Source organism: Mycobacterium sp. (genome assembly GCF_032159565.1).
Taxonomy (GTDB): Bacteria; Actinomycetota; Actinomycetes; order Mycobacteriales; family Mycobacteriaceae; genus Mycobacterium.
The window spans coordinates 1-52,459 of sequence record NZ_JAVHWR010000110.1 but is presented as its reverse complement, the minus strand read 5'-3'; the positions used below and the strand labels follow the sequence as shown (position 1 = coordinate 52,459).

Annotated in this window: 56 protein-coding genes and 1 pseudogene; 34 read left to right on the top strand and 23 right to left on the bottom strand. The window is 66.4% G+C overall.

Annotated features, from left to right (window positions below; genetic code table 11):
* Positions 1-364: hypothetical protein (locus tag QOC76_RS13935; protein WP_526357427.1), on the bottom strand; the 364-nt coding region annotated here is incomplete at its 3' end.
* Positions 365-943: 579 nt separating this feature from the next.
* Positions 944-1,222, bottom strand: a complete 279-nt coding sequence (locus QOC76_RS13930; protein ID WP_526357421.1) for a WhiB family transcriptional regulator — start codon at positions 1,220-1,222, stop codon at positions 944-946.
* Between the two features lie 133 nt (positions 1,223-1,355).
* Here QOC76_RS13930 and QOC76_RS13925 point away from each other — a divergent pair, with 133 nt between their 5' ends.
* Together QOC76_RS13925 and QOC76_RS13920 are read left to right on the top strand one after the other, a co-directional pair.
* On the top strand, positions 1,356-2,063 hold the full coding sequence (locus QOC76_RS13925; RefSeq protein ID WP_526357420.1) for a transcriptional regulator: 708 nt from the start codon (positions 1,356-1,358) through the stop codon (positions 2,061-2,063).
* 11 nt (positions 2,064-2,074) lie between these two features.
* Positions 2,075-2,560 carry a hypothetical protein gene (locus QOC76_RS13920; protein WP_526357419.1) on the top strand — a complete coding sequence of 162 codons (486 nt, stop codon included), beginning with the start codon at positions 2,075-2,077 and terminating at the stop codon, positions 2,558-2,560.
* On the opposite strand, the pseudogene QOC76_RS13915 reads toward QOC76_RS13920, so the two are convergent.
* Positions 2,554-4,532, bottom strand: a pseudogene (locus QOC76_RS13915) (heavy metal translocating P-type ATPase). The gene QOC76_RS13920 and the pseudogene QOC76_RS13915 overlap by 7 nt on opposite strands.
* A 53-nt stretch (positions 4,533-4,585) precedes the next feature.
* Here QOC76_RS13915 and QOC76_RS13910 point away from each other — a divergent pair.
* Together QOC76_RS13910 and aqpZ are read left to right on the top strand one after the other, a co-directional pair.
* The gene (locus tag QOC76_RS13910) at positions 4,586-5,923 is read left to right on the top strand and encodes a H(+)/Cl(-) exchange transporter ClcA (protein ID WP_526357418.1); all 1,338 of its coding nucleotides are present in this window, start codon (positions 4,586-4,588) and stop codon (positions 5,921-5,923) included.
* 90 nt (positions 5,924-6,013) lie between these two features.
* Positions 6,014-6,799 carry an aquaporin Z gene (aqpZ, locus tag QOC76_RS13905; protein ID WP_526357417.1) on the top strand — a complete coding sequence of 262 codons (786 nt, stop codon included), beginning with the start codon at positions 6,014-6,016 and terminating at the stop codon, positions 6,797-6,799.
* Here the strand turns inward: aqpZ and QOC76_RS13900 are convergent.
* Together QOC76_RS13900 and QOC76_RS13895 are read right to left on the bottom strand one after the other, a co-directional pair.
* A complete protein-coding gene (locus QOC76_RS13900; RefSeq protein WP_526357416.1) occupies positions 6,792-7,349 on the bottom strand; it encodes a Dps family protein in 558 nt (185 codons plus the stop codon). The genes aqpZ and QOC76_RS13900 overlap by 8 nt on opposite strands.
* Positions 7,350-7,430: 81 nt before the next feature.
* Positions 7,431-8,348 (bottom strand): DNA-3-methyladenine glycosylase family protein, encoded by a 918-nt coding sequence (locus QOC76_RS13895; protein WP_526357415.1) that lies wholly within the window; start codon positions 8,346-8,348, stop codon positions 7,431-7,433.
* A 125-nt stretch (positions 8,349-8,473) separates the two neighbouring features.
* On the opposite strand from QOC76_RS13895, the gene QOC76_RS13890 reads away from it, so the two are divergent.
* The 8 genes from QOC76_RS13890 to QOC76_RS13855 are packed head-to-tail and all read left to right on the top strand — an operon-like array spanning position 8,474 to position 15,985.
* Entirely contained in the window at positions 8,474-9,583 is a 1,110-nt protein-coding gene (locus tag QOC76_RS13890) for a polyprenyl synthetase family protein (RefSeq protein ID WP_526357426.1), read from the top strand.
* Positions 9,583-11,097, top strand: coding sequence for a phytoene desaturase family protein (gene crtI, locus QOC76_RS13885; RefSeq protein WP_526357414.1), 1,515 nt, complete (start codon positions 9,583-9,585; stop codon positions 11,095-11,097). Before QOC76_RS13890 ends, crtI begins: the two co-directional genes overlap by 1 nt.
* Positions 11,094-12,038, top strand: coding sequence for a phytoene/squalene synthase family protein (locus QOC76_RS13880; protein ID WP_526357413.1), 945 nt, complete (start codon positions 11,094-11,096; stop codon positions 12,036-12,038). Before crtI ends, QOC76_RS13880 begins: the two co-directional genes overlap by 4 nt.
* Positions 12,039-12,047: 9 nt before the next feature.
* Positions 12,048-12,395, top strand: coding sequence for a lycopene cyclase domain-containing protein (locus QOC76_RS13875; protein WP_526357412.1), 348 nt, complete (start codon positions 12,048-12,050; stop codon positions 12,393-12,395).
* Positions 12,392-12,724, top strand: coding sequence for a lycopene cyclase domain-containing protein (locus QOC76_RS13870; protein ID WP_526357411.1), 333 nt, complete (start codon positions 12,392-12,394; stop codon positions 12,722-12,724). The genes QOC76_RS13875 and QOC76_RS13870 overlap by 4 nt, the downstream gene beginning before the upstream one ends.
* A complete protein-coding gene (locus QOC76_RS13865; protein ID WP_526357410.1) occupies positions 12,721-13,458 on the top strand; it encodes a class I SAM-dependent methyltransferase in 738 nt (245 codons plus the stop codon). The genes QOC76_RS13870 and QOC76_RS13865 overlap by 4 nt, the downstream gene beginning before the upstream one ends.
* Positions 13,455-14,981, top strand: coding sequence for an FAD-dependent oxidoreductase (locus QOC76_RS13860; RefSeq protein WP_526357409.1), 1,527 nt, complete (start codon positions 13,455-13,457; stop codon positions 14,979-14,981). Before QOC76_RS13865 ends, QOC76_RS13860 begins: the two co-directional genes overlap by 4 nt.
* Positions 14,978-15,985 carry a DUF5914 domain-containing protein gene (locus QOC76_RS13855; protein ID WP_526357408.1) on the top strand — a complete coding sequence of 336 codons (1,008 nt, stop codon included), beginning with the start codon at positions 14,978-14,980 and terminating at the stop codon, positions 15,983-15,985. The genes QOC76_RS13860 and QOC76_RS13855 overlap by 4 nt, the downstream gene beginning before the upstream one ends.
* On the opposite strand, the gene QOC76_RS13850 is transcribed toward QOC76_RS13855, so the two are convergent.
* The gene (locus tag QOC76_RS13850) at positions 15,982-16,359 is read right to left on the bottom strand and encodes a DUF427 domain-containing protein (protein WP_526357407.1); all 378 of its coding nucleotides are present in this window, start codon (positions 16,357-16,359) and stop codon (positions 15,982-15,984) included. The two genes, QOC76_RS13855 and QOC76_RS13850, sit on opposite strands and share 4 nt — an antisense overlap.
* A gap of 94 nt (positions 16,360-16,453) precedes the next feature.
* Here QOC76_RS13850 and QOC76_RS13845 point away from each other — a divergent pair, with 94 nt between their 5' ends.
* Positions 16,454-16,924, top strand: a complete 471-nt coding sequence (locus QOC76_RS13845) for an SRPBCC family protein (RefSeq protein WP_526357406.1) — start codon at positions 16,454-16,456, stop codon at positions 16,922-16,924.
* Here the strand turns inward: QOC76_RS13845 and QOC76_RS13840 are convergent.
* Positions 16,921-18,336 (bottom strand): NAD(P)/FAD-dependent oxidoreductase, encoded by a 1,416-nt coding sequence (locus QOC76_RS13840; protein WP_526357405.1) that lies wholly within the window; start codon positions 18,334-18,336, stop codon positions 16,921-16,923. The genes QOC76_RS13845 and QOC76_RS13840 overlap by 4 nt on opposite strands.
* 32 nt (positions 18,337-18,368) lie before the next feature.
* Between QOC76_RS13840 and QOC76_RS13835 the strand changes: the two genes are divergently transcribed.
* Positions 18,369-18,839, top strand: a complete 471-nt coding sequence (locus tag QOC76_RS13835; RefSeq protein ID WP_526357404.1) for a DUF4262 domain-containing protein — start codon at positions 18,369-18,371, stop codon at positions 18,837-18,839.
* Here QOC76_RS13835 and QOC76_RS13830 read toward each other — a convergent pair.
* The 4 genes from QOC76_RS13830 to QOC76_RS13815 all read right to left on the bottom strand — a co-directional run bounded on the left by QOC76_RS13830 (position 18,827) and on the right by QOC76_RS13815 (position 21,883).
* Positions 18,827-19,600 carry a class I SAM-dependent methyltransferase gene (locus tag QOC76_RS13830; RefSeq protein ID WP_526357425.1) on the bottom strand — a complete coding sequence of 258 codons (774 nt, stop codon included), beginning with the start codon at positions 19,598-19,600 and terminating at the stop codon, positions 18,827-18,829. The two genes, QOC76_RS13835 and QOC76_RS13830, sit on opposite strands and share 13 nt — an antisense overlap.
* 108 nt (positions 19,601-19,708) lie before the next feature.
* Positions 19,709-20,938 (bottom strand): NAD-dependent epimerase/dehydratase family protein, encoded by a 1,230-nt coding sequence (locus tag QOC76_RS13825; protein ID WP_526357403.1) that lies wholly within the window; start codon positions 20,936-20,938, stop codon positions 19,709-19,711.
* A complete protein-coding gene (locus tag QOC76_RS13820; protein WP_526357402.1) occupies positions 20,935-21,435 on the bottom strand; it encodes a nuclear transport factor 2 family protein in 501 nt (166 codons plus the stop codon). Before QOC76_RS13820 ends, QOC76_RS13825 begins: the two co-directional genes overlap by 4 nt.
* 43 nt (positions 21,436-21,478) lie before the next feature.
* Positions 21,479-21,883, bottom strand: coding sequence for a hypothetical protein (locus tag QOC76_RS13815; protein WP_526357401.1), 405 nt, complete (start codon positions 21,881-21,883; stop codon positions 21,479-21,481).
* Positions 21,884-21,945: 62 nt separating this feature from the next.
* On the opposite strand from QOC76_RS13815, the gene msrB reads away from it, so the two are divergent.
* Together msrB and msrA are read left to right on the top strand one after the other, a co-directional pair.
* Complete coding sequence (gene msrB / locus QOC76_RS13810) at positions 21,946-22,407, top strand: peptide-methionine (R)-S-oxide reductase MsrB (protein ID WP_526357400.1); 462 nt, start codon at positions 21,946-21,948, stop codon at positions 22,405-22,407.
* Entirely contained in the window at positions 22,404-22,946 is a 543-nt protein-coding gene (gene msrA / locus QOC76_RS13805; RefSeq protein ID WP_526357399.1) for a peptide-methionine (S)-S-oxide reductase MsrA, read from the top strand. Before msrB ends, msrA begins: the two co-directional genes overlap by 4 nt.
* Positions 22,947-22,981: 35 nt before the next feature.
* Here the strand turns inward: msrA and QOC76_RS13800 are convergent, their stop codons facing one another.
* Both QOC76_RS13800 and QOC76_RS13795 read right to left on the bottom strand, forming a co-directional pair.
* Positions 22,982-23,299: a DUF4442 domain-containing protein gene (locus QOC76_RS13800; protein WP_526357398.1), complete on the bottom strand. Its 318-nt coding sequence runs from the start codon at positions 23,297-23,299 to the stop codon at positions 22,982-22,984.
* 129 nt (positions 23,300-23,428) lie between these two features.
* Complete coding sequence (locus QOC76_RS13795; RefSeq protein WP_526357397.1) at positions 23,429-24,766, bottom strand: cytochrome P450; 1,338 nt, start codon at positions 24,764-24,766, stop codon at positions 23,429-23,431.
* A gap of 114 nt (positions 24,767-24,880) precedes the next feature.
* Here QOC76_RS13795 and QOC76_RS13790 point away from each other — a divergent pair, with 114 nt between their 5' ends.
* Positions 24,881-25,567, top strand: a complete 687-nt coding sequence (locus QOC76_RS13790; RefSeq protein ID WP_526357396.1) for a TetR/AcrR family transcriptional regulator — start codon at positions 24,881-24,883, stop codon at positions 25,565-25,567.
* Here QOC76_RS13790 and QOC76_RS13785 read toward each other — a convergent pair.
* On the bottom strand, positions 25,560-26,129 hold the full coding sequence (locus QOC76_RS13785; RefSeq protein WP_526357395.1) for a TetR/AcrR family transcriptional regulator: 570 nt from the start codon (positions 26,127-26,129) through the stop codon (positions 25,560-25,562). The two genes, QOC76_RS13790 and QOC76_RS13785, sit on opposite strands and share 8 nt — an antisense overlap.
* Positions 26,130-26,182: 53 nt before the next feature.
* On the opposite strand from QOC76_RS13785, the gene QOC76_RS13780 reads away from it, so the two are divergent.
* Positions 26,183-26,854: a class I SAM-dependent methyltransferase gene (locus QOC76_RS13780; protein WP_526357394.1), complete on the top strand. Its 672-nt coding sequence runs from the start codon at positions 26,183-26,185 to the stop codon at positions 26,852-26,854.
* Positions 26,855-26,858: 4 nt separating this feature from the next.
* On the opposite strand, the gene mmpH is transcribed toward QOC76_RS13780, so the two are convergent.
* The 4 genes from mmpH to QOC76_RS13760 all read right to left on the bottom strand — a co-directional run bounded on the left by mmpH (position 26,859) and on the right by QOC76_RS13760 (position 30,550).
* Entirely contained in the window at positions 26,859-27,929 is a 1,071-nt protein-coding gene (gene mmpH, locus QOC76_RS13775; protein WP_526357424.1) for an MMP endo-(1,4)-3-O-methyl-alpha-D-mannosidase, read from the bottom strand.
* Complete coding sequence (locus tag QOC76_RS13770) at positions 27,925-28,656, bottom strand: class I SAM-dependent methyltransferase (protein WP_526357393.1); 732 nt, start codon at positions 28,654-28,656, stop codon at positions 27,925-27,927. Before QOC76_RS13770 ends, mmpH begins: the two co-directional genes overlap by 5 nt.
* Positions 28,650-29,885 carry an MMP alpha-(1->4)-mannosyltransferase gene (manT, locus tag QOC76_RS13765; RefSeq protein ID WP_526357392.1) on the bottom strand — a complete coding sequence of 412 codons (1,236 nt, stop codon included), beginning with the start codon at positions 29,883-29,885 and terminating at the stop codon, positions 28,650-28,652. Before manT ends, QOC76_RS13770 begins: the two co-directional genes overlap by 7 nt.
* Positions 29,886-30,094: 209 nt before the next feature.
* Positions 30,095-30,550, bottom strand: coding sequence for a PPOX class F420-dependent oxidoreductase (locus QOC76_RS13760; RefSeq protein WP_526357391.1), 456 nt, complete (start codon positions 30,548-30,550; stop codon positions 30,095-30,097).
* 130 nt (positions 30,551-30,680) lie between these two features.
* On the opposite strand from QOC76_RS13760, the gene QOC76_RS13755 reads away from it, so the two are divergent.
* Positions 30,681-33,692 carry a Kelch repeat-containing protein gene (locus QOC76_RS13755; RefSeq protein ID WP_526357390.1) on the top strand — a complete coding sequence of 1,004 codons (3,012 nt, stop codon included), beginning with the start codon at positions 30,681-30,683 and terminating at the stop codon, positions 33,690-33,692.
* Positions 33,693-33,745: 53 nt separating this feature from the next.
* On the opposite strand, the gene QOC76_RS13750 is transcribed toward QOC76_RS13755, so the two are convergent.
* A complete protein-coding gene (locus tag QOC76_RS13750; RefSeq protein ID WP_526357389.1) occupies positions 33,746-34,360 on the bottom strand; it encodes an FHA domain-containing protein in 615 nt (204 codons plus the stop codon).
* A gap of 66 nt (positions 34,361-34,426) precedes the next feature.
* Entirely contained in the window at positions 34,427-35,347 is a 921-nt protein-coding gene (locus QOC76_RS13745) for a hypothetical protein (RefSeq protein WP_526357388.1), read from the bottom strand.
* A 230-nt stretch (positions 35,348-35,577) separates the two neighbouring features.
* On the opposite strand from QOC76_RS13745, the gene QOC76_RS13740 reads away from it, so the two are divergent.
* On the top strand, positions 35,578-36,018 hold the full coding sequence (locus QOC76_RS13740; protein WP_526357387.1) for an RICIN domain-containing protein: 441 nt from the start codon (positions 35,578-35,580) through the stop codon (positions 36,016-36,018).
* Positions 36,019-36,049: 31 nt separating this feature from the next.
* On the top strand, positions 36,050-36,370 hold the full coding sequence (locus tag QOC76_RS13735; RefSeq protein WP_526357386.1) for a DUF222 domain-containing protein: 321 nt from the start codon (positions 36,050-36,052) through the stop codon (positions 36,368-36,370).
* A gap of 18 nt (positions 36,371-36,388) precedes the next feature.
* Here QOC76_RS13735 and QOC76_RS13730 read toward each other — a convergent pair whose 3' ends face one another.
* Positions 36,389-36,703 carry a hypothetical protein gene (locus tag QOC76_RS13730; protein WP_526357385.1) on the bottom strand — a complete coding sequence of 105 codons (315 nt, stop codon included), beginning with the start codon at positions 36,701-36,703 and terminating at the stop codon, positions 36,389-36,391.
* 39 nt (positions 36,704-36,742) lie between these two features.
* Between QOC76_RS13730 and QOC76_RS13725 the strand changes: the two genes are divergently transcribed.
* Positions 36,743-37,387, top strand: a complete 645-nt coding sequence (locus QOC76_RS13725; RefSeq protein WP_526357384.1) for an FMN-binding negative transcriptional regulator — start codon at positions 36,743-36,745, stop codon at positions 37,385-37,387.
* On the opposite strand, the gene QOC76_RS13720 is transcribed toward QOC76_RS13725, so the two are convergent.
* Complete coding sequence (locus QOC76_RS13720) at positions 37,321-37,893, bottom strand: hypothetical protein (RefSeq protein ID WP_526357383.1); 573 nt, start codon at positions 37,891-37,893, stop codon at positions 37,321-37,323. The genes QOC76_RS13725 and QOC76_RS13720 overlap by 67 nt on opposite strands.
* A 25-nt stretch (positions 37,894-37,918) precedes the next feature.
* Here QOC76_RS13720 and QOC76_RS13715 point away from each other — a divergent pair, with 25 nt between their 5' ends.
* On the top strand, positions 37,919-38,131 hold the full coding sequence (locus tag QOC76_RS13715) for a TOBE domain-containing protein (protein WP_526357382.1): 213 nt from the start codon (positions 37,919-37,921) through the stop codon (positions 38,129-38,131).
* Between the two features lie 7 nt (positions 38,132-38,138).
* Here QOC76_RS13715 and QOC76_RS13710 read toward each other — a convergent pair whose 3' ends face one another.
* Positions 38,139-39,758 carry an AMP-binding protein gene (locus tag QOC76_RS13710; RefSeq protein ID WP_526357423.1) on the bottom strand — a complete coding sequence of 540 codons (1,620 nt, stop codon included), beginning with the start codon at positions 39,756-39,758 and terminating at the stop codon, positions 38,139-38,141.
* A gap of 190 nt (positions 39,759-39,948) precedes the next feature.
* On the opposite strand from QOC76_RS13710, the gene QOC76_RS13705 reads away from it, so the two are divergent.
* The 11 genes from QOC76_RS13705 to glgX all read left to right on the top strand — a co-directional run.
* The gene (locus tag QOC76_RS13705) at positions 39,949-41,331 is read left to right on the top strand and encodes an acyl-CoA dehydrogenase family protein (protein WP_526357381.1); all 1,383 of its coding nucleotides are present in this window, start codon (positions 39,949-39,951) and stop codon (positions 41,329-41,331) included.
* A 9-nt stretch (positions 41,332-41,340) separates the two neighbouring features.
* Positions 41,341-42,165, top strand: a complete 825-nt coding sequence (locus QOC76_RS13700) for a DUF427 domain-containing protein (protein ID WP_526357380.1) — start codon at positions 41,341-41,343, stop codon at positions 42,163-42,165.
* An 85-nt stretch (positions 42,166-42,250) separates the two neighbouring features.
* A complete protein-coding gene (locus tag QOC76_RS13695; protein ID WP_526357379.1) occupies positions 42,251-43,429 on the top strand; it encodes a zinc-dependent alcohol dehydrogenase in 1,179 nt (392 codons plus the stop codon).
* Between the two features lie 39 nt (positions 43,430-43,468).
* Positions 43,469-44,935: an aminotransferase class I/II-fold pyridoxal phosphate-dependent enzyme gene (locus tag QOC76_RS13690; protein WP_526357378.1), complete on the top strand. Its 1,467-nt coding sequence runs from the start codon at positions 43,469-43,471 to the stop codon at positions 44,933-44,935.
* 85 nt (positions 44,936-45,020) lie between these two features.
* Positions 45,021-46,862 carry a hypothetical protein gene (locus QOC76_RS13685; protein WP_526357377.1) on the top strand — a complete coding sequence of 614 codons (1,842 nt, stop codon included), beginning with the start codon at positions 45,021-45,023 and terminating at the stop codon, positions 46,860-46,862.
* Complete coding sequence (locus tag QOC76_RS13680) at positions 46,859-47,035, top strand: hypothetical protein (protein ID WP_526357376.1); 177 nt, start codon at positions 46,859-46,861, stop codon at positions 47,033-47,035. Before QOC76_RS13685 ends, QOC76_RS13680 begins: the two co-directional genes overlap by 4 nt.
* 17 nt (positions 47,036-47,052) lie before the next feature.
* Entirely contained in the window at positions 47,053-47,469 is a 417-nt protein-coding gene (locus QOC76_RS13675) for a hypothetical protein (RefSeq protein ID WP_526357422.1), read from the top strand.
* Complete coding sequence (locus QOC76_RS13670; protein WP_526357375.1) at positions 47,466-48,797, top strand: hypothetical protein; 1,332 nt, start codon at positions 47,466-47,468, stop codon at positions 48,795-48,797. The genes QOC76_RS13675 and QOC76_RS13670 overlap by 4 nt, the downstream gene beginning before the upstream one ends.
* A 53-nt stretch (positions 48,798-48,850) precedes the next feature.
* A complete protein-coding gene (locus QOC76_RS13665) occupies positions 48,851-49,534 on the top strand; it encodes an ANTAR domain-containing protein (protein WP_526357374.1) in 684 nt (227 codons plus the stop codon).
* 10 nt (positions 49,535-49,544) lie between these two features.
* The gene (locus QOC76_RS13660; protein WP_526357373.1) at positions 49,545-50,108 is read left to right on the top strand and encodes an isochorismatase family protein; all 564 of its coding nucleotides are present in this window, start codon (positions 49,545-49,547) and stop codon (positions 50,106-50,108) included.
* Positions 50,109-50,319: 211 nt separating this feature from the next.
* Positions 50,320-52,459 (top strand): glycogen debranching protein GlgX (gene glgX / locus QOC76_RS13655; protein ID WP_526357372.1); only part of this gene is annotated, 2,140 nt, incomplete at its 3' end.

The window sequence follows — 52,459 nt, the reverse complement described above, 5'->3', positions numbered from 1 at the left end:
GGAAGGTCGGCATGGCGTCGCGGGCCAGTGCACCGAGCGACGAGTCGTCGGTGGGCACATCCCGCCAGCCCAGCACCTCCAGGCCCTCGGCCTGCGCGATCTTCTCGACGGAATCGCAGGCCGCTGCGGCATCCTTGGACGACTGCGGCAGGAATGCGATGCCCGTGGCATAGCTGCCCTCCTCGGGCAGCTCGAAGTCGACGACGGCTCGCAGGAACGCGTGGGGGACCTGCAACAGGATGCCCGCGCCGTCACCGGTGTGCGGTTCCGCGCCCTGGGCACCGCGGTGCTCCAGATTGACCAGGGCCATGATGGCCTTGTCGACGATGTCGCGGCTGCGGCGGCCGTGCATGTCCGCGACCATGGCGACGCCACACGCGTCATGTTCGAACGCGGGGTTGTAGAGCCCCTGCGCACGCGAGGAGCGAGACAATCCCTGCGCACGCGAGGAGCCGGACAACCCCTGGTTACCGGGCGCCATTCCCACCTAGCCCTTCAAGACTCACTGGAACACTGTTGGCCACCGACGACGGCGTCAGCCGATCATGGCGGTGGCGGTGCCTGCGTGCAGCACTGAACGACGACCCCTACCCCACTTGGCACAAGTGGGGAAAACGATATGACAAACCCCGCCTGACATGCCAACTTAGTAGCACCTAACTAGATCGATTGGCCCCCACGGCAACGCTGCCCCATTCGCTGCCAATGATACGAGCGAATTCGTTGCACGCCTTCGATTTTCAGTCGCCCAAGCTGCGGCCGTCGCCGCGGTCCGCTGCGCCCGGGTGCGATCAAAATCACTAGCGTGAATTGCTGGCGGCTGGTCAGAATTGTCAAGACGTGGGTAAAGCCGACTACACCACGTTTGCTATAAAGCCTAGCCAGATTCTTAGATTCCGCCCGCGGCCCGCCCGCTCCCCTCACCGGGCGGGCCGCGGGTCGATCAGCGGTGCACCGTCTGTCCGCCGCGCTCGGCCAGCGACCGCAGCTGCTTCAGGGCGAATGTGCGGCCGCGGCCACCCTCCGGGATGTGGATGCCGGCCCACAGTCCCTGGGCGCCCGGCATCTCGCAGGCCTCCTTCGCGCACAGCCAGCGGCGCGGGCAGGATCGGCATACCGCCTTGGTCTGGTCATCGGTTGCGGTCATCCACCGGTCGGGGTCCTGCGTGCACGCGCCGATCTGGTTGTCGGTCAACACGGGCATCTCGATCATGACGGTCATGGCCGCTTCCTCTCGCTCGGTGGCGTTGCTCAAACCGTAGCGTTGTTTCCGTAGCATTGCAACAGTTGCTACGGGTTCGATGCGTCCGCGAGGTTGGCCGCCCGGCGTCGGATCTGCTGGCTACACTGGGCGGGTGGAAGAGGACGCCGGCGATCCGGGCATAGCCCGCGCTGGCGCCGCAGTCGCAGCCCGGCGTCGCGAATTGGATATCAAGCAGCGGAATCTCGCGAAGTACAAGATCATCAACGCAGGCGCGTTGATCGCCTTCGAGAAGGGCCGCAGCTGGCCGAGGGAACGGACAAGGGCCAAGCTGGAAGAGATCCTGCAGTGGCCCGCCGGAACCATAGCGACGATACGGTACGGCGGTTCGGTTCCCGGTGCAGCATCCGAGCCGCAGGCGGACGACGGCACCGCGTCGCTGATCGCGGGCACGGTCGAGGTGGCGATGACGACGATCGGCGCAGCCATCGAGGCGCTGCCCGCCGAGGACGACCTGCAATTCGCCCACCGAGCCACCGTGATTCTGACCGAACTGCGCAAGCTGGAAGCGGTGGTGGCGCGCGCCGCGCAACGCAGCCGCGGCACGGCCGACGTCGTGCTTGCCCTGCGGACGGTGCGCGGTCGCTACGACGAATTGATGTTTCGCACGGCCGCCGCGCCACGGGCGACGCTGGGCCAGCGGCTCTACGTCGCACGCAGGCGGGCCAGCCTGTCGGCCGCCGAGACTGCTAACGCAGCAGGCTTACCGGTCGAGCTCGTGCACGCGGTCGAGGCCGGCGAGCCTGCGACCGACGCAGACACCGCCATCCTGAATGAACTCATCGCGTCACTCGATAGCTGATACTGGGTTCCGTGCCGCTGTCCGATCTGGTCCGCAACGTCGGCGATGTGTTGTCACGCGCCGACACGCTGTTCGGGACCGCCGACCCCGGCACGATCGCCGCGGCTGCCGACCGTCTGACCGATGCGACGGACACCATCCGAGCAGGGCAGGAACAGGCCGCGTCGATGACGGGTGACGCGATCACCGACTACACCGATTTCGCGCAGAGTACTCGCGACGCGCTCGACCACCTGTCGGGCGTCGAGTCCAGCCTCTGCCACCACCTGCAGGAGGCCGCGGAGGCGGTGACAGCGGCGCACTCCGCCTCGCAGGCGGCGCTTCACGTGGTGTCGTCGGCATCGGATGCGGTCGGACACATGACGGATTCACCGGCCGCCGATTTGGCCGTTATCCGTGCCCTGCGCGCACAGGTCGCTGACGAGCTCGAGTTGATCCGCACCCACCAGGCGGTCGCCGAGCAGCTCGGTGCGCAGTTGCGCGGGCTCGGCTACTGAACGTCGGGGCGTAGATCCAGCCGACGCAGCAGCTGCGCGTTGAGCGCGACCACCACCGTCGACGCGGACATCAACAGTGCACCGACCGACATCGGCATTACGAAGCCGATCGGCGCCAGCACACCGGCGGCTAACGGAACGGCGACGAGGTTGTATCCCGCTGCCCACCAAAGGTTTTGCTGCATCTTGCGATAGGTCGCCTTGGACAGCCTGATCACCGAAAGGACGGAACGCGGGTCCGAGCTCGCGAGGATGACACCCGCCGATGCGATCGCGACGTCGGTGCCCGCGCCGATGGCAATGCCGACGTCGGCCTGGGCCAGCGCAGGCGCGTCGTTGACGCCGTCGCCGACCATCGCGACTTTGCGCCCTTCGCCCTGCAGCTCGGCCACCTTGGCCGCCTTGTCCTCGGGCCGCACACCCGCGAACACCCGACCGATGCCGACCTCGCGGGCGACCGCCATGGCCACCGGCTCGGCGTCGCCGGTGATCATCACGACCTCGATACCAAGGCGGTGCAGGGCGTCGACGGCCTGACGCGACTCCGGTCGCACTTCGTCGGCCAGCTTCAGCGCGCCCACCACGGATCCGTCGACCAGGACGTGCAACACGATCGCACCTTCGTCGTGCCACGCTCCTGCATCGGGCAACTCCGGCTGACCAGCCTCCCGCAATAGCCGCGGCCCACCGACGCGGACCTGGCGGCCGTCGACCGTCGCCGTCACCCCGACGGCGGGCGACGACGAAAAGCCCGACGCTGGATGGATCTTGACGTTCCGCTTCCGCGCCGCCGCGACGATGGCGGTGGCGAGCGGATGTTCGGAGCCCGCCTCGGCGGCCGCGGCCCATGCGAGTACCTCGAGTTCTGAGTGGCCGTCCGCTGTCGCCACGGCGGTGACACTGGGCTCACCCTTGGTCAGGGTGCCGGTCTTGTCGAACAGCACGGCGCCGACAGTCCGCATGGTCTCCAGCGCCAGCCGGTCCTTCACCAGCACACCGCCGCGGGCCGCCCGCTCGGTGGCGATCGACACCACCAGCGGTATCGCCAGGCCCAGCGCGTGCGGGCAGGCGATCACCAGCACGGTGATGGTCCTGATGACCGCCTCCTCCGGCCTGCCGATGAAGCCCCACACCACCCGGTGATGACGGCCGCGCCCAGCGCGAACCAGAACAGCCAGCCGGCCGCGGTGTCGGCCAGCCGCTGCGCCCGCGACGTGGAGTTCTGCGCCTCGGTCACCAATCGTTGGATGCCCGCGAGCGCGGTGTCGTCGCCGACGGCGGAGACCCGCACGCGCAGGCCGGAATCGGTCGCGACGGTGCCGGCGACGACGCGTTCGCCCACGCCGCGGCGCACCGGTCGGGACTCACCGGTGACCATCGACTCGTTCATGTCGGCTGCGCCGTCGACGATCTCGCCGTCGGCGGGCACGCTGCCGCCGGGGCGCACGACCACGACGTCATTGCGCCGTAGCTCCGACGGAGCGACCGTCACGATCTCGTCCCCCTCGACCCGTTCGGCCTCGTCCGGCAGCAGTGCGGCAAGGGATTCCAGCGCCGAGCTGGTCTGGGCCAGCGACCGCATCTCGATCCAGTGCCCGAGAAGCATGATGACGATCAGCAGTGCCAGCTCCCACCAGAAATCAAGCTGGTGGTCGAGCACGCCGAGACTGGCGCCCCACGACGAGACGAACGCCACCGTGATGGCCAGCCCGATCAGCAGCATCATTCCCGGTGCGCGAGAGCGGATCTCGCTGACCGCACCGGTCAGAAACGGCCGGCCGCCCCAGAAGTACATGACGGTGCCGAGCACCGGCGAGACCCAGCGCACAGCAGGCAACTCGGGCAGGGGGTAGCCGAGAATCGCCGAAAACATGCCGGACAGCGCCACCGTCGGCACGGCCAGCACGAGCATGATCCAGAACAACCTGCGGAACTGCGCGACGTGGTCGTGATGTGCGCCGTGGCCGCCCATGCGCAGCATCCTATACCCCATGGGGGTATAGAGGCAGGTAAAGTTCGTCGCCGATGACGGCACCGGCGGCAGGTCCCGATCAGCCCGGCGAATCGATGCGGGGTTCGGTACACATCTGTGTCACGGCGATCGTCGCGGGCGTGCTCATCGGTTTAGTCGGCGGAGCTTTTCGCTGGTGTCTTCAAGAAGCCGATGAACTGCGCATCGACCTCGTCGAATGGGCGCACCAGCTGCCCGGGCCCGGGTGGCTGATCCCCATGGCCGCCGCCGCGGCAGGCGCGACGCTGGCCGCGCTGATCGTGCGATGGGAACCGCTGGCCGCCGGAAGCGGTATCCAACACGTCGAAGCGGTGTTCCTCAACGAGGCCCGGCCGCCGCTCATCCGATTGGTTCCTGCGAAGTTCATCGGTGGTGTGCTGAGCATGGGGTCAGGACTCGTGCTGGGCCGCGAGGGGCCGACGGTGCATATGGGTGCCGCGATCGGAGCCGAAGCGGCCCGGCGCGCCCGGCTGCCCGATTCCGAGATCAGGATGATGCAAACGGCGCTCGGCGGCGCCGGCCTGGCGGTCGCGTTCAACGCGCCGATCGGCGGCACCCTCTTCACCCTCGAAGAGGTGACGAAGTCGTTCCGCGTGAAAACAGTCCTGGCAACGCTGTTTTCGGCTGCCGCGGCTGTGGCCTGCTCACGGCTGATCCTGGGAAACCACGCCGACTTCCGGGTCGAGCCCATCGGCGCACCCGCTCTCGCGTGGCTGCCTCTTTTCGTCGTTTTCGGACTGCTGACCGGATGTCTTGGTGCCGCTTACAACAAATTGGTGCTGTGGTTTCTTGACCACGTCGCCGCGATTCGCCGAGTCCCGGCGCTGGCGAAGGCAGCCATCATCGGTGCCATCGTCGGGTTCGCCATGTTCGTGTATCCGCTCGCGGTGGGCGGCGGCGAGGACCTGACGCAACACATCCTCGGCGGAGGGCACATCGCTGTCTCGGTCGTCATCGGAATCCTCGCCGTGCGGATCGTCGCAGGCCCTCTGTCATATTCGGCAGCGGTGCCGGGCGGCCTGTTCGCGCCACTGCTCGCGGTGGGCGCGCTGTGGGGACTGGTCTTCGCCGGCGGGTTCAACGCCCTATGGCCAGGAGACGCAAGGCAATTGGCGATCCCGATGGCGCTCGTCGGAATGGCGGCGTTGTTCGGAGCCACCATTCGTGCGCCGGTGACCGGAATGGTCGTCGTCACAGAGATGACCGCGACGACCGCGACGCTTGTGCCCATGATGGCCGCGACCGCAGCAGCGGTGTTCGCCGCCTACGCCGTGGGATCGGCGCCGATCTATGACAGTCTTCGAGAGCGGATGCCCGACGAAACAGCCATCGAGCGACGCGGTAACGGTTAGCAGATCGCGTCCATCACGATGATTTCTTTCCCGAAACGATTCGGCAACAATCCATTCGCCGAGCAGTATCTGCGTGCCATTCTCACAGCCATGACTCCGCCCACCATGCTGCATCGATTGACGGCCGAATTCATCGGCACCTTCTGGTTGGTCCTCGGAGGTTGCGGCAGCGCGGTCTTCGCCGCGAAGTTCGAGTCGTCCGACGGCGTCTCGCTGGGCATCGGATTCCTCGGTGTCGCGCTGGCATTCGGCCTGACCGTGCTCACCGGCGTCTACGCCTTCGGCACGATCTCCGGCGGCCACTTCAACCCGGCCGTCACCCTGGGCGCCGCCCTGGCGCGCCGCGTCGAGTGGAAAGCGTTGCCCGGCTACTGGATTGTGCAGGTGCTTGGCGGGCTGGTGGCCGGCCTGGTGATCCTGGTGGTGGCCAACGGTAAGGAGGGCTTCGACGCGACAGGCAACATGGCAGCCAACGGGTACGGCGCCCATTCGCCGGGTGGCTACTCGCTGTTGGCCGTCGCGATCACCGAGGTCGTCCTCGCCGGTGTGTTCCTGCTCGTCATCCTGGGCTCGACCGACGACCGCGCACCCGCGTCAAAAGGCTTCGCGGGGCTGTCGATCGGATTGACCCTGACGCTGATCCACCTGATCTCGATCCCGATCTCGAACACATCGGTGAACCCGGCGCGTTCGACCGGCGTCGCGTTCTTCAACGGCGACGGCGCACCCGCGCAGCTGTGGGTCTTCTGGCTCGCACCGCTGATCGGGGCGGCCATCGCAGGCCTCGCCTACCCGTATCTGTTCGGCGGAAGCCAGGAACTCGCCGACCAGCCCGTGCGCGACGACGCCCTGGAGGATGAGACCGGTACTACTTGACCGGTGCCTTCTTCTTGGCTCGGCTCGCGGCCGCCTTCTCGGTCTTGGCACCGTCATTGGCCAGTTGGCCGCCGGCGTTTTCGAGGTGTGCACGCACGAACCACTGAAACTTCTCCAACTCGGCCGAATGCGCGATCAGCATGTCCTCGGTGATCGGGTCGAGATCCTCGATCCGGTCGATGGACTTGCGGGTGTCCTCGATGATTCCCGTGTAGACGAGATCGAGAGCGGCCAGGTGCGCCTGCACGGTGTCCCGCTCGACCGAATAGTCGTCCCAGGTCCGGTCGTTGATGATCGCACCGGGCGTGCCCAGCGGTGACTTGCCAAGCGTGGCGATCCGCTCAGCCACCTCGTCGGCGTAGCCGCGGACGAGTTCGACCTGCGGGTCGATCATCTCGTGCACACCAATGAAGTTCGGGCCGACCACGTTCCAGTGCACGTGCTTCAACGTGAGGTGCAGGTCGTTGTATCGGCTGAGCGCCTTCTGCAGCAACTCGGCTACCTCGCCACCCTGCTTCTCCGACAAACCTGGGACCGTGAACTGAGTCATCGAAAGCTCCTTCGCACATGATGAACCGTCGGGCTTACGACTACCCGGGGCGGCGGTGCGGTAATCACGCCGCGGAGCACGTCACAGATCGGCCAGATTCGGTATCGCTTGACGGGCGCCGAAGCGTGGGTTGCGGGCCAGACCGCTGACCTCGAGAAGTCGCACGGCCCTGTGCCGGTGAGGACGGACCGGTGCAAGCAATTCGACCATCGCGTCGTCGTCGATGGGATGACCAAGCAGGCTCGAACCGACCACCTTCGCCAGGTGATAGTCCCCGATCGACAGTGCGTCGGCGTCGCCGAACGCGCGTTGTGCCGTCTCTGCCGCCGTCCATATTCCGACGCCGGGCAGCGAGGTCAGCGCCTCCCGCGCCTGTTCGGTCGGCCGCACGACGAGTCGCTCCAGCGAGTCGGCGCGCTGCGCACAGCCGATCACCGTGCGCGCCCTTGCAGGGTCGACGTTGGCGAGGTGGAACTCCCATGACGGGATGCGGCGCCACACCTCGGCGGGCGGGGGAACGCGCATCCGGGCAGGCGCCGGGCCCGGCGCGGGCGATCCGAACTTGGTGACCAGCAACCGCCACGCCCGAAAGGCATCCTTGCCTGCCACCCGCTGTTCGAGCACCGCCGGAATCAGGGCCTCCAGCACCCGCCCGGTGCGGCCAAGCCGTAGATGAGGCATCCGCCGATGCGCCTCGGCGATCGTCGGTTCCTCGGGGGCGAAGTCAGCCGCGTCATCGTCGGCGCCCAGCAGTGCGGGGACCCCTTCGGCGAATTCCGCTGCGCCGCGGCCCCATGCCTCACACCCGATGGTGCGCGGACCTGACCGGCTGATGCGCGCCGTCACCGGTCCGGTGGGCATCAGCCCGGTGCGCCAGACGGCACCGTCGGGTGCGGTCAGATAACACGGGTCGCCACCACCGCGGCGCAACGGTGACAGCGTGTGACCTGGGCTCGCGGGTCCCGGGAACTCGACGCTGCATTCGACGGCTTCAGACATTGATGACGTAATAGTGACATTGATTCCGGTTCGGCCGCCTCGGCTGGGGGTATGGAGGGGACGCAAATAGGCTGGCGGCCTGCTGTGGGTCGGGAAAGGGGTGCGGGTTGGGTGTCAATGGTCGGCTGTTCGCACCCGCGCTTCACCCCGCCCCGGCGGTGAGTTGCCAAACCGACGGTCAGTTCGACGTCTGGCGAAGTAGTGTCCGTAAGTCGGTTCTGGGCTCTGTCGACCAGTTCATCGCCGATCGTTGCGCCCTCGATCTGCGCGACGCCGGCGTCGACGTGGCCGCCGATGTGCTGGTCGGATTCGTCGGCGCCGGTAAGTGTCTGCGCTCGACGTTCATGTTCCTGGGCTGGTTGTGTGGCGCAGAGCCGTCTCATGCCGCGCTGCGTGCCGCCGCGAGCCTCGAGCTGTTGCACGCCTTCGCGCTGCTGCAGGACGACGTCATGGACGGCTCGCCGCTGCGTCGCGGCCGGGCGTCGGCGCACGTGCAGTTCGCCGACTGGCACCGCGGCCGTGGACTCTCCGGATCTGCAGAGCGGTTCGGTGAATCGGCGGCGGTACTGCTCGGTGACCTGTGCCTGGTGTGGGCGGAGCAGATGATGCGCGACTCCGGGGTCGATCATCGCGCGCTGACCAGGGCATGGCCCCGGTACGACGCGATGCGCAGCGAATTGGCGGTCGGACAATTCGCCGACCTGGTCAATGATGTCGGCGGGCTGCCTACCCTGGATGAGGTGCTGGACGTAGCACGACGCAAGTCGGGCAATTACACGGTGCGCCGGCCGTTGGAGATCGGTGCGGCGATGGCAGGCTGCGGCGATCGCCTGCTGATCCGGCTCGGCCGTTACGGCGACGCGGTCGGCGAAGCCTTTCAGCTGCGCGACGATCTGCTCGGCATCTTCGGCTCACCCGAGATCACCGGTAAACCGGCAGGCGCCGACCTCACCGAGCACAAGGCGACCAGCATCGTGGTGGCCGCACATCAGATGGCCGACCTGACGCTGAGGCGTCAGCTGGCCGAGCTGATGAACACGGCCGAACTCGACCTAGCCGGCGTCGAAAGGTGGCGCAGCCTGATCGTGGCCACGGGCGCGGTGGAGCGGATCGAGGAGATGATCGCCGACCGGTTGCGCCGTGCATCGGAATGGATCTACGAAAGCCGTCTCGATGAGGCGATGCGCTCGGCGCTGCTCACCATGGCCTCGGTCTGCACCCAGCGGGCGGCGTGATGCGAGCCATCGGGGGCAGAACGGACCACGTGGTGGTCGTCGGCGCGGGCCTCGCCGGATTGTCCGCCGCGTTGCACCTGGCAGGCCGTGGCCGTGCGGTGACCGTCGTGGAACGCGGCGACGTTCCCGGCGGACGGGTCGGCAGGCTCGACGTCGGCGGCTATCGGCTGGACACCGGCCCGACGGTTCTCACCATGCCCGACCTGATCGACGAAACCTTCGCAGCCGTCGGCGAATCCACCGCCGACCGACTCGAGCTGGAGTCCGTCGACCCCGCATACCGTGCCCTCTTCTCAGACGGCAGCGCACTGGACGTGCACAGCGATCGCGAGGCGATGGCCGCCGAGGTGGAACGGCTCGCGGGTCCGCAGCAGGCGCAGGGCTATCTGCGGCTGCGCGACTGGCTCACGCGGCTGTACCAGGTCGAGTTCGACGGCTTCATCGCCTCTAACTTCGACTCTCCGTTGTCGTTGTTGACTCCGCAGCTCGCCCGCCTCACCGCGCTCGGCGCCTTCCGACGATGGGACCGGGTGGTCAAGCGGTTCATCACCGATCCGCGGTTGCACCGCATCTTCACCTTCCAGGCGCTCTACGCAGGGGTCCCACCCCAGCGGGCGCTCGCGGTGTACGCCGTCATCGCCTACATGGACACCGTCGCCGGTGTGTACTTCCCGCGCGGTGGAATGCGTGCACTGCCCGATGCGCTGGCTGCCGCCGCCGCCGATGCGGGCGTCGAATTCCGTTATGGCGCAACGGTGAGCGGGCTGGATCGCCGCGGTGACCGCGTTCGGGCCGTTGACACCGACACAGGCGAGCGCATCCACGCCGACGCCGTCATCCTCACCACCGAACTGCCCGACACCTACCGGCTGCTCGGCCGCACCCCCCGCCGACTGTTGTCGCTGCGGCCCTCGCCGTCCGCGGTCGTCGCCCACATCGGCTGTCGATCGGCCGACGGTGAAATGCCGCACCACCACATCCTCTTCGGTGATACCTGGGATCAGACGTTCCGCGAAATCATCGACGACGGTGTCGTGATGAGCGATCCGTCTCTGCTGGTGACCAGGCCGACGGCGGGAGATCGGGCACTGGCACCGCCCGGACGTGATCTGCTCTACGTGCTGGCGCCGGCTCCGAACCTTTCGCGGGGAACGGTCGACTGGGACAGCGTCGGCGGCGCCTATGCCGAGAGCATGGTGGCCGCTGTCACCGATCGGCTCCCAGCGCTCGGGGTCGATACCGAACTGCTGCACGTCGTCAACCCGGCGGACTGGGCCGAACAGGGCATGGTGGCGGGCACACCGTTCGCGCTGGCGCACACGTTCGGCCAGACAGGACCGTTCCGCCCGGCCAACACGGTTCGCGGCATCGACAACGTCGTGCTGGCCGGCTCGTCGACGGTGCCGGGCGTCGGTGTTCCGACCGCCCTGCTGTCGGGACGGCTTGCAGCCGATCGGGTTACCGGTGCCGTCACCCGCAGCGTGGCAACGCACATCGGGAGTGGTCACCCATGATTCGCTCAGAGCTCGACGCCGCGGGTGTGCGCGATCCAGCATTGCGTGACGCCTACCAACAGTGCCGGCTGCTCAACGCCGAACACGGCCGAACGTTCTTCCTCGCCACCAGGCTGTTGGCGCCGGAACAGCGGCCTGCCGTTCACGCGCTGTACGGCTTCGCGCGGCGTGCCGACGACATCCTCGACGACTTCGACGCCGGCGCCAGTACGGCCGAACGCGCCGAGCGGCTCCAGCTTCTCGCCACCCAATTGTTCAATCAGCTTGTCCAACAACAGGACTACGGTGACGACCCCGCCCTGCGGGCCGTCGTCCACACCGCGCGCCGGTACGGCATTCCCTGGGAGATGTTCGACGACTTCCTGGCTTCCATGCGGATGGACCTGACGGTCACCGACTATCCCGACCGCAAGGCACTCGAGCGTTACATGCACGGATCGGCCGAGGTGATCGGGCTCCAGATGCTGCCGGTGCTGGGCACTGTCTGTCCGCGCGAGGAGGCCGCGCCGTATGCCGCCGCGCTGGGAAAGGCGTTCCAGCTCACCAACTTCCTGCGTGACGTCGACGAGGATCTGCAGCGTGGCCGGGTGTATCTGCCCGCCGACGAGTTGGCCGCCTACCGCGTCGACCGGGACATGCTGACGTGGTGTCACACCAACAGGCGCACCGACGCCCGGGTGCGCAAGGCACTCACCGAACAGCACGCCGCCACCCGCCGGGTCTACGAAGTGGCCCGCAAGGGCATCGAAATGCTCGACCCGCGGTCGCGGCCATGCGTCGCAGTGGCATACACGCTGTACTCGGAGATCCTGGACCGCATCGAGAACATCGACTTCGCGATCTTCGACCAGCGCGCGACCGTCGGCACCGGCAGGCGGCTGCAGGTCGCTGGGATCGGTTTGTGTCGGGCCTGGCGCGCGCGGTTGACGCACGGTAGGTAAGAACTAGACATGGACCGCTGGCAGTATCTGATCGTGCTGGGCGCCTGCCTGCTCATCACCGCGCCGCTGGAGCTATTCGGTGAAGGCGTCTACCGGCAGGCGAGACGCGCCGCCTTCGCCATACTGCCCGTTGCGGTCGTATTCGTGGTGTGGGACGCCGTGGCGATCGCCGCGCACATCTGGACATACAACCCGCGTTACGTCAGCGGCATCGAGCTGCCCGCCGACATCCCCGTCGAAGAACTCCTGTTCTTCATCGTGATCCCGCTCTGCGGGCTGTTCACCTACAACGCCGTCGACACCATCCTGACGTACCTGCAGAAGAAGAGACGCGCCCGATCGGAGCAGTCGACGTGACGGGACTCGGTTACACGTTGCCGGCCGTGCTGGCGGTGATCGCGGTGTGCGCATTGGAGTTCGGCCTGCTCCACACCGGCCTTTTCCGCCGCCCTGCCTACTGGATCTCGATGGTGATCGTGTTCGGCTTCCAGATACCCGTCGACGGCTGGCTCACCAAATTGTCCGCCCCGATCGTCATCTACGACGACAGCCACACCAGCGGCATCAGGGTTCCCTTCGACATTCCCGTCGAGGATTTCCTGTTCGGCTTCGCCCTGGTGACCGGGGTGCTGCTGCTGTGGGAACGTCAGCGGCTACGCGATAGCAAGGCAGGGAGTGCCAAATGACGAACCGTAAATCTTCGCGGACGCGAGGAGCACAGAAAACAGAGGTGCCCGCCGCGTTCGACGCGGGCGCGGCGGCCTACGACGGCCTGGTCGACGCCAACCCCGGCTATCACCGCCACCTTCGGATATCCGCCGAGCGGATGCGTCTTGTCAACGGCGGCAAGGGACTACGGCTGCTCGACGCGGGCTGCGGCACCGGTGCGTCCACTGCGGCCCTGCTGTCGGTGGCCCCGCAGGCCGACATCGTGGCCGTCGACGCCTCGTCGGGAATGCTGGCCGAGGCCGCCGCCAAAGACTGGCCCGCATCCGTGCGATTCGTGCACAGCCGCATCGAGGACATCGCCGAAGCCGGTGTCGAGGGGCCCTTCGACGGCATCTTCGCGGCGTACCTGCTGCGCAACCTCGAGGACCCCGACGCTCAGTTGCGGGAGTTTCTGGCGCTGTTGCGGCCAGGGGCGACGCTTGCGGTGCACGAGTACTCGGTCCGCGACTCCCGGGTCGCGACGGCCATGTGGAACGCGGTATGCGCCACCATCATCATCCCGATGGGCAAGCTGCGCAGCGGGGATGCCGGCCTCTACCGCTACCTGCGGCGCAGCGTCAACGAATTCGATGGCGCGGACGCCTTCCTGAACCGGCTGCGGGACAACGGCTTCACGAGTGCGCGTAGCGAGACGGTGCCGGGTTGGCAGCGCAACATCGTGCACACATTCCTCGCAGAGGCGCCCGCATGACCGACCCCCGTCGCGCCAGTCATCCCGCGGCGCCCGGTCTGCCCGATGCCGGTTCGTTGGGCAGCACGCCGCACGTCGTCGTGGTGGGCGGCGGCATCGCCGGGCTGGCGGCGGCTACCGGGCTGATCGAGCGCGGCGTGACCGTCGACGTCGTCGAGCGCGAGCCCTACCTCGGCGGCCGCGTCGGCGGGTGGACCGACAAGGCCCAGGACGGCACCGACCTGCCGATGAACCGCGGCTTTCACGCATTCTTCCGCCAGTACTACAACCTGCGGGACATGTTGCGCCGCATCGACTCCGGTCTGGGGATGCTCACCGCCGTCGAGGACTACCCACTGGTCGACGGGCAGGGTAGGCGCGACACGTTCCGCGGCCTGCCGCAGAAGCCGCCGCTGAACGCGTTGGCGTTCGCCTTGCGCAGCCCGACGTTCCGGCTGCGGGATCTGGCCCGGCTCAACGCCCGCGCCGCCGCGCCGTTGGCAGCGGTGTCGGTACCGGATATCTACCAGCGGCTCGACCACCTCGACGCGGACGCCTTCCTGCGCGCCATCAACTTTCCCGCGGCCGCCCGCCATCTCGCGTTCGAAGTGTTCTCGCGCAGCTTCTTCGCCGAACCGGGCGCGCTGTCCGCCGCCGAGCTCGCCACCATGTTCCACATCTACTTCCTCGGCTCCAGCGAGGGCCTGATCTTCGACGTGGCGAATGCCAACTTCGATGTCGCGCTGTGGAATCCGTTGCGCGCGTATCTGGAGTCGCGCGGCGCGCGGTTCCACACCGGTGTATCGGTCACGGCGGTGAGCACCGACCCGGGCCTGCGTGTGCATCCCGATTCCGGCACGGACTTCGACTGCGACGGAGTGGTTTTGGCCACCGATGTGGCGAGCCTGCAGCGCATCGTCGTCGGGTCGCCTTCGCTCGGAGACGACGCATGGCGGGCGCGGGTCGCGGCGATGGGAGTCGCGCCGCCGTTCGTGGTGCAGCGGCTGTGGCTGGATCGGCTCGTAGATGCAGATCGCGCACCGTTTCTCGGGACAGGCGGCCGCCCCCCGCTGGACAATGTCAGTGTGCTCGAACGCTACGAGCGGGAAGCGACGGCGTGGTCCCGGCGCACCTCCGGTTCGGTCGTCGAACTGCATTCTTACGCGGTGACCGGACCGCGCGAGGGCCTCGGCGACCGCATGCGCGCCCGACTGTACGAGCTCTACCCGGAGATCCGGGATGCCGAGATCCTTCATGAAAGGGTGCTGTGCCGCAGCGACTGCCCGCGGTTCGCACCAGGCGATCACGCCACGCGGCCGACCGTCACGACTCCGCATCGCGGCGTCATGCTGGCCGGTGACGGCATTCGGATAGACCTGCCCGTCGCACTGATGGAACGCGCCGCAACGACCGGCTGGTCGGCGGCGAACCACCTGCTCGGCCATTACGGGCTGGCGGGCCATGTCCTGCACACCGTGCCGGTGCAGGGCCGGTCGGGCGCTCTGCGGCGGCTGGCGCAGCGGGATAAACAGCTGGTGCGATGAGCGTGTTCACCGGTCTGAAAACGAAATGGGCGAAGACGTCGCCCTTCAGGGTGCTTCAGCGCGAACAGTGGGCGAGCCAGCGACCCACCTTCAAAGATGCCGAGCCGGCCATCATCGACGCCGCGCTGCAGCGATCGCAGCGCCGACTCAGCGGCAACTGGTTTGCGTTCGCCGCCAGCGACGCGATCCGCAACCGCCCGTTCGGCACATCGGTCGGCGGGCTCGAGATCGTGGCGTGGCGCGACACCGACAGCACCCTTCACGTCGGGCCTGCGACATGCCCGCACCTCGGCGCGGACCTGGCGACGGGCACGGTGGATCGCGGCGCGCTCATCTGCCCGTGGCACGGACTGCGCCTCGAAGGTGGCCGCGAATTCGGCTGGAAACCGTACCCGGCTCACGACGACGGGGTGCTGGCGTGGGTCCGGCTCGATCGCATCGGCGGCGAGCAACCGACCGAAGCTCCGGTGGTGCCGGTCAGGCCCCACGGTGCGAGCATGCACGCCGTCACCCGGCTGGTGGGCACCTGTGAACCCAGCGACATCATCGCCAACCGGCTGGATCCGTGGCACGGCGGCTGGTATCACCCATACTCGTTCGCCCACCTCGACGTGTTGTCCGCCCCGCCGGTGGACGCCGACCTACCGCAGGAGCAGGACCGCTTCCTGGTGCCGGTGACGTTCCACATCGGCCGGTTCGGCGTGCCGGTCGTCGCTGAGTTCGCCGCCCCGGGGCCACGCACCATCGTGATGCGCATCATCGACGGCGAGGGCGCAGGCAGCGTCGTCGAAACGCACGCCACACCGGTCGGGCCGGGACCCGACGGGCTCCCGCTCAGTGCGGTGATCGAGGCGGTCATCGCGCACTCCGATCGCCCCGGCTTCGGGCATGCCCTGCGCGCACGACGGCTGATCGCGCCCTTCATGCGGCAGGCGGCGGCCAGACTGTGGCGCGACGACCTCGCCTACGCCGAACGGCGCTATCGGGTGCGCACCCGCGGTTAGGCGGCGACCGAAATGTCGGCCTTGTCGGGATAGAACGCGACATGACCGGCGATGCCCGCGACCGCCGGGTACGGCTGTACGTACGTCCAGATCGCGTCGTCGACGGTATCGCCGGACCCGGTCGTCACGTGGTAGTAGCTGGCGTCGCCCTTGTATGGGCAGTACGTCGTGGTGTCGCTCGACGTCAGCGCGGTTTGCACGACGTCGCCGATCGGGATGTACTGAACGGCCGGATACGTCGACTCCTGCAGGGTCAGCGCGCTGTCGCTCTCCGCAACGACCTCGCCGTTCACCCGCACGGTGACATGCTTACCTGTGGGTGCGACGGTGATCGGGTGGTCGGCGCCGGGCTCGCGAACGGGTTTCTCGGTCATGGCTGTCTCTCCTGACGAATGGGATTGCCCATCTCCATAGTCGCAACCTGTCGAGACGCGCGTTTTCTTCCTCGTCCGCCGTTAACATCGCCGAATGACTGATCGCGGAGCCGCCTCCGTCGCGGCGGACATCACCATCGATGCGGACCCCACCAAGGTTTACGCGTTGATCACCGACCTGCCGACGCTGGCGTCGCTCGCCCCGGAGTCAGCGGGGATGAGGTGGCGCAGCGGCGACGAGGCGACCCCCGGAGCGGTGTTCAAGGGCACCAACCGCAACGGTTTTCGGCGCTGGACGACGACGTGCACCGTCACCGACGCCGATCCCGGCCGCGCGTTCGCGTTCGATGTCCACTACTTCGGCGCGCCGGTCGCGCACTGGCGTTACGACATCACGGCCGAGGGCAAAGGATGTCGAGTCACGGAGCAGACCTGGGATCGCCGGCCGCCCTGGATGGCGAAGGCGGGCGGTCTCGCCACAGGTGTGACCGACCGAGGCACCGCGAACGACGGCCACATGAAGCTGACCCTGCAGCGGCTCAAGGAGAAGGCCGAAGCCGGCTAGGGGCGTCCGGCGATCTTGTCGGCGACGACGGCGATCGGTGAGGTCGTCGATCGACCACGACTCTCATGCCAGTCCGCCGCCTTGTATGCGAGATACATGCTGCGCACGCCCAGCCAGCGCAGCGGCTCGGGCTCCCAGTTCGGCGATTGATGGCCGACCCACGGCAGCTCGGTCAGAGGAGTCCGCTGCTCGAGCACCAAATCGGCGAGGGTCCGGCCAGCGAGGTTCGTCGCGGTGACACCGTGGCCGACATATCCTCCGGCCGAGCCCAGTCCGGTGGTCTTGTCGAGTGCAACGCCTGCCGACCAGTCGCGGGGCACTGCCAGCACGCCACACCAGCCATGCGCGATCGGCACGTCACGGATCTGCGGCAGCACCGCGCGCAGCGTCTCGGTCAGGTGCGCGATCGTGCGTTCGGGAACGCGCCCGTCCTTGTCGATGCGTGATGCGTAGCGGTAAGGCACGCTGCGGCCGCCGATCGCGATGCGGTTGTCGACGGTGCGCTGCGCGTAGAAGAATCCGTGCGCACTGTCGCCGACGGTCTCGCGGCCTCGCCAGCCGATGTCGTCCCACCGGGCATCGGGGATCGGCTCGGTGGCGATCATCGAACTGTTCATCGGCAACCAGCGCCGGCGCAGTCCCGGCAGCCTGGCGGTGAAGCCCTCGGTCGCCCGCAGCACGATCGGTGCGGTGACTGTGCCGTGCGGCGTCACCGCCCTGCCGGAGTCGATCGCGGTGACCGGTGACTGCTCGTAGATGTCCACGCCGAGTTGGGCCACGGTGCCGGCAAGCCCGCGGGCGAGCTGGGCGGGTTGGATGCGGGCACAGTGCGGATTGTGATAGGCCGCGACCACATGAGCGAATCGAATGCGATCGGCCGCTTCGGCTTTCGTGAGCACCGCGATGCCGTCGACTTTCCAGCTGAGCTCCTCTTCGGCCTCTGCGGCCAGCCGTGCGGCCTGCGCGGAGTTGCGGGCGATCTGCAGCGTGCCGCCCTTGACGATGCCCGCGTCGATGCCTTCGCGTGCCGCGACGTCGATCACCTCGTCGACGGAGTCGTTCAGTGCCCGCTGCCAGGCCACCACGCCGTCACGGCCGTGCTGCGTGGCCATCCGGTGGCGGTCGCCGGGAACCAGGCCCGACAACCAGCCACCGTTGCGACCCGACGCCCCGAACCCTGCGAACCGAGCCTCGAGGATCGCTATCCGCAGCGATGGGTCCGCACGTTTGAGGTAGTACGCCGTCCAGAGCCCCGTGTAGCCGGCCCCGACGATGCAGACGTCGGCGTTGCGATCGCCCGGCAGCGCGGGCCGGCAGGCGGGTAGTTCGTCATACCAGTTGGATACGTGGCCGTTGATCAAAGGCACCGAGTGATTGTGACAGGTCCGTCGCGTGTCAGACCCCCAGCGCATGGTGGCGGCAAGTACTACGAAAAGGACACGCCATGTGCTGGCAATGCGATCACCCCGGCGCAACCACCGCCGACTACCTCGTCGAATTACGCAAGACCATCCGCAAATGTAAATGGGCAGTGCAGTACGTCGAAGACGACAAGAAGCCGTTCGCCTACACGATCGGTCTGCACAAGCGCGGCTTCGCCGAATACCTCGTCACCGGCGTATCTCCCGAAGAGGCCGCGCGGCTACTGAACGCGGTTGCCGACTACGCCATCCGAGAAGTACAACCCAAGCCTGGCGACACCATGGAAATAGCCGGGGAAGTGCAGCTGGAGTTCGTCAAGGTCGGACAGCCCGACGCGCACCTCAATTTCGCGATCGCTCTCTACGGTCCCGATGTGCAAGCGCTACAGGCAGTTTGGCGTGACGAGCACGGGCATTCGCCATGGTGCCCCGGCTTCGACTCCGGCCGCGGCAGCCAACCCGTGCTCGGAAAGCGGGGTCCTCAGAATGCGTAGCGGTGGTAATGCGCCATGTAGCGCAGCTTCGACGACAACGACATCGTCCTGGCCATGACCCGGTAAGGAAGCGACACATCAGCGAAGGTCGGCGAGTCGAACGGTGAGACCCACTGCAGCAGTCGCAATCCGGGCACCGCCTGTCGGATGTCGTCTGGACCGTCGATGCCCCAATGCAGCGTCGCGCCCGCCCGCTTCACCACGGCGTTGATCCATTGCGTCTTGATCCCGAACCGGCTGAACGCATCGAACTGCAACTCACCCGATGGCGAATGGTCGACGACCCGGCGCAGCAGCGCGATCCCGTCCGCCTCGGTCAGGTACATGGTCAACCCCTCGCCGATCATCAGCGTCGGCCGATCGGCGGGAACGGCGGAAAGCCAGGCCGGGTCCGTCACGGACGTCGCGACGACGTGGCAGTGTTCGCGGGGCGGGAACAACTGCACACGCAGGTCCGCGACGTCGGGATAGTCGACGTCGTACCACTCGACACCCGGCCCGGGGTCGAGCCGGTAGTAGCGGCTGTCCAGGCCGCAACCCAGATGCAGCACGACCGCCTCGGGATGCACCGCGAGAAATTGGCGTGCCCAGTTGTCGAAGTGCGCCGAACGAGTGGTGACCGACGGCGAGTTTCGTGCCGTGATCGTCGTCTTGGACCAGTCGTAGTCGATGCGGTCGACGATGTCTTTGGCCCACCGGTCGCCGAGGATCGGCTTCTCGAAGTCGGCGTCCAGCGCCTTGGCATAGAACGTCGCCAACATGGTCTGCGGCGCTCCGGACAGATCGACGTGCAGTTTCTCCGCCACGCCCCAGAGGCTAGTCCTGCCGCCACCTCACGCCGAGAACCTGAACGGCAGGCCGCGCGTCGTTCAGCCGGCCTGCTTGCTCTTGCGTTTGGTGTTTCGAAGGTTCACCCAGAACAGCGCAGCCTCGCGGATCGACTCCTCCACCGGCCTTGGCCGCCAACCCAATTCGCGCCGGGCCTTGGCACAGTCGACCGGCGCCTCCGCACGCATCAGGCGCAACGACGCCAACGACAGCTGCTCGTCGGTGCCGCGCAGCCGCGCCTTCGCGGTCCCCATGGCGGCCAGCGCGTATGACATGGCGAGCGGAATCCTCTTGCCCGGCGGTGCCATGCCCGCGGCCTCCGCCGCTATGCGGGCCACCTCAGCATTGGTGATCATCTTCTCCGAGATGAGGTATCGCTCACCGACGCGGCCTTTCTCAGCGGCCAGAATGAGCGCGCGGGCGGCGTCGTCGACACCGACGGCCTCTAGCTCTATGCGATCCATGACGAACGGCAGCTTGCCGAACGCCGCGCCCGCGATGATCGCCCCGTGCGGCGTCCGGCCCCAGTCGCCGCCGCCGTAGGTGGTCGACACGCACATCGCGATCGCGGGCAGCCCGTGCTCGCGCGCATACCGCAGCACGAGTTCCTCGGCCTGCACCCGCGACCGCACATACGGCGTGAGGCCGCGGAGCCGATGGGTCGGCGACGTTTCGCCGCGGAGCCGATTGGTCGGCGACGTTTCGCCTCGGAGCCGATTGGTCGGCGACGTTTCGCCGCGGAGCCGATTGGTCGGCGACGTTTCGCCTCGGAGCCGATTGGTCGCCGACGATCCGCCTCGGAGCCGATTGGTCGCCGACGATCCGCCTCGGAGCCGATTGGTCGGCGACGTTTCGCCTCCGTCGACGATCTCATCGTCTTCGGTGGCCACGCGACCGCGCTTCCGGCCGACCGTCACATAACTGCTGGTGAAGACGAAGCGCCGTAGGGCCCCGTCTTTCTGGATGTCGTTCGCGACCTCCAGCACGTTGCGGGTGCCTTCCACGTTGGTGTTGAACAGCGGCGCCGGATCCCTGAGCCAGCCACGGGTATCCACGACGCAGTAGTAGACGACGTCGACACCCGTCATCGCCTCGCGCAGTGCGTCGTTGTTCCAGATATCCCCGACGAACCGGGTCGTCTTCAGGTCATCGATGCCGATGGTGTTGGCGCCGTCGCGCACCATCACCCGGACGTCCTCGCGGTCGCTGACGAGTTGGCGGGTGACGTGGCTGCCGAGAAAGCCGTTGGCGCCGATGACCAGGACGGTCATCGCGCGAACTGCTTCATCCAGGCGCGGGCCTCGGCGGGCAGCGTGCCGAGCTCTTCAGCCTTGCGGCACCACTTCACCGTGGTCGACACGAACCGCAGCGGGTTGTAGATGTCCTCCTGGCGCCGCCACAGTCCGTCACCGGCATAGGTGATGATCGAGATGTTGGTCGCGCTGATGATCGTGCCGTCTCCGGGATCGCGCATCGGGTTGTCCAGTTCACAGATGATCCGTCCGGTCGGCTCGTCGACGACAGACCAGAGCGACGGAAAGTGCGTCATGTAGCTGCCGGGAAAGGTCTCCATGGTCTGCCAGATCCACTTGCGGACCTCTTCTCGACCGAGCATGGTGCCCGCCGCGTGCTCGACGTAGACGATGTCGGGCGCATACTGCTCAACCCACGGATCCCAGTCCCGGGTTCGGGCGGCCCGGTCGACGGTCTGCTCGAATTTCGCGAACGCCTCTGCCAGCTCGTCGCGCGTGAACACCTTGCTCGTCACGGGACAAACTAGAACACGTTCTACTGGGTTTTGTCGAGCATGCTCACGAGGCGCTGAGCACTTGGCGATCGCCGAGCGGCGACTGCAGCGGCACCTCGAGCGTGCCGAACACGGCGAGCATGATGCACATCCGGCCGAAAGCCTCCGGCAGGGTCCCGCCCTGCAGATCCACGGTGACGGTGTCGGCCGTTTCAACCACGGTGGCGTGCACGCCGGAGCACTCCGGCGTTCCTGACGCGAAGTTCACCGCCACCGCGTTCTCGGCGATCGCACGGCTCCAGGACTCGATCACCGCACGATGCGGGTCCACGATGGCGGGATTGTCCTTGAACACCATGCGGCCTCCCGCGGGCACCTCGGGCGGTGCAGTCGCCTCCGCGGCAGCCACCGGAACGCCGCCCGCCGTCAGGACAAGGGCCGTCATAACCGTCGCCGTCGCTACCCGCATGTGTTCACGGTAACGGTTCTGACCTGGATTAACCGACCGCCGTATACCGTTGTAGAAGCGCCATGAAAAGCAACTATCACAAGAATCCCGAAGCGGTCGGTGCATTGTCACCGGAGCAGTACTACGTCACACAGAAGAGCGGCACAGAGCGGCCGTTCACGGGCGAATACTGGGACAACCACGAGCCCGGCATCTACGTCGACGTGGTTTCGGGCGAGCCGCTGTTCGCCTCTGTCGACAAGTTCGAGAGCGGCAGCGGTTGGCCGAGTTTCACCAAACCGATCGACACCGGCAACGTGGTCGAGAAGCGCGACTTCTCGCACCTGATGATCCGCACGGAGGTGCGCTCCGCGCATGGCGACAGCCACCTCGGCCACGTATTCACCGACGGACCGAAGGTCGACGGCGGGTTGCGCTACTGCATCAACTCGGCTTCGCTGCGGTTCATCCATCTCGACGATCTCGAGGCCGAGGGTTACGGAACATACAAGAAGCTGTTCACGACGGAGGAAGCGCAGGCATGAGCGATTACGAGAAGGCGATCCTGGCAGGCGGCTGCTTTTGGGGCATGCAGGACTTGATCCGCAAGCAGCCCGGCGTGGTCTCGACCCGGGTCGGCTACACCGGTGGCGAGAACGCCAACGCCACATATCGCAACCATCCCGGGCACGCCGAGGCGATCGAGATCACCTACGACCCCGAGCAGACCGACTACCGGGCGCTGCTGGAGTTCTTCTTCCAGATCCATGATCCGTCGACGAGGAACCGCCAGGGCAACGACGTCGGCACCAGCTATCGCTCGGCGATCTTCTACACCGACGACGAGCAGAAGGGCGTCGCGCTGGACACCATCGCCGACGTCGAAGCGTCAGGGCTGTGGCCCGGCAAGGTCGTCACGGAAGTCACTCCGGCGAGCGACTTCTGGGAGGCCGAGCCCGAGCATCAGGACTATCTCGAGCGCCTGCCGTGGGGCTACACCTGCCACTTCCCGCGGCCGGACTGGAAGCTTCCGCCGCGCACGCGAGGAGCGGAACCGGGCGAGCGGGCAACGCAAGAGGCCTAACGCTCACAGCTGGCTCCCAGGAATAGGGAAACACCCTATTCCTTTGAAGCCCGTGGGTTACCGAAACGGTTTGGCCGGCATCGTCTTTGACCACAGCGTCGAGGATGAAGTCGGCCTTTCCCCTTTTCGGCCACCTCGGCCCCGACCCGCGCGATCTCATCCTTGTCGAGGCTGGTCTCGGCCCGTAGGTCGGTGCGCGCCATGCCGGTGAACTTGATGTCGACGTTCTTCACCAACGGGTAGTACTTGGCGGGGTCGAAGGTCGCCAGCGCGATGACGCCGCCCAATATTTCTGCGACGGTGAACTGCACACCGGCATAGACGACGCCAAAGTGGTTGCCGTTGCCCGCCATCGGTACCGAGGCGACGGCGTGCCCTCGGGCCCGCCTCGATCACCTTGATACCCATCTTGTGCGCCGGTGGAATCATCTGCTCCATCGCGCCGTTCATCATCTCGCTAAGGCTCGTCACAGCCTTCGAGACTACGTGCGACGTCTCATCACCACTCGGCCGCCGTCCTTGGGCGTATATGCAACGCCCCGGGAGTGCACCACTTCGTCTGGTGCGGTCGTCGTGTCGATGGTGAAGTGGCGCAATACGGTTCGAAGCACCACATCCATCTCCACATTCGCGAACACCGCACCGACGCAGCGCCGCGTACCGCCACCGTACGGAATCCATGAGAGTGACGGCGGACGCTTGCCGTAGAACCGGTCCGGGTCGAACCGCTCCGGGTCGGGGAAAGCATCTGCCGACTCATGCATCTGAACAAGACTGGCTACCACTGAATATCCCTGTGGGATCGTCCAGTCGCCCAGCGTGAAGTCCGTTGCGTAGACGCGACGGGGAGCGAAGTCGATGACCGTCCGAACGCGTTGCGTTTCGAGAATGGTCGCTTGCCGATACTGGTTCTCGTCGGTGTCGGCCTCGGCGACCAACCTTTCCAACACCGTCGGATGCCTGCTGATCCGCTCGAAGATCCAGCCCATGGTCGACGCGGTGGTTTCATGGCCAGCCGCGAGCAGAGTCAACAACTCATCGGCGATATCGCGCGGGGACATCGATGAGCCATCCTCATATGTGCTACGCAGCAACAAGGACAAGATGTCCTCTCGCGTCTCGAAATTCGGGCCGGCGCTGAGCTGTTGGATGAGCCGGTCGATAACTTCGTCGTAGCGCCGCCGATAATCGGCCAGCCTTCCCCACGGGCTGAACCGGCCGTAGGTGCGCGAGGGTGCGGGCAACAGAGCCAGGCGAGACCCCAGCGTGACCCACGGCGGAATGATTCGGCGCAACTCGTCCAGCTGGTCACCCTCGGCGCCGAAAACCGCACGCAGAATCGCGTTGAGCGTAATACGCATCATTGGTTCGAGAGTTGGAAATGCCTGTTCCTCCGGCCAATTGGCCGTTTCGCGTAGCGTCTCCTCCTCGAAGATCTTCTCGTAGTTCTTGATGCTCCTGCCATGGAACGGCGGGGTCAGCAGTCGCCGGCGCTTGCGGTGCTCGGCTCCGTCGAGGGCGAACACCGAACCGGATCCGAGCACTCTGCTGAGATTCGGCTGAATGTTACCGACGTCGTCCGGATTCGCGGTGAACAGTTCCTTCGCCAGCTGCGGGTCGGCAACGACCACCAGCCGGCCGAACAACGGAACGTTCAGCGTGACGATGGGCCCGTGATGGCGTACCGCTCGAGTGATCGTCCACCGTCGCGACAGCGTAAAAGTCAGCCCCTGAATCGCCTTCGGCAGCCGAACTGCAGGCGGCAGTTCAGGGGTTTCACCGCTCAGCGCCTGTGCGTCGACAGAGTCCGTCTCGGTCATGCCCCATCACTCCAACCAGTCTGTGGTACTGCCTCGTACCGCTGCGTTCTGTCAGACGGTACTCTGCGGTACCGTTGTGTGACAAGCTTCCATCGTGAGTTTGGAGAAGGATTGATGGCCGTGACCGTCACTGACGACATGCAGCCCGTCGTCGCCGACGCTACGGGCAGCCCGTTCCGCCGCCGGTTGCTCGACGGTCTCGACGCATCCATAAAAGAGCGCGGTTACCGCGACACCACGGTCGCCGACATCGTCCGGCACGCCCGCACCTCGAAGCGCACTTTCTACGGTGAGTTCTCCAGCAAGGAGGACTGTTTCATCGATCTGCTGCGGACCAACAACGAGGAGATGATCCACAGGATCCGTGACTCCGTGGATCCGGAAGCCGAATGGCACGACCAGATACTGCAGGCCGTCGTCGCCTATGTCGACCACATCGCATCCCGGCCAGCCATCACGCTGACGTGGATCCGCGAAGCGCCTGCGCTCGGCTCGGTGGCGCAGCCCTTGCACCGCATGGCGATGACCGCCTTCACGGACATGCTGGTCGATCTCAGTGACAGCCCCGGCTTCCGGCGTGCCGACCTACCGCCGGTCACGCGGCCGTTGGCACTGATCATCGTGGGCGGGTTGCGGGAACTGACAGCGCTGCATGTGGAGGACGGCCTCGACGTGCACGGAATCACCGACGCAGCGGTGACAGCCTCGACCGCCATCCTGGGGCTGGCTGCTTCAACGTCCGGCGGGCACGAGCGATGGGCCCACGCCCAGAGGGCTGGGGACGACTCGGGGATCAACTGAGCATTAGCCGCGCGGACTTCTCCAGCCTGTCGGCGATGTCGGCGTAGGTCCCGTATCCCATTCCGGCCCGCACGAGTGCGCCCGCGTACAACAGCTCGAGCGACTCGATCACGTCCGGATCGCGGTCGGAGCCGAGCGCGGCCAGCAGCCGGTCGTGGATGTCGCGCCCGATCCGCAGCCGCAGCACCTCGACATCTGGATCCCGTCCCAGCAGCGCAGTGGTCACCGCACCGGCGAACTCGGGTTCGTCGGCGACGAGCAACGCGATGTGGCGGAGCACGCCGATGACATGGCCCGCCACATCGTCGGACTCGTGCGCCGCCGGGGGGGCCGCGGCCAGCCTGCGCCAGAACACCTCGGCGACGAGATGCTCCTTGGACGAGAAATAGGTGTACGCCGTCGCGGCCCCGACACCGGCCTCGGCTGCTACGCGTCGGACGGTCAAGCCTGCGAAGCCATCTCTGGTCAGGATCTGCACCGCGGCCCTGCCCAGGCGGTCGACGGTGTCGGCCTGCTTGGCGGTCAGACGGCGCCGGGTCGACTCCAGGACCGGCTCGGACACGTGTCCGGACGCTACTACAACCACCCTTCACCAGCAACGGTAAGTTGGACGCGATGAGCAACACCGACACAGCACTCCCCGCGCCTGCCGCGCGGCTGTTCGCACTCGCCGATCAGGTCACCGGCTTCATGCCCGCCGACGAAGGTCGCAGGCTCTATGACACCGCGGTCCGCTATCTCGGCGACGGCATCGGCGTCGAGATCGGAACCTACTGCGGCAAATCGACGCTGATGCTAGGCGCCGCGGCGCAACAGAGCGGCGGTGTGCTGTACACCGTCGATCACCATCATGGTTCCGAAGAGCACCAGCCCGGTTGGGAGTACCACGACACCTCACTGGTCGACCCGGTCACCGGACGATTCGACACGCTGCCGTCGCTGCGTCGCGCACTAGACTCCGCCGACCTCGACGAGCACGTCGTCACCATCGTGGGCAAGTCGGTCATCGTGGCCCGTGGCTGGCGAACGCCCTTGCGGTTCTTGTTCATTGACGGCGGACACACCGAGGAGGCCGCACAACGCGACTTCGACGGCTGGGCCAGATGGGTCGACGTCGGCGGCGCGTTGGTCATTCACGACGTCTTCCCCGACCCCGACGACGGGGGCCAGGCGCCGTTCCACATCTACCAGCGGGCCCTCGCCACCGGCGCCTTCCGCGAAGTGTCCGCTACCGGCTCGATGAGGGTGTTGGAGCGCGTCTCCGGCACACCGGGCGAGCCGCTCTGAGTTCTCAGCGACCGCTGGTCGCGCACTCGCAGTCGAATTCGCCGACCAGGCCGCGCGGCAGATGCGCGCCGCGGAAGATGCCGTTGGCAGCCGTGGTGCGCGACAACGCATCCGCGGCGAGAATCATGGCACCGCCCGTCCACGTCGTGCGTTCCTCGGGCCAGCGCTTGCCGTCGGCGAAGACAAGCCCGGTCCAGTAGGAGCCGTCCTCCTCGCGCAGATGATGCATGGCCGCGAACTGCTCGCGGGCGCGGGCGTTCTGGCCGATCGCGTCCAAAGCCAGGACCAGCTCGCAAGTTTCGGCGCCGGTCACCCACGGCCGGTCGTCCACACAACGGATTCCGAGACCCGGAACGACGAAATCGTCCCACCGCTCGTCGATGCGGGTCCGGGCGGCCGCACCACGCAGGGCGCCGCCGAGCACCGGGTAGTACCACTCCATCGACCAGCGGTCCTTGCAGACGAACAGATCTGAGTGGTGGGCGATCGCATGGCCGAGCTGGCCGACGGCGACCTCCCACTCGGGCTGCGGGTCGTCGAAGTAATCCGCCAGGGCCAGCGCGCACCGCAGGCTGTGGTAGATGCTTGCGCATCCGGTAAGCAGCGCGTCCGGTTCCGGTCCGGATTCACTACGGGCCCAGACGATTTCGCCGCTCGGCCGCTGCAGGTCGAGGACGAAGTCGACGGCCTTGACGACAACCGGCCACATGTCCTCGGCGAATCGCCGGTCGCCGGTGCTCAACACGTGGTGCCAGACTCCGGTGGCGATATAGGCGCAGAAGTTGCTGTCGCTGTTGGCGTCCTCGACGATGCCGTTGCGCATTTGGATCGGCCACGATCCGTCGGCCCGCTGGGTGGCGCGGCACCAATCGAACGCTGCGCGTGCGGGTTCCAGCAGGCTCGCGACCGTCAGCGCCATCGCGTTCTCGACGTGATCCCACGGATCGGTGTGCCCGCCGTCCGACCAGGGGATGGCGCCGGAGGACTCCTGGGAGTTCGCGATCGACTGCGCGGTCTGCCTGCACTGCCCAGGTGTCAGGACGCCCGGCACCGCGGGGACGTCAGGCTTGTCAATCCGAAACAACGGGCACCTCCGGCTTGCGGAAGTACAACGCCACGCTCTTGCCGATCAGCGGGTTCAGCAGCGACTCGGCGGTGCGCGTCAGCCACGGCTGGCTGACCATGTCCCACACCAGCAGCTTGTGGTAGGCCGCCACCGCGGGATGATCCGACTTCGATGTTCCGACAGCGCATTTCAGCCACCAGAACGGCGAGTGCAGCGCATGCGCATGATGGGTATGGGTCAACCGCAATCCGTGGCGGATGACCTTGTCGCGCAGCGCGTCGGCGCGGTAGATCCTGATGTGCCCGCCCTCGTTGGCGTGGTACTCATCCGACAGCGCCCAGCACACCCGTTCGGGCAGCCACCGCGGCACGGTGATCGCGAGCGCGCCGCCCGGCTTGAGAATGCGAACCAGTTCCGAGATCACCCTGTCGTCCTCGGTGACATGCTCGAGGATCTCCGAAGCGATGACGCAGTCGAATGTGCCGTCGTCGTAAGGCAGGTCGAGTGCGTCCCCCTTGACCACCTCGGCCTTGGCCGGCGCGGGCACTTGGCCCTGCTCCTTCATCGCCTGCAGGATCTCGTCGACGTCGTTGAGGTCGGACGCGTTCTGATCGAAGGCGACCACGTCCGCTCCGCGCCGGAACGCCTCGAACGAATGGCGACCCGCACCACAGCCGACGTCGATCACCTTCGTGCCCGCGCCGACTCCCAACCGGTCGTAGTCGACCGTCAGCACTGTGCGACCCTCGCCATCGCCATCTCGTACACCGCAACCGTTTGTGCCGCAACGGATTCCCAGCTGAACACGTCGAGCGCGCGCTGGCGGCCGTTCGCGCCGAGTCGACGCCGTTCCAGCGGCGAGTCGAGCAGTTCGCCGAGAACGTCGGTGAGCTCGTCGACGTCGGCGGGGGTGACCAGCCGTGCACACTCACCATCGGAGCCGACCACCTCGGGCAGCGCACCGGCCCGACTCGCAACGATCGGCGTGCCACTGGCCATCGCCTCGACTGCGGGCAGTGAGAAGCCCTCGTAAAGGGAAGGGATACAAGCTACTTCGGCAGACGCTAACAGGTCTGCGAGCTCGGAGTCCGACAGACCGCTGGAGCTGTGCACGATGTCGGAGATGCCGAGTTCGGCGATCAACTTCTCGGTCGGGCCGTTCGGCTCCAACTTGGCGACCAGCTGCAGCTCGAGGTCGCGCTCCACGCGAAGCCGTGCCACCGCGTGCAGAAGATGACTCACGCCCTTGAGCGGGACGTCGGCGCTCGCGATCGCGATGACGCGGTTGCGCACCCGTTTCTCGGCGGGCTTGAACAGTGCGGTGTCGACTCCGAGCGGAACGACATGCAGTTGGTCGGACGACACAGCGAAGTCCTCGGCAATATCGGCGGCGGAGGTGGACGACACGGTCAGCAGCTCGGGAATCCGGCGCGCGACATCCTTCTGCATCTCGGCGAAGCCGTACCAGCGGCGCACCAGCGGCTTGCGCCACCACCGCGCGGCGGCGACGTCGAGGACCCGGTCGCGGGTGATCGGATGATGCACCGTGGCCACCACCGGCAGCCCCAGGTCGGCGATCTTCAGCAGGCCTGAGCCGAGGCACTGGTTGTCGTGCACGACGTCGAAGTCGGCCAGGCGCCGGGCCAGCACCCGTGCCGCACGCAGGCTGAACGTCCGCGGCTCCGGGAAGCCGGCCGTCCACGTCGTCAACAGCTCCAGCAGGTCGATCCTGGTCTTGATCTCGTTCGGCCACGGGATGCGGAACGGGTCAGGCTCGCGGTAGAGGTCGAGGCTGGGCACCTTGGTGAGCCGGACCCGCGGGTCGAGGCCGCCCGGGTAGGGCTGACCCGAGAAGACTTCGACGTCGTGGCCTAGCTCGACGAGCCCCCGGCTCAAATGGCGGACGTAGACGCCCTGTCCACCGCAGTGCGTCTTGCTCCGGTAAGACAGCAGGGCAACGCGCATACTCAGTTCACTCTCCGGACTTCAGGGCCGACGAGCGCTTGCGCGAGGAGTCGACAAACAGCCTGCTTACCCTCTTGACCTGCGGCCCGAGACGGCGGCAGGCTACTGGACATGTGTCCAGACTATAGTTTGACAGTCTATCTGACGCAACGCGGCCACCCTGCCTGACTACCACAGTCACGGCCGACCGGCGCGCCCAGCCCGACTCGCTAGGGCCGCGGAAAGCCACCCGTGGAGACCGGACCCCAGCGTCGCGGAGTGACGCGGATCAGGCACTTGCCCTGGTCGACCATCGCCTGCCGGTATTCGTCCCAGTCCGAATGTTCGCCGGATATCGACCGGAAGTAGTCGACCAGCGGCTCGACGGCATCGGGCAGGTCGATCACCTCGGCGTCGCCGTCGACCTGGACATAGGGGCCGTTGAATTCGTCCGACATCACCGTCACGCTCGCGCGCGGCGTGCGACGGATGTTCGCCGACTTCGCCCGCTGAGGGTAACTGGCGATGACGATGCGCCCGTGTTCGTCGACACCGCCGGTCACTGGCGAGCTCTGCAGCGACCCGTCGGCGCGAAACGTCGTGAGCACCATGTGATGTCGCGGGCGGACGAACTCGAGCAGTTCGGGTAGGCCGACGGCATCTGCGGTGGCATATTTTCTGGCCACTCGACCAGCCTAGCCAGAACCATCGATTGCCCCCCGCCCACGAGCGCGAATCCCACGTTGAACTGCAGTTTGCTCGGTACCGTTACAGCCTACGAATCACTCCCATCCCAACCGGAGGACGGTCGGAACCATGGCGGAAGGCTCTCCCCCGCAATCGGGCGGGGTAGCTGCCGAGTTGGCAGCCGCCGGGTTCACCGACGCCGTCGAGGTCGGTCGCGGCGGCGGGGGCGTCGTCTACCGCTGCTACCAGAAATCCCTCGGCCGCAGCGTCGCGATCAAGGTGCTCGCCTCTGGTCTCGACGAGGACGACCGGGAGCGCTTTCTGCGTGAGGGCTACGCGATGGGAGCGCTTTCCGGCCACCCCAACATCGCGAACATCCTTCAAGTCGGAATGACCGAAAGCAACCGGCCGTTCATCGTGATGCCGTTGAGCACCATGGGTTCCCTCGCTGACCGGGTGCGCCGAGAAGGGCGCGTCGCGTGGCCCGACACACTGCGCATCGGAGTAAAACTGTGCGGGGCGCTGGAAACTGCGCACCGGACCGGCACACTGCACCGCGATATCAAGCCCGCGAACGTACTCGTAAACGATTACGGCGAACCGCAATTGAGCGACTTCGGCACCGCCCGCATCGCCGGTGGGTACAAGACCGTGACCGGATTCTTCACCGGAACCCTGTCCTACACCGCGCCGGAGGTGCTCGCCGGGAACTCGCCGACGGTCGCGGCCGACGTGTATTCCCTCGGCGCAACGCTCTACGCGCTGATCGCAGGTAGTCCGCCGCATGAGCGCAAGGCCGACGAGGATCTCATCGCGCACTACATGCGGATCACTTCGACGCCGGTGCCCGACCTGCGTCCGCAGGGGATTCCGACCGATGTGTGCGCTGCGATCGAGAAGGCCCTGTCGCGGGAGCCGGCCGATCGTTACGCGTCGGTAGCTGACTTCGGCCGCGAACTGCAGTTCGCGCAGCGGCACAACGGCCTGACACCGGATCAGATGGCGTTGAGTGAACCCAGCGATCATCCGGAGCAGACGGGCGGCACACAGGCGCTGCCGTTGCCGGAGTCCTCCGGTGCGATCGGCCTGCCCGGGGAACGTTCCATCCCGGCCGGCGGATCGACCGGTTCCATGCCGCCGCCGACGCCGGACATGTTCGCCCACACCGCGTCGGTCAGTCAGTCCAGCCTCAAATGGGCGCCGGTCCAGGCTGCCGATTCCGCTGATCCCCGAACCACGACGGTCAAACCCGAGTCGAAGAACAATCGCAAAAGAATCCTGATCGCGTCGGCGGCCGCACTGGCCGCGCTGATCCTGGTGGCCGGCGGCATCTACATCGTCACATCGAAGCGCGACAACGGCGGTGCCCGACCCGCTCCGAGTCAACCGGCCGTCGAAGCGCAGCCGACCTGGGAGCCGATCGCGGATGCCCGCGTCGCCCGCGACGGTGTGGCCGCCACCCAGGCCGATGGCACCATATGGGTCTTCGGCGGCATGGACCCAGAGGGCCGGGTAAGTGGCCGACACGAAGGCTACGACCCGGCCATCGACAGTTGGAAGAGCGGTGAAGACCTGCCCGTTCCCGTCCAGCATGCGATGTCGGTGACATGGCAGGACACCCCGGTGGTACTCGGCGGCTGGCGCACCGACGGCACGAATTCGAAAGTCCCGACCGACAAAGTGTGGCGCGTCGTGAACAGCCGCTGGACGGAGCTGTCACCTCTTCTGCAGCCCCGGGCGGCAGCGACGGCCGCCGTCGTCGGCGACCGTTTGATCGTCACCGGTGGGGTGGGCGCAGATGGAGAACTGTTGAACACCACCGAGATCTTCGACGGCACCTCCTGGAAACTCGGCGCGCCCCTGCCCACCCCACGGCAGATGCTCGGCTCGGCGTCAGACGGCAAGCTGGTCTACGCCCTCGGGGGCGCGAACGGAACCTCCGATTTGGCGACGGTGGAGACCTACGACCCGGCAACGGACACGTGGGCGAGCCTGCCCGAACTCCCAGGCCGGCGTAGCGACTTCGGGGTGGCAAGTGCAGACGGACGGCTGGTGGTGGCCGGCGGCATGTCGCAGGGCCGGGTCCTCAAGAGCGTGGTCGCACTCGATCTCGCCACGCAGTCGTGGAATGGGTTGCCGGACTTGGCGATTGCGCGCCATGGCATGGCGGTGGCAGGTGTCGGGAGGACCATCTATGCGATCGGTGGAGCCAACGGCGCCGGTGATTCGCAGATCACGTCGTCGGCCGAATCGCTGAAGCTGGCACCGCGCAAACCACAGCCGGCACCCCAATGGCGGGTGCTACCGGATGCGCCGACCGAGCGGTTGATGATGGCGTGGGCCGTGCTGGGCGACGAGATCTGGATCGCGGGCGGTATGCGGCACGGCGAGACGCTTTCGACCGTGGAGAGCTACAACACCAAGACGGGGGCGTGGCAGCCGCGACCTTCACTGCCGATTCCCCTGCATCACGCGACGGCGGCGAACTATCGCGGTGAAATGGTGGTCATCGGTGGCACCAGCGACAACCTCGCAGACGCATCGAACAAGGTCTTCGCATTCCGCGATGGAAAGTGGGCGGATCTTCCTGACCTGCTGCAGGCTCGGGCTGCGGCGGCGGCCGCAGTCGCAGGCGACAAACTCGTGGTCGTCGGCGGGCAGAACGACAAGCAACTCGTCAAACAGACCGAGGTGTTCGACGGAGACTCCTGGACCGAGGCGCCCGGGATGCCGACCCCGCGCGAACACGTGGCCGCGGTCTCCGACGGCGTCTATGTGTACACCGTCGGCGGGCGGAATCTGTCCGCGGACGAGAATTCGGCGGCTTTCCAACGATTCGATCCCGCCTCGGGAAACTGGGAAAGCCTTCCGGACATGCCGACTCCCCGCGGGAGCTACGGCGCCGCCTACATCGACGGCCGCATCGTCGTCGCCGGAGGTGAGGAACCGACGCGGGTGCTGGCGACGGTCGAGATGTACGACATCGCCACCCGGAAATGGGCGACACTGGCGCCGATCAACACTCCCGTCCACGGCGAAGTGGTTGCTGCCGCCGGCTCGACCGTGTACTGCATCGGCGGCGCCGACCGCCCCACCCACGAAAGTGCCGTCGCGACCGTCGAGGCGCTCGACTTCACCTAGCCGGGCGACGATCAAGCGGCTACGAGCCGCGTTGAGGAGACCGGCCATCCTGCCTAGCTGCCGTCACGCAGCTGAGCGATCGTCACCGCCCCGCGGCGCAGCGCCTCATTGGCCAGACGGACGCGGCGGTCGCCCTCGGTGGGGATGGCGAACTTGTCGTAGAGATTCTGCAGATGCTGTTTGACGGCTGCCTCGGTCACGAACAGCTCGCCGGCCATCCGGCGCACCGAGGCCGGCTCGGGGAACGGGTCATCGGAGACAAGGGGGCGGCACAGCACCACCAGCACGTCGACCTCGCGCCTGGTCAGCCGCGGCGGGAGTTCCGAGGGCTGAGCGGCTCTGGTCTCCTCGTCGCGCGGTCCTTCGCCGGAGTCCCTGACCTCCCAGAAGATCAGTTTGGTCTTGCCGACGCGCACCTCATCCTTGGAGCGCAGGACCCGTTCTGCGGAGATCCGTTCTCCGTTGAGAAAGGTGCCGTTGCGACTGCCCAGATCCCTTATCGACCACGCGAACCCGAGATTTTCGAAGACCGCGTGCAGCCGCGAGACGGTGTCGTCGTGATCGAGCGAAATGTCGTTCGTCGAAGCCTTACCGAGGGTCACTCGCTGGCCGCTGAGCGGGATCATGTCCCGCCCCGACGGCTTCGACACCTCCAGATGGGAAGACATGTCGACCTCCTGTCCGGGTCATTCTCACCCAGACACGAGGTCTGTGGTGTCTAACGCGCCCGTCGATCACGCACGCGGCGTGCGATGGGTGGGTCGCCACGCGGCGGGGGTGAACCGCCGGACCGTCTTGGTTTGCAGGACGGGGGTCCACGGCCACTCACTGCGGCCACGGCCGCGCGGCGCCTTCAGGAACGCCAGCCCCAGAACCAGCCCGAAGATAAGATGCCCGAGAAGGGTGATCGTCACCGTGGCGGGGTTCAGCTCAAACATCATCTCCTGGCCACGGGGCAGTAGCGCGACTGTGGCCATCAGCCCGGCCCAAGTGGGGAAGACGGCGAAGGCGACCGAGGCCAGGACCGCCTTGACCTTCGACCATCGGTCGATGCCCAGTGCGAACGCGACGACGAAGAAGGCGACCCCCAACCCGCCTGCATCACCGATGTAGCGCCACACGTAGCCGACCGCCGCACTGCCCGCGGTGTCCGGTTCGCCGGTGACGAACGACCCCATCACCGGTATGAAGTCGCCCATCAATCCGAGGACGTGCACGGCGAACAGCCGGGCCCCGTCGTAGACGATGCAGGCCACCATGCCCGCGATCAAACCGCGCCCGACGATCACGTCGGTCCGGTGCGGCGCGAACACGACGAGCGTCGCGTACACAGCCAATAGCACGATGACGACGATCGACGTGGTGCCCTGCGAGATCAGGCCGGACACGTCCGCCGAGATCCCCAGGATCGGTATGGACGCCAGCACGAGGACCAGCGCCATCCGGGCGATATCCCACTTGGTGGGCCGCCCGGTATCGAGGGCGCTTAGGTTGGCATAGCGCTGGCGCACCGTGTTGGCGACAGTGCCGATGACGGGCAGATCGACCGGGCGCAGCCGCGTCGTCTTGGCCTCGTTGCCGATGACCGGGGCCGGCAGCGGCTTCACCGGCAGATCGCCGGGACGCAGCCGCACTGTTTGATCTGTAGCGAACATGAGATTCTTGATGTCGTGTCGGTGCTGAGGGACTCATTCATAGTCGTGATCAGGACGGATGCGCGGAATCGCTGGTCGGTCAGATTTCAGCCGGCCGAAGGGGCGGGTTTGCTGTCCGCCAGGTAAGTACTCCAGGCCGACAGGTCAGGTAGTTCACCACTCGTGGCATGGGGCCGGCGAGTTCATAGCGTTGCCGGTGTCTGATATCCGCTCCTGGAAAGGGACCGACGATGTCCATCGCTATGCCGGTGACGACCAGGGCGAACACCCGGATCCTTCGGTTGCAGGGCGGCGGTCTACGGTTCCTCGATGCTCACGACATGTCGCATAGGGACTTCCAGGTCGTCACCACGCCGTTTCAGGGCTTCGACGGCACCCAGCATTGGCGGGTGACCGATCTGGGAGGTGGTCTGTGCACCATCCAGCAGGTCAGCAGCGGCCGCTTCCTCGACGCACACGAGACATCAGGTCTGGACTTCCGCGTGGTCACGCGCCCGCGGCAGCGCAACGACAGACAGCGCTGGTACATCCAGGACCTCGGGGGTGGCTTCGTCACGGTTCAGCAGGCGAGCAGCGGCCGCTTCCTCGAGGCCACTGTCCATGGGGACTTCCGCGTGGTCACGCGGCCGCTGGGCGACACTGAGCAGACCTGGCGGATCGGCGATCCGTAACTTGTCGGTGGCTCGAACTACTGTTCGAGCCATGAGTTCGAAAGACGACATCAGCACCGCACTGGACGTCATCAAGGCCGGCCAGAACAGGCTGCTCGGCATGCCGCTGCACGCCTTGACGTGGTCGGAACGGATAGAGCTCCTGCAGCAGGTCGACGAGCTGGGCAAGGAGCTGGTGGCCTTCGACCGTCTGCTGCTCGGCCGGCTGATCACGCAAGCCCCGCCTCCCCGGTTCGGGGGCGCCTCGTGGTCCGAGGTCTTATCGCGGCGGCTGCGGATATCCCGGGCTGAAGCCGAGCGGCGGGTCGCGTCGGCGATCTACTCGCCCGGTGCGGACAGGCCGTCGGCCTAGCTCAAGCCCGCACGTTAGTCAGCCCCGCTCGGGCTGGCGCTTCAACACCCACGCCGGCACCCAGTGCGTGACCGATCGCCGCTTGGGGCCGTAGGCGATGGCATAGGTGACCAGACCCCACCAATAACCCTGTTCGCAGATGCCCCAGCAGGTCAGCCTGCCCTCGACGACCGCGTGCATCTGCAAGCCGGCGGGGTTGTAGCCGCCGCGGCTGTGCGGCTCGCGCGGGAACAGTGCAGCGAGGTCGAGGAGGACGGCCATCGGCGGTTCGACCGGCCGGAAGGCTTGTTGCACGGGTTGGCCGTTGTAGCCGATGGACTGGAGCTCGCCCACCGTTCGATCATACGTTCGAAACGGCTAAGCTGGAATCCGATGTACATACCGCGCAAGTTCGCGCTGACCGACGAGCACACCGCAGCGGCGCTCGCGGCGGTCGAGTTCGCGCAACTCGTCAGCCACGGCCCCTCGGGACTGTTGGTGACACCGCTGCCGCTGATGTACGACGCGAGCGCCCACTCGCTCGTCGGCCATGTCTCCCGGGCCAACCCGCACTGGCACGCCGAGGGCGCCGAGTCGGTTGCGATCTTCGCAGGCCCGCACGCCTACATTTCGCCCAGTTTCTATGCGACGAAGACGGACACCGGCAAGGTCGTTCCCACGTGGAACTACGAGATCCTCAATGTCTACGGGCGCCTGGTCATCCACGACGATGCCGACTGGTTGCTCGACCTCGTCACCAAGCTGACCAACCGCCACGAGGCGGCCCGACCCGAGCCGTGGCAGGTGACCGACGCGCCCGAGTCGTATACGCAGTCACAACTGCGCGGAATCGTCGGAGTCGAGCTCGCTATCGCGAAAGTCGAAGGCAAGGCGAAGATGTCGCAGAATCAGCCGGACTCGAATCGCGCCGGTGTCATCGCCGGCCTGCGGGAGTCCGACGCACCGCAGGATCAGCTCGTCGCCGACCGGGTGGCCGCCTTCGAGGAGGGCAACACGAACGCGAACGGCCGCGGGTAGCCCACTCCCGTCAGGCGCGAGCGCCGCACCGCATCCAGGGACGCGGGCCGTAGCTCCCCGGACGACGGCTCGTAACACGACAAGGTGTCCCCGCTGACGCCGACGATCAGCACCCAGTGCCTCGGAATGATTCGGCCGACGAGCATCGCGACCGGCCAGTCCGCCCCGACGTGATGCAACACGTCGGTCAGCCGATCGCGTCGTCCGCGGAACAACCGCCACCGGTATCTGACGCCTCGCACCTCCGTGCGCGTGGTGAGCGCACGGGCGATCCCCATCGGGGTGGTCCCGAGCATGCGCGGCCAGACGCGGTTCACCTCGGTGTGGATCCGAAGCTGCTCGTCGTCGAACCAGGCTTTGACTGCTCCTCGCGTGTGCGGGCTGTGCGGTGAGCCGGTCAACGCCTTGCGGTAGGCCGGGTCGACGAGCGCGCCGGCCACCACCGCGATGCTGGGACCGCACGTGGTGGAGTCGCGCTGCCGTAACCGCAGACCTTCGATCTTCATATCCACCTAAAGGTTAGGGTGCGATATGCGGCTATCCACTCGAAATCAGCTGAGCGGGACCATCACCGAGGTCAACCTCGGCGCTGTGATGGCGACGGTCAAGGTCCGCCTCGACGGCGGCGACCAGGTCGTCACGGCATCGATCACCAGGGACGCCGTTGAAGACCTCGGCCTGGAGGTCGGCAAGCCCGCGACGGTGCTGATCAAGTCGACCGAGGTGATGATCGGGGTCGACTAGTTTGGAGTCAGACCCGCGGATCACCCGCGATCAGCCCCTCGCCGCGCTCGCGTAGTTCGACCTTCCTGATCTTGCCCGTCACCGTCATGGGGAACTCGTCGATGACCTGGACGTAGCGGGGAATCTTGTGGTGCGCGATCCGGCCCGCACAGAACGCGCGCAGGCTCTCCGCGGTCGGCGGTTCCGCGCCCTCGCGGATTTGGACCCACGCCATCAACTCCTCCCCGTACTTCTCGTCGGGCACGCCGACCACCTGCGCATCGACGATGTCGGGATGGCCGTACAGAAACTCCTCGATCTCGCGCGGGTAGACGTTCTCGCCGCCTCGGATCACCACGTCCTTGATCCGGCCGGTGATCGCGACGTAGCCGTCGTCGTCCATCACCGCGATGTCACCCGTGTGCATCCACCCGTCGGCGTCGACCGCCTCCGCAGTCTTCTGCGGGTCGTTCCAGTAGCCGGCCATGACGCAGTAGCCCCTTGTGCACAACTCACCCGGCGTGCCGCGCTCGACCTGCGCGCCGGATTTCTGGTCGACGACCTGAATCTCGGTGTGTCGCACAGCCCTTCCCACGGTGGTCAACCGCCGTGCAAGGCTGTCGGTCGGCCGCGTCTGGGTCGACATGGGTGACGTCTCTGTCATCCCGTAACAGATCGTCAACTCGCTCATGTGCATTCGGTCGATGACGCTGCGCATCGTCGCCTCCGGACACGTCGATCCCGCCATTATCCCCGTCCGCAGGGTGGTCAGGTCGAAGTCGTCAAAGTTCGGCAGACCCAGCTCGGCGATGAACATCGTCGGCACCCCGTACAACGACGTACATTGCTGCGCTGCAACGGCTTTCAAGGTGGCCTCCGGATCGAAAGCGGGCGCCGGAATCACCATTGTCGCGCCGTGTGTGGTGCACGCCAGGTTGCCGAGCACCATCCCGAAGCAGTGGTAGAACGGCACCGGAATGCAGACCCGGTCCTCCTCGGTGTACCCCAGCCCTTCGCCGACGAGGTAACCGTTGTTGAGGATATTGTTGTGGGTCAGCGTGGCGCCCTTGGGAAATCCCGTGGTGCCCGACGTGTACTGAATGTTGATAGGGTCGCTCGGCATCAACCCGGACTGCACCCGCGCGAGCGCATCGGCGTCGGCCACGGTGTCGGCGATCTCCTGCCACGGCTCCCACCCGATCACCACCACGTCGCTGAGCGCGGGACACCGTGCGCGCACGTTGTCGAGCATCGACGCGTAGTCGGACCCCTTGAACGACGGCGCCGCGAACACCGTGCACATCGAGGCGTTGTTCAGTGCGTACTCGAGTTCGTCGGTTCGGTACGCGGGGTTGATGTTGACCAGGATCGCGCCGACCTGCGCGGTGGCGTACTGGATCATCGTCCACTCTGCGCTGTTCGGCGACCAGATGCCGATCCGGTCGCCCGGCTTGGTGCCGCGCTCGATCAGTGCGGTGGCGATCCTTCTGGTCGCTTCGTGAAGCTCGCTGTAGGTCCAGCGGCGGCCGGTCGCGCACTCGATGAGCGCCTCCCGGTCGGGGAAGGTCGCCGACGTTCCGGCCAGGTTGTCGCCGATCGTCTCGTCGAGCAGTGGCGGGCTGGTGGCTCCGGCGTCATAGGACAACATGCGACGGGCTCTCAATCTCTCTGCTCCTCGCGTCCGCGGTCAATCTCTCTGCTGCTCGCGTCCGCGGTCAATCTCTGCTCCTCGCGTCCGCGGCTCCCACCGTGGATTTTCGCTGATCGCGGGGTATTCGACACCGTAATTCGGATCCGAAAGGCGAGGGTGGGGAAATGTCAATAATGGTGACGCCGTCATGAGCTTCGATTTGACGCCCACAGGGGCGCAGCACGATTTGGCACGACGGGCGCATGAGTTCGCCGCCGAGGTGGTCCGTCCGGTGGCCGCCGACTATGACGCCCGACAGGAGTTTCCCTGGCCGGTGCTCGAGGAGGCCGCCGAGCGAGGCTTTTACAGTCCACTGTTCTATCGCGACCTCATCGGTGATCCCACCGGGCTGTCGCTGCCGATGTTCATGGAGGAGCTGTTCTGGGGATGCGCCGGCATCGGACTGGCCATCGTGATGCCCGCATTGGCGTTGTCGGCGATCGGCCAGGCGGCATCACCCGAGCAGATGCTCCAGTGGGCACCGGAGTGCTTCGGTTCGCCCGGCGATCTCAAGCTCGCCGCCCTCGCCATCTCCGAGCCAGAGGGCGGCAGCGACGTCCGCAACTTGCGCACCCGGGCCAAGCGCGACGGCGACGACTGGATCATCGACGGTCACAAGATGTGGATCGGCAACGGCGGCATCGCCAACGTGCACGTGGTGAACGCCGTGGTCGACCAGGAACTCGGCCATCGTGGCCAGGCTCTGTTCATTGTGCCCGGCGGTACTCCGGGGTTGGAGATGGTGCGCAAGCTGGACAAGCTCGGCTGTCGCGCGTCGCACACCGCGGAGCTGAAGTTCAACGCCGTTCGGGTGCCGGGCGCCAACCTGCTCGGGGGGCAGGAGAAGCTCGAGCACAAGCTCGCCCGTGCGCGCGAGGCCATCGAAGGCGGTAGGCATTCGGGGTCCGCGACGATGGGAACATTCGAGCAGACGCGGCCGATGGTGGCCGCGCAAGCACTCGGCATCGCAAGGGCCGCAATGGAATATGCGACCGAGTACGCCAACCGGCGCGAGGCCTTCGGCGCGCCGATCATCGACAATCAGGGCATCGCCTTCCCGCTCGCCGACCTGGTCACCGCGATCGACGCCGCGCGTCTGCTGACCTGGCGGGCGTCCTGGATGGCCGCCAGCGGTGTGCCCATGGAGCGTGGCGAGGGCTCGATGTCGAAGCTGGCCGCCAGCGAGGTCGCGGTGCGGACCACCGAACGGGCGATTCAGACGATGGGCGGCTGGGGTTACATCAAAGACCATCCGGTGGAGAAGTGGTATCGGGATGCCAAGCTGTACACGATCTTCGAGGGCACCAGCGAGATCCAGCGGGTCGTCATCTCCAACGCGTTGGGCGCCGCCGACGGGAAGCCGCCACTGCACTTCGACCTCGAACCGTCCGGAGGCCCGTTGAATCGGATGTTCGGGCGCGGCACACCGGTTCGCACCCAGGTGGCGAACGCCGCACTCAACGCCAAGGACCACCTGCCTGCGCCCGTGATGCAGCTGGCGATGAAGGTGCTGAAGCCGCCGAAGAAGTAGCGTGACGACATGGGCGTCAGGATGATGGAACTGCTCACCGGCGGTCTCAATGCGCTGCGGTACGAGCCCACCGCCAAGCGAATTCGGGTCTTCCTCGCCGGTGAACCGGTGGCCGACACCAAGGACGCGCGATTGGTCTGGGAGCCCCGCCGGGTCGTACCCACCTATGCCGTTCCCGCCACCGCGCTGACGACGCGACTGCTCCCTGCGGGCGCCGAGTCGGGCGACGACGAAACCGGCTTCCGGCTTCCAGATGTCAGCGAGCGCCCGCTGCTCGACCCGTCGGTGCCCTTCTCGGTACACAGCTGTGCCGGAACGGCTTTCGATGTCATCGCCGGTGACGAGACAGCGGGTCGGGCGGCGTTTCGGCCCGACGACGCCGACCTCGCCGACTACATCGTCCTCGACTTCGACGCATTCGAGTGGCGTGAGGAGGACGAGCCGATCATCAGCCATCCGCACGATCCGTTCGGCCGTATCGACGTTCTCCGCAGCAGCCGCCACGTCCGGATCGAGTACGACGGCACGCTGCTGGCCGAATCGTCGCGGCCCAAGCTGTTGTTCGAAACACTGTTGCCCGTGCGCTTCTATCTACCGCCCGAAGACGTCTCGGTACGCCTCGAGCCGAGCGACACGACCACCTACTGCGCGTACAAGGGTCGTGCCTCCTATTTGTCGGTGCCCGACGGCCCTCTCGATGTGGCGTGGACCTACCACGAACCGCGCCACGATGCCGAGCAGGTGCGAGACCACATCTGCTTCTTCGACGAGCGCGTCGACGTGCTGGTCGACGGTGTGCCGCGGGTACGGCCGGTCACACCGTGGAGCGAATGAACCTGTCCAGCATTTCCTGGCGCGTGCGCAGGTTTCGGCGCATCGTGAGCGGGCATCACGAAGCAAAGCGACGGGAGGAGTTCTGATGCGCGCAGTCACTTGGCAGGGCCGCCGCAACGTGTCGGTCGACGATGTGCCGGACCCGGTCATCAAGGAACCCACCGACGCGATCATCAGGGTGACCAGCACCAACATCTGCGGGTCCGACTTGCACCTCTACGAGGTCCTCGGAGCCTTCATGACTCCCGGCGACATTCTCGGCCATGAGGCGATGGGAGTCGTCGAGGCCGTCGGCAGAGAGACCGGCGACCTGCAGGTCGGCGACCGCGTTGTGATCCCGTTCAACATCTCCTGCGGGCACTGCTTCATGTGCCACCACGGCCTGCAAAGCCAATGCGAGACGACACAGAACCGCGACCAGGGCACCGGCGCGGCACTGTTCGGCTACTCGAAGCTCTACGGCGAGGTACCCGGCGGGCAGGCCGAGTATCTGCGTGTCCCACAAGCCCAGTACACCCACATCAAGGTGCCGCACGACGGTCCCGACGAACGCTACGTCTACCTCTCCGACGTGCTGCCCACCGCATGGCAGGCCGTCGAGTACGCGAACGTGCCGCAGGGCGGCACTCTGGTGATCCTCGGCATGGGCCCGATCGGTTCGATGGCGTGCCGGGTCGCACGACAGCGCCACGACTGCCGCGTCATCGGCGTGGACATGGTGCCCGAGCGGGTCCAGCGGGCACGTGAGATGTGCAGCGACGTCATCGACATGAACCTCGACGACCCCGTCGCGGTGGTGCGCGATTCCACCGAGGGCAGGGGCGCCGACTCGGTGATCGACGCCGTCGGGATGGAGGCCCACGGTTCGCCGATCGCCGAAGCCGCGCAGACGGCCGCCGCCTTCCTGCCGTCGCCGATCGCCAGGGTGATGATGAAGAACGCAGGCATCGACCGTCTTGCCGCGCTCAACTCCGCGATCGCCATGGTCCGTCGCGGCGGCACCATCTCGTTGTCCGGTGTCTACGGCGGCGCTGCAGACCCGATCAACATGATGACGTTGTTCGACAAGCAGGTCAGTCTGCGGATGGGGCAGGCCAACGTCAAGCGCTGGGTGCCCGACATCCTTCCGCTGCTGACCGACGACGATCCGCTCGGCACCGAGGAGTTCGCAACGCACCGCTTGCCGCTCAACGCCGCACCGGACGCATACGAGAAGTTCCAGAAGAAACAGGACGGCATGATCAAGGTGGTGCTGACGCCCTGACCGGCGGTTGAAGCCGCAACGCTCGGGTACTACTCCGCTATGGATCAATCCTCGGCACCGATCCTGGACGCACTGGTCGAATACCGGAAGGCCAATCGCTACGGGTTCACCCCGCCCGCCCATCGGCAGGGCCGCGGCGTCGACCACCGCGTGCTGTCCGTGCTGGGCCTTGAACCGTTCCAGGACGACCTGCTGGCGACCGGCGGTCTGGACGACCGGCGCAGCCGCGGCAAGTTCCTGCAACAGGCCGAGGACCTGATGGCCGAAGCCGTTGGCGCCGACATGGCGTGGTTCTCCACCTGCGGCAGTTCGCTGTCGGTGAAGGCGGCCATGATGGCGGTCGCAGGCGGCGCCGAGGGCGGCCTGCTGGTCAGCCGGGACAGCCACAAGTCCATCGTGGCCGGCCTCATCTTCTCCGGCGTCCAGCCGCGGTGGATCACCCCGCGCTGGGACGCCGAACGGCACTTCTGCCATCCACCGTCCCCCAAGGACGTCGAGGAGGCGTGGCAACGCCACCCCGATGCCGCTGGTGCCCTGATCGTCAGCCCGAGCCCCTACGGCACCTGCGCCGACCTCGAAGAGATCGCCGCGGTGTGCCATGCCCGTGGCAAGCCGCTGATCGTCGACGAGGCGTGGGGCGCGCATCTGCCGTTTCACGAAGATCTGCCGACGTGGGCGATGGATGCGGGCGCCGACGTATGCGTGGTGAGCGTGCACAAGATGGGCGCCGGCTTCGAGCAGGGCTCTGTCTTCCACCTGCAGGGTGACCTTATCGACAAGGACCGGCTCTCGGCGTGTGCCGACCTGCTGATGACCACGAGCCCCAACGTCCTGGTGTACGCGGCGATGGATGGGTGGCGACGGCAGATGGTTGAGCACGGCCACGAACTGTTCGACGCCGCATTGAGTCTCGCGGAGAACGTGCGTGCCGACATCGAGCAGGTTCCCGATCTGCACGTTCTCGATGACGAGCTGATCGGCGTCGAAGCCAGCCATGACCTGGACCGTATGCAGCTGATGTTGGATGTGTCGGAAACCGGCACATCGGGTTATCAGGCAGCCGACTGGCTTCGGGAGAACAAGCAACTCGACATGCACCTGGCCGATCACCGCCGGATCTGCGCCTGCCTGTCGTTCGCCGACGACAAGTCCACCGTTGACCGCCTGGTCGACGCGCTGCTGGCATGGCGCAGGGCGGCGCGGGACTTCGACCCACCGACCCCGGTCGATCTGCCCTCGCCGAAAGAAATCGAGCTGGAAACCGTGGCGCTGCCCCGTGACGCGTTCTTCGGTCCGGTCGAGATGGTTGCCGCGAGCCAGGCCTGCGGACGGATCGCCGCCGAACAGATCACGCCGTATCCGCCTGGCGTTCCCGCCGTCGTGCCGGGCGAGCGGCTCAACGACGCCGTCATCGACTACCTGCGGACCGGCCTCGCGGCGGGAATGACGCTTCCCGACCCCGCCGACCCGTCACTCGAGACGTTCAGGGTCGTCGCACAAAACTAACCGGTACCCCTGGTTTCGATTGCGAGAGATCTGGCAACATTACCGACCGGTAAGAAGTTTCCTCCGAGACTCACAGGTGGAGCACATGACGGGTTCAACGGAGATCTCAATACTTGCCGCCGCGGGGAGCGAGGGTGGCGGCGCCGCGATCGGCCAGGTGATCGGCATGACGGTGGTCGCGCTGGTCATCGGCGCGCTGCTGTGCTGGATCGGTTACCTGCACCGGGCGCGCAAGATCACCTGGGTCAACAACGTCGCCGAGTACGCCGGCCGCAAGTTCAAGCGGCCCCCGTGGGTGGCGGTGCCGATCGCGCTGTTCATCGCGACGCTGATCTGCGCGCTATTCGGTTTCATCTGGGACGTCAGCCTGCACATCGGCAAGGGCCGCGACCCAGGGCCGCTGGCCAACCCGGCGCACTACTTCATCCTGGTCGGGCTCTTCCTGCTCTTCGTGGCGGGCTGCGCGGCGATCATCCTGCCGTACGAGAAGCCAGGGCCGTTCGCGGTCCGCATCACCAAGGACTGGTACGCGCCGGTCGGTGGTTTCCTGATGGCCGGCTGCGGCCTGTACGCGCTGACCGGCTTCCCGCTCGACGACATCTGGCACCGCATCTTCGGCCAGGACGTCACGCTGTGGGGGCCGACTCACCTGATGATGATCGGGGGCGCCGGGTTCTCGACGATCGCTGCGCTGCTGCTTGAATACGAGGGCGATCGGGCGATGGGCGCCGACAAGCCCAAGGATGGCGTCTTTCTCAAGTCTGTCAGATACCTCGGCTTCGGCGGCATCATCATCGGTTTGTCGGTGTTCCAGATCGAGTTCGACTTCGGCGTGCCCCAGTTCCGTCAGGTGTTCCAGCCGATGCTGATCGCGGCGGCCGGGGCATTCGGTCTCGTCGCAGCCCGAATGATGCTCGGCCGCTTCGCCGCCATCTTGGCCGCCCTGTTCGCGATCTTGCTGCGCGGCCTCGTCGCGCTCGTCGTCGGCCCGATCCTGGGCTCGCCGATCAACTGGTTCGCGCTCTATCTCGGCGCGGCCGTAGTCGTCGAACTCGTGGCACTCACGCCGGTCTACAGACGCCCGATCGTCTTCGGCGCCGTCAGCGGCCTTCTGGTCAGCACCGTCGGGCTATGGCTGGAGTCGTTCTGGATCGACGCCGTCTACCACTACCCGTGGCCGTCGAGCATCTGGCCCGAGGCGCTGTTGATGGCCGTACCGGTCGCCGTGCTGACCGGCGCATGTGGCGCGATGCTCGGCATGGTGCTCACCGACCAACGACTACCCGCTCGCGCCATCAGCATCGGATTGGTCGCATTGACCGTCCTGGTCATCGGCGGCGCCACCGCCAACGGTCTGCGTTACGAGGTACCGCAGAACGCCACCGCCACCATGACACTGACGGAGGCACCCGGCTCGGCTCCCGACAAGCGCATGGTGACCGCGGACGTGCGGATCAACCCGCCGAACCTGATCAGCGAGGACCCGAACTGGGTTTCGGTCCTCGGCTGGCAGGGCGGCCTGGCCAACCAGCGCGGCATATTCATCGACAACCTCGAGAAGCTCGGTCCCGGCCACTATCGCTCCACGCAACCGATGCCTGTCTACGGCAAGTGGAAGACGCTGCTACGCGTGCACGACCGCCGTATCTTCACCGCCGTACCGATCTTCCTGGCAGGCGACCCCGGTATCGGCGCGCCGGAAATACCGGCACAGGCCACGATGACGCGTCCGTTCGTCCCCGAGATCACCATCCTTCAGCGCGAGCGCAATCCGGATACGCCCATGGCGCTGTGGACCATCGGCGGCCTGGTGGTGCTCGTCTGCACGCTGATCATGATCGGCGGGCTCACCTGGGGCGCAGGCCGGATCAACAGAAGCCAGCCCACCGATTCGAAGACGGAGTTGCAGCCATCGGCGCAAGCATGACCGACGGCAGCGTGACGGTACTGGCCCATCATGGCCTGCTGCTCGCGATACCCGCGTTCGTCCCGGCATTCATGGTGGCCGGCGTCATCTTCTACATCGCGATGAAGGACCGGCGGAACCGAGAGCCTCACAGCCAGCAGCCAGGGTCCGACCACCAAGATGAAAACTCGTGACTATCAACAATCGCGATATGCGACTCTTCGCCCTGTCGGCTGTCGGTGTGCTGCTGATCGCCGGCTGCGGCGGCGGGTCCGACAACTACGCACAGGGTTCCTCGTCTTCCTCGCAGCCGTCGACGATCAGTCCGTCGGACATGTCGAACCAACAGGCACCGCCCGACCGGCTGCTGATCGACGTCACGATCAAGGGCGGTGAGGTCACCCCTACCAACGCGCAGCTGCAGGCCAAGGCGAAGGAGCCCATTGTCGTGCGGGTGGACAGCGACGTGGCCGACGAGCTACACGTGCACTCGACGCCCGACCACAAGTTCAACGTCGAGGCCAAGCCGGGCCAGCAGTTCCAGTTCACGGTCGACGTGCCCGGCAACGTCGACATCGAACTGCACCATCTGGACAAGACGATCGCAACGGTGCAAGTCCAGCCGTGACCGACGGATCCGTCGCGGTGCTGGCCCATGGCCTCGGCGGGTCGACGGATCTTCCGATCCCCTACGCGTACGCGCTCATCGGCGCTGCATGGGCGCTGACCTTGACCTTTGCCGTAGTGGCGTTCGCATGGCGGCAGCCCCGGTTCGACCCGGACAAACCTGGCCGTCCGTTGCCGCAGTGGGTGACGACGGTGGTCGACTCACGGATCACCCGGTGGCTGCTGGCCGCGGCGGGCCTCGTGTTCGCCAGCTGGGTGACGATGGCGGCATTGTTCCGGGGACCCGAGAACAATCCGACCGCGGGCGTCTTCTACGTGCTGATGTGGATCGGGCTGGTGGCGTTGTCGCTGGCGATCGGGCCGATCTGGCGCGCCATCTCACCGGTGCGCACGATCTACCGATTGCTGCGCGTCGCTCGCCTGCCCTCCGGGCGCGGATATCCCGCGCGGCTGGGCTACTGGCCCGCAGCTTTGGGCTTGTTCGCGTTCGTCTGGCTGGAGCTCGCCAGCCCGGACCCCGGCTCACTCGGTGCGATCAAGCTCTGGCTGTGGATCTACATCGTGGTGACGCTGACGGGCGCGATCGTCTGCGGCGAGAAATGGTTCGGCCGGGCCGACCCGTTCGAGGTGTACAGCGTCGTCGCATCACGTTTCTCGGCGTTTCGCCGTAACCCGCACAGCGGTCGCATCGAGATTGGGAACCCGTTCGACCATTTGCCCTCACTACCCGTACGCCCGGGCACCGTCACCGTTCTCGCGGTGCTGCTCGGATCCACCGCTTTCGACAGCTTCTCGGCGTCGCCCGACTGGCGCAACTTCGTCGACCATGTTGCACACAGCGGCGCGGCTGCCAGCGTGATGCGCACGGCGGGATTATTGGTCTTCATCACCGTCGTGGTGGTCACGTTCTGGTTTGCGGCGCGGACCACCGGCGGGGTCGACAAGGACACCAAACGGCGGCTCCCCGGCGAGATGGCGCACTCGCTGATTCCGATCGTGCTCGGATACATGTTCGCTCACTATCTGTCCTATCTGGTGGAAAAAGGGCAACAGACGTTCATCGCCCTCGCCGATCCGCTGGGCCGCGGCTGGAACCTGCTCGGCGTCGGCCACGCCGAGGTGAACTATGTTCTGTCCCTTCATCCTTCGGTGTTGGCCACGATCAAGGTCTGCTGCGTCGTCGGCGGACACATCGCCGCGGTGGTGGCCGCACACGACCGCGCACTGCGCATTCTGCCGAAGGGATATCAGCTGACTGGGCAGCTCGCCATGATGCTGGTGATGGTCGGCTACACCTTCACCGGGCTGTACCTGCTTTTCGGCGGATGAACGAAACTCCGATTCGTCACACCACTTGTCGCGATGTCATTTACATTGACGATGTGCCGGGCGACGACACCATTGAGCGAGCGTTAGCAGGGGGTTCGCCGCAACGGGTCGGCTGGTTCCGTTTCCATTTCGCCGACGAACGGTGGGAGTGGTCGGACTGGGTGCAGCGGCTGCATGGCTACGAGCCGGGCACCATCGTGCCCACGACGCAACTGGTGCTGTCGCACAAGCATCCCGACGATTATGTTGAGGTCGCTGCCACGCTGGACGAAATCCGGCGCACCCACCGGACATTCAGCACACGTCACCGCATCATCGACACCACGTCGATGGTGCACGACGTGATCGTGATCGGTGACCGGCTCTACGACGACAACGGCGACGTGATCGGCACACATGGCTTCTATGTCGACGTAACGGAGACGGGCAGGCGCCGCGAGGAGTTGGTCAGCGCCGCGGTTGCCGAGATCGCCGAGAACCGGGCCGTCATCGAACAGGCCAAGGGCATGCTGATGTTGATCTACCGGATCAGCGGCGAGTCCGCATTCGAGCTGCTGAAGTGGCGATCGCAGGAGACCAACGTCAAGCTTCGGGTGCTGGCCGACCAGATGCTGGCCGACTTCGCAGAGCTGACCTATGAGGAATTGCTGCCGCCGCGCGCGACGTTCGACCACCTGCTGCTGACGGCGCATCAGCGGGTGGAGGCGAACGAGCCGACGGCCAAAACGGCGTCGTAAAGTTGGGCCCATGCGGGCGCTGTTGATCGTCGACGTGCAAAACGACTTCTGCGAAGGCGGCTCCCTCGAAGTGGTGGGCGGCCAGTCCGTCGCCCACGCCATCAGCGACTACCTGGCCACCCCTCGCGGCTACCACCACATCGTGGCCACGAAGGACTTCCACGTCGATCCCGGCGACCACTTCTCCGACAGCCCCGATTTCGCCGCGTCGTGGCCCCCGCACTGCGTGGTCGGAACAGCGGGCGCCGATTTTCATCCGCAGTTCGATCACACGACGGTCGAGGCCGTGTTCACCAAGGGCACGCACTCGGCGGCATACAGCGGATTCGAGGGCACGGACGAGTCCGGCACGTCGTTGGTGGTTTGGCTCCGGCAGCGCGCAATCGACGAGGTCGATATCGTAGGGATAGCCACCGACTACTGCGTGCTGGCTACCGCGACGGACGCGGCCGCCGAAGGCTTCACCACCCGTGTGCTGCTCGACCTGACCGCCGGCGTCGCACGAGAGTCCAGCGCCAAGGCCGTCGAGGACATGCGCGCCCAAGGCGTCGAGGTGATCCGCTCAGCGGCCTGACGCACACATCGATGCCCGCAGCCGGTTCAGCGTGATGGTTGCCACATCGCGGTGGATGTCGACGAGCAGAGTCCGGTAAGAGGGCAGGTCGGCACTGTTTGGCACGCGGACTACCTCCCGTCGGTCACGGTCGACGACTTTGGTTGTGATGCTCCCCCACTGGGCATCCCCGTATGGTCTCGTTGGTCCCGTCAATTTTGGAGTGTGTTCGTTGACCCGAGCTGCTACCCCGCAGTCCGCCGCGCCGGAGATCTGGCCTGGCAAGGCGTATCCCCTTGGCGCCACCTTCGATGGGTCCGGTACCAACTTCGCGGTGTTCAGCGAGGAGGCGGCGAAGGTCGAACTGTGCCTTTTCGACCCCGACGGCGTCGAGACCCGGCTGACGCTGCCCGAAGTCGACGGGTTCGTCTGGCACGCGTTCATCCCGGGCATTCAGCCGGGTCAGCGGTACGGCTACCGGGTGCACGGCCCATACGATCCGTCGGCCGGTCAGCGGTGCAATCCGAACAAGCTGGTGCTCTGCCCGTACTCGAAGGCGATCGACGGCACCTTCGACTGGAACCAGTCGCTGTTCGGGTACAACTTCGGGGATCCGGACAGTCGCAACGACGATGACTCGGCGGCCAGCATGCCGAAGTCGGTGGTCATCAACCCGTACTTCGACTGGGGAGTGGACCGGCCGCCGGGTCACGAGTACGCCGACTCCGTGATCTACGAGGCGCACGTGAAGGGCCTCACCCAGACGCACCCCGATATCCCGGAGAACATTCGCGGCACCTACGCCGCGATAGGCCACCCGGCGATGATCGAGCACATGAAGTCGCTGGGGGTGACGGCCATCGAGCTCATGCCGGTACACCACTTCGCGAACGACTCCACGCTGATCGAAAAGGGCCTGTCCAACTACTGGGGTTACAACACCATCGGGTTCTTTGCTCCCGACCCCAAGTACAGCAGCAACCCCGCGCCGGGCGGGCAGGTGCAGGAGTTCAAGGCGATGGTGCGCGCGCTGCACGAGGCCAACATCGAGGTGATCCTCGACGTTGTCTACAACCACACCGCCGAGGGCAACCACATGGGCCCGACGCTGTCCATGCGCGGCATCGACAACGCCGCCTACTACCGCCTCGTCGACGACGACAAGCGCTATTACATGGACTACACCGGCACAGGTAACAGCCTCAACGTCGGACACCCGCACTCGTTGCAGCTGATCATGGACTCACTGCGCTACTGGGTGACCGAGATGCACGTCGACGGCTTCCGATTCGACCTGGCCTCGACGCTGGCCCGCGAGTTCTATGACGTCGACAAGCTGTCGACGTTCTTCGAACTGGTTCAACAGGATCCGACGGTCAGCCAGGTGAAGCTGATCGCCGAGCCGTGGGACGTCGGGCCCGGCGGGTACCAGGTCGGCGGCTTCCCGCCGCAGTGGACGGAGTGGAACGGCAAGTACCGCGACACCGTCCGGGATTACTGGCGCGGCGAGCCTGCCACGCTCGACGAGTTCGCGTCCCGGCTCACCGGCTCGGCCGACCTGTACGAGAACACCGCTCGCAGGCCGGTGGCGTCGATCAACTTTGTCGTCGCACACGACGGGTTCACGCTGCGCGATCTGGTGTCCTACAACGAGAAACACAACGAAGCCAACGGCGAGGACAACAACGACGGCGAGAGCCACAACCGGTCATGGAACTGCGGCGTCGAGGGCCCCACCGATGATCCTGAGGTCAACGCGCTGCGGGCCAGACAACAGCGCAACTTCCTGACCACGCTGCTGCTGTCGCAAGGAGTGCCGATGATCGGGCACGGTGATGAACTCGGCCGCACACAACAGGGCAACAACAACGTCTACTGCCAGGACAACGAGCTGTCGTGGATCGACTGGGACACCGCCGATCAGGGTCTGATCGAATTCACCCGGGCGGTATCGGCGCTACGCGCCGCACATCCGGTGTTCCGCAGGCGACGCTTCTTCAGCGGGCGCCCCGTGCGGCAGCGCGGCGGCCCGAAGCTGCCCGACATCGCGTGGTTCGCGCCTGACGGTTCGGAGATGGCCGACGAGGACTGGGATTCGGGGTTCGCCAAGTCGCTCGGGGTCTATCTCAACGGCCAGGGCATCCCCGATCTCGATGTGCGTGGTCAACGGGTCACCGACGACTCTTTCGTGTTGTTCTTCAACGCCCATCACGAACCGATCGACTTCACGCTGCGCGATCTCGTCTCCTATAACGAAAAACACAACGAGGCGAACGGCGAAGACAACCGCGACGGCGAAAGCCACAACCGGTCGTGGAACTGCGGCGCCGAAGGGCCGGTGGACGATCCGGCGGTGAACCGCTTGCGGGCGC

What these genes read in the sequence shown, in the direction of transcription:
- QOC76_RS13930 (WP_526357421.1), bottom strand. Translation starts at nt 1,222, where the DNA reads ATGACCGTCATGATCGAGATGCCCGTGTTGACCGACAACCAGATCGGC.
- QOC76_RS13690 (WP_526357378.1), top strand. Translation starts at nt 43,469, where the DNA reads ATGGATCAATCCTCGGCACCGATCCTGGACGCACTGGTCGAATACCGG.
- msrB (WP_526357400.1), top strand. Translation starts at nt 21,946, where the DNA reads ATGAAAAGCAACTATCACAAGAATCCCGAAGCGGTCGGTGCATTGTCA.
- QOC76_RS13740 (WP_526357387.1), top strand. Translation starts at nt 35,578, where the DNA reads ATGTCCATCGCTATGCCGGTGACGACCAGGGCGAACACCCGGATCCTT.
- QOC76_RS13845 (WP_526357406.1), top strand. Translation starts at nt 16,454, where the DNA reads ATGACTGATCGCGGAGCCGCCTCCGTCGCGGCGGACATCACCATCGAT.
- QOC76_RS13685 (WP_526357377.1), top strand. Translation starts at nt 45,021, where the DNA reads ATGACGGGTTCAACGGAGATCTCAATACTTGCCGCCGCGGGGAGCGAG.
- manT (WP_526357392.1), bottom strand. Translation starts at nt 29,885, where the DNA reads ATGCGCGTTGCCCTGCTGTCTTACCGGAGCAAGACGCACTGCGGTGGA.
- QOC76_RS13700 (WP_526357380.1), top strand. Translation starts at nt 41,341, where the DNA reads ATGGGCGTCAGGATGATGGAACTGCTCACCGGCGGTCTCAATGCGCTG.
- QOC76_RS13710 (WP_526357423.1), bottom strand. Translation starts at nt 39,758, where the DNA reads ATGTTGTCCTATGACGCCGGAGCCACCAGCCCGCCACTGCTCGACGAG.
- QOC76_RS13910 (WP_526357418.1), top strand. Translation starts at nt 4,586, where the DNA reads ATGACGGCACCGGCGGCAGGTCCCGATCAGCCCGGCGAATCGATGCGG.
- QOC76_RS13865 (WP_526357410.1), top strand. Translation starts at nt 12,721, where the DNA reads ATGACGAACCGTAAATCTTCGCGGACGCGAGGAGCACAGAAAACAGAG.
- QOC76_RS13895 (WP_526357415.1), bottom strand. Translation starts at nt 8,348, where the DNA reads ATGTCTGAAGCCGTCGAATGCAGCGTCGAGTTCCCGGGACCCGCGAGC.
- QOC76_RS13835 (WP_526357404.1), top strand. Translation starts at nt 18,369, where the DNA reads ATGTGCTGGCAATGCGATCACCCCGGCGCAACCACCGCCGACTACCTC.
- QOC76_RS13660 (WP_526357373.1), top strand. Translation starts at nt 49,545, where the DNA reads ATGCGGGCGCTGTTGATCGTCGACGTGCAAAACGACTTCTGCGAAGGC.
- QOC76_RS13815 (WP_526357401.1), bottom strand. Translation starts at nt 21,883, where the DNA reads ATGCGGGTAGCGACGGCGACGGTTATGACGGCCCTTGTCCTGACGGCG.
- QOC76_RS13715 (WP_526357382.1), top strand. Translation starts at nt 37,919, where the DNA reads ATGCGGCTATCCACTCGAAATCAGCTGAGCGGGACCATCACCGAGGTC.
- QOC76_RS13795 (WP_526357397.1), bottom strand. Translation starts at nt 24,766, where the DNA reads ATGACCGAGACGGACTCTGTCGACGCACAGGCGCTGAGCGGTGAAACC.
- QOC76_RS13720 (WP_526357383.1), bottom strand. Translation starts at nt 37,893, where the DNA reads ATGAAGATCGAAGGTCTGCGGTTACGGCAGCGCGACTCCACCACGTGC.
- msrA (WP_526357399.1), top strand. Translation starts at nt 22,404, where the DNA reads ATGAGCGATTACGAGAAGGCGATCCTGGCAGGCGGCTGCTTTTGGGGC.
- QOC76_RS13825 (WP_526357403.1), bottom strand. Translation starts at nt 20,938, where the DNA reads ATGACCGTCCTGGTCATCGGCGCCAACGGCTTTCTCGGCAGCCACGTC.
- QOC76_RS13695 (WP_526357379.1), top strand. Translation starts at nt 42,251, where the DNA reads ATGCGCGCAGTCACTTGGCAGGGCCGCCGCAACGTGTCGGTCGACGAT.
- QOC76_RS13735 (WP_526357386.1), top strand. Translation starts at nt 36,050, where the DNA reads ATGAGTTCGAAAGACGACATCAGCACCGCACTGGACGTCATCAAGGCC.
- crtI (WP_526357414.1), top strand. Translation starts at nt 9,583, where the DNA reads ATGCGAGCCATCGGGGGCAGAACGGACCACGTGGTGGTCGTCGGCGCG.
- aqpZ (WP_526357417.1), top strand. Translation starts at nt 6,014, where the DNA reads ATGACTCCGCCCACCATGCTGCATCGATTGACGGCCGAATTCATCGGC.
- QOC76_RS13850 (WP_526357407.1), bottom strand. Translation starts at nt 16,359, where the DNA reads ATGACCGAGAAACCCGTTCGCGAGCCCGGCGCCGACCACCCGATCACC.
- QOC76_RS13675 (WP_526357422.1), top strand. Translation starts at nt 47,053, where the DNA reads ATGCGACTCTTCGCCCTGTCGGCTGTCGGTGTGCTGCTGATCGCCGGC.
- QOC76_RS13875 (WP_526357412.1), top strand. Translation starts at nt 12,048, where the DNA reads ATGGACCGCTGGCAGTATCTGATCGTGCTGGGCGCCTGCCTGCTCATC.
- QOC76_RS13755 (WP_526357390.1), top strand. Translation starts at nt 30,681, where the DNA reads ATGGCGGAAGGCTCTCCCCCGCAATCGGGCGGGGTAGCTGCCGAGTTG.
- QOC76_RS13745 (WP_526357388.1), bottom strand. Translation starts at nt 35,347, where the DNA reads ATGTTCGCTACAGATCAAACAGTGCGGCTGCGTCCCGGCGATCTGCCG.
- QOC76_RS13705 (WP_526357381.1), top strand. Translation starts at nt 39,949, where the DNA reads ATGAGCTTCGATTTGACGCCCACAGGGGCGCAGCACGATTTGGCACGA.
- QOC76_RS13780 (WP_526357394.1), top strand. Translation starts at nt 26,183, where the DNA reads ATGAGCAACACCGACACAGCACTCCCCGCGCCTGCCGCGCGGCTGTTC.
- QOC76_RS13900 (WP_526357416.1), bottom strand. Translation starts at nt 7,349, where the DNA reads ATGACTCAGTTCACGGTCCCAGGTTTGTCGGAGAAGCAGGGTGGCGAG.
- QOC76_RS13860 (WP_526357409.1), top strand. Translation starts at nt 13,455, where the DNA reads ATGACCGACCCCCGTCGCGCCAGTCATCCCGCGGCGCCCGGTCTGCCC.
- QOC76_RS13840 (WP_526357405.1), bottom strand. Translation starts at nt 18,336, where the DNA reads ATGCGCTGGGGGTCTGACACGCGACGGACCTGTCACAATCACTCGGTG.
- QOC76_RS13725 (WP_526357384.1), top strand. Translation starts at nt 36,743, where the DNA reads ATGTACATACCGCGCAAGTTCGCGCTGACCGACGAGCACACCGCAGCG.
- QOC76_RS13790 (WP_526357396.1), top strand. Translation starts at nt 24,881, where the DNA reads ATGGCCGTGACCGTCACTGACGACATGCAGCCCGTCGTCGCCGACGCT.
- QOC76_RS13750 (WP_526357389.1), bottom strand. Translation starts at nt 34,360, where the DNA reads ATGTCTTCCCATCTGGAGGTGTCGAAGCCGTCGGGGCGGGACATGATC.
- QOC76_RS13800 (WP_526357398.1), bottom strand. Translation starts at nt 23,299, where the DNA reads ATGGCGGGCAACGGCAACCACTTTGGCGTCGTCTATGCCGGTGTGCAG.
- QOC76_RS13680 (WP_526357376.1), top strand. Translation starts at nt 46,859, where the DNA reads ATGACCGACGGCAGCGTGACGGTACTGGCCCATCATGGCCTGCTGCTC.
- QOC76_RS13880 (WP_526357413.1), top strand. Translation starts at nt 11,094, where the DNA reads ATGATTCGCTCAGAGCTCGACGCCGCGGGTGTGCGCGATCCAGCATTG.
- QOC76_RS13855 (WP_526357408.1), top strand. Translation starts at nt 14,978, where the DNA reads ATGAGCGTGTTCACCGGTCTGAAAACGAAATGGGCGAAGACGTCGCCC.
- QOC76_RS13830 (WP_526357425.1), bottom strand. Translation starts at nt 19,600, where the DNA reads ATGTTGGCGACGTTCTATGCCAAGGCGCTGGACGCCGACTTCGAGAAG.